General features: G+C 68.7%; 49 protein-coding genes (1 of these 49 running past the window's edge). 22 read left to right on the forward strand and 27 right to left on the reverse strand.

Annotated elements, in window-relative coordinates; translation table 11 throughout:
- The first annotated feature begins 527 nt into the window (after window positions 1–527).
- From E4V01_RS19700 to E4V01_RS19720, 5 genes are all read left to right on the forward strand, one after another.
- Window positions 528–1,649: an NAD(P)-dependent alcohol dehydrogenase gene (locus E4V01_RS19700; RefSeq protein ID WP_135299499.1), complete on the forward strand. Its 1,122-nt coding sequence runs from the start codon at window positions 528–530 to the stop codon at window positions 1,647–1,649.
- Window positions 1,650–2,091: 442 nt separating this feature from the next.
- Complete coding sequence (locus E4V01_RS19705) at window positions 2,092–2,631, forward strand: TadE/TadG family type IV pilus assembly protein (protein WP_193763248.1); 540 nt, start codon at window positions 2,092–2,094, stop codon at window positions 2,629–2,631.
- Complete coding sequence (locus tag E4V01_RS19710) at window positions 2,628–3,236, forward strand: TadE/TadG family type IV pilus assembly protein (RefSeq protein WP_060770888.1); 609 nt, start codon at window positions 2,628–2,630, stop codon at window positions 3,234–3,236. Before E4V01_RS19705 ends, E4V01_RS19710 begins: the two co-directional genes overlap by 4 nt.
- Before the next feature lie 278 nt (window positions 3,237–3,514).
- On the forward strand, window positions 3,515–4,936 hold the full coding sequence (locus E4V01_RS19715) for a TadE/TadG family type IV pilus assembly protein (protein ID WP_135299501.1): 1,422 nt from the start codon (window positions 3,515–3,517) through the stop codon (window positions 4,934–4,936).
- Between the two features lie 105 nt (window positions 4,937–5,041).
- The gene (locus E4V01_RS19720; RefSeq protein ID WP_135299502.1) at window positions 5,042–7,792 is read left to right on the forward strand and encodes an ATP-binding protein; all 2,751 of its coding nucleotides are present in this window, start codon (window positions 5,042–5,044) and stop codon (window positions 7,790–7,792) included.
- Window positions 7,793–7,906: 114 nt separating this feature from the next.
- Here the strand turns inward: E4V01_RS19720 and E4V01_RS19725 are convergent, their stop codons facing one another.
- On the reverse strand, window positions 7,907–8,962 hold the full coding sequence (locus tag E4V01_RS19725; protein ID WP_135299503.1) for an HD-GYP domain-containing protein: 1,056 nt from the start codon (window positions 8,960–8,962) through the stop codon (window positions 7,907–7,909).
- Window positions 8,963–9,180: 218 nt separating this feature from the next.
- Entirely contained in the window at window positions 9,181–10,041 is an 861-nt protein-coding gene (locus E4V01_RS19730; protein ID WP_135299504.1) for a universal stress protein, read from the reverse strand.
- A gap of 345 nt (window positions 10,042–10,386) precedes the next feature.
- On the opposite strand from E4V01_RS19730, the gene E4V01_RS19735 reads away from it, so the two are divergent.
- The 3 genes from E4V01_RS19735 (at window position 10,387) to E4V01_RS19745 (ending at window position 13,808) form a co-directional block, all read left to right on the forward strand.
- Window positions 10,387–11,922 (forward strand): sensor histidine kinase, encoded by a 1,536-nt coding sequence (locus E4V01_RS19735; RefSeq protein WP_135299505.1) that lies wholly within the window; start codon window positions 10,387–10,389, stop codon window positions 11,920–11,922.
- 3 nt (window positions 11,923–11,925) lie between these two features.
- Window positions 11,926–12,534, forward strand: coding sequence for a response regulator FixJ (fixJ, locus tag E4V01_RS19740; RefSeq protein ID WP_060770883.1), 609 nt, complete (start codon window positions 11,926–11,928; stop codon window positions 12,532–12,534).
- A 584-nt stretch (window positions 12,535–13,118) separates the two neighbouring features.
- Window positions 13,119–13,808, forward strand: a complete 690-nt coding sequence (locus tag E4V01_RS19745) for a helix-turn-helix domain-containing protein (protein ID WP_135299506.1) — start codon at window positions 13,119–13,121, stop codon at window positions 13,806–13,808.
- Window positions 13,809–14,487: 679 nt separating this feature from the next.
- Here the strand turns inward: E4V01_RS19745 and E4V01_RS19750 are convergent.
- On the reverse strand, window positions 14,488–15,348 hold the full coding sequence (locus E4V01_RS19750) for a universal stress protein (RefSeq protein ID WP_135299507.1): 861 nt from the start codon (window positions 15,346–15,348) through the stop codon (window positions 14,488–14,490).
- A gap of 268 nt (window positions 15,349–15,616) precedes the next feature.
- Here E4V01_RS19750 and E4V01_RS19760 point away from each other — a divergent pair, with 268 nt between their 5' ends.
- Together E4V01_RS19760 and E4V01_RS19765 are read left to right on the forward strand one after the other, a co-directional pair.
- Window positions 15,617–15,841, forward strand: a complete 225-nt coding sequence (locus E4V01_RS19760; protein ID WP_060770879.1) for a hypothetical protein — start codon at window positions 15,617–15,619, stop codon at window positions 15,839–15,841.
- A gap of 32 nt (window positions 15,842–15,873) precedes the next feature.
- Window positions 15,874–16,200 (forward strand): BON domain-containing protein, encoded by a 327-nt coding sequence (locus E4V01_RS19765; protein WP_135299508.1) that lies wholly within the window; start codon window positions 15,874–15,876, stop codon window positions 16,198–16,200.
- 30 nt (window positions 16,201–16,230) lie between these two features.
- Here E4V01_RS19765 and E4V01_RS19770 read toward each other — a convergent pair whose 3' ends face one another.
- The 5 genes from E4V01_RS19770 to E4V01_RS19790 all read right to left on the reverse strand — a co-directional run bounded on the left by E4V01_RS19770 (window position 16,231) and on the right by E4V01_RS19790 (window position 20,236).
- Entirely contained in the window at window positions 16,231–16,680 is a 450-nt protein-coding gene (locus E4V01_RS19770; protein WP_135299509.1) for a host attachment protein, read from the reverse strand.
- 218 nt (window positions 16,681–16,898) lie between these two features.
- The gene (locus E4V01_RS19775; protein WP_060770876.1) at window positions 16,899–17,711 is read right to left on the reverse strand and encodes a universal stress protein; all 813 of its coding nucleotides are present in this window, start codon (window positions 17,709–17,711) and stop codon (window positions 16,899–16,901) included.
- A 75-nt stretch (window positions 17,712–17,786) separates the two neighbouring features.
- Entirely contained in the window at window positions 17,787–18,596 is an 810-nt protein-coding gene (locus E4V01_RS19780; protein ID WP_245517618.1) for a Crp/Fnr family transcriptional regulator, read from the reverse strand.
- 20 nt (window positions 18,597–18,616) lie between these two features.
- Window positions 18,617–19,093, reverse strand: a complete 477-nt coding sequence (locus E4V01_RS19785) for an Hsp20/alpha crystallin family protein (RefSeq protein WP_060770874.1) — start codon at window positions 19,091–19,093, stop codon at window positions 18,617–18,619.
- 210 nt (window positions 19,094–19,303) lie between these two features.
- Window positions 19,304–20,236 carry a helix-turn-helix domain-containing protein gene (locus tag E4V01_RS19790; RefSeq protein ID WP_060770873.1) on the reverse strand — a complete coding sequence of 311 codons (933 nt, stop codon included), beginning with the start codon at window positions 20,234–20,236 and terminating at the stop codon, window positions 19,304–19,306.
- A gap of 681 nt (window positions 20,237–20,917) precedes the next feature.
- Between E4V01_RS19790 and E4V01_RS19795 the strand changes: the two genes are divergently transcribed.
- The gene (locus E4V01_RS19795; protein ID WP_135299511.1) at window positions 20,918–25,606 is read left to right on the forward strand and encodes a flagellin hook IN motif-containing protein; all 4,689 of its coding nucleotides are present in this window, start codon (window positions 20,918–20,920) and stop codon (window positions 25,604–25,606) included.
- A gap of 121 nt (window positions 25,607–25,727) precedes the next feature.
- On the opposite strand, the gene E4V01_RS25775 is transcribed toward E4V01_RS19795, so the two are convergent.
- The 9 genes from E4V01_RS25775 to E4V01_RS19840 all read right to left on the reverse strand — a co-directional run bounded on the left by E4V01_RS25775 (window position 25,728) and on the right by E4V01_RS19840 (window position 35,993).
- Window positions 25,728–26,672, reverse strand: a complete 945-nt coding sequence (locus E4V01_RS25775) for a helix-turn-helix domain-containing protein (protein WP_193763244.1) — start codon at window positions 26,670–26,672, stop codon at window positions 25,728–25,730.
- Window positions 26,673–26,892: 220 nt separating this feature from the next.
- Window positions 26,893–28,167, reverse strand: coding sequence for a monooxygenase (locus E4V01_RS19805; protein ID WP_135299512.1), 1,275 nt, complete (start codon window positions 28,165–28,167; stop codon window positions 26,893–26,895).
- 31 nt (window positions 28,168–28,198) lie between these two features.
- On the reverse strand, window positions 28,199–28,960 hold the full coding sequence (locus E4V01_RS19810; protein ID WP_135299513.1) for an ABC transporter ATP-binding protein: 762 nt from the start codon (window positions 28,958–28,960) through the stop codon (window positions 28,199–28,201).
- Entirely contained in the window at window positions 28,957–30,330 is a 1,374-nt protein-coding gene (locus E4V01_RS19815) for an ABC transporter substrate-binding protein (protein WP_135299514.1), read from the reverse strand. The genes E4V01_RS19810 and E4V01_RS19815 overlap by 4 nt, the downstream gene beginning before the upstream one ends.
- 34 nt (window positions 30,331–30,364) lie before the next feature.
- Window positions 30,365–31,408, reverse strand: a complete 1,044-nt coding sequence (locus tag E4V01_RS19820) for a branched-chain amino acid ABC transporter permease (RefSeq protein WP_135299515.1) — start codon at window positions 31,406–31,408, stop codon at window positions 30,365–30,367.
- A gap of 4 nt (window positions 31,409–31,412) precedes the next feature.
- Window positions 31,413–32,294, reverse strand: coding sequence for a branched-chain amino acid ABC transporter permease (locus tag E4V01_RS19825; RefSeq protein ID WP_135299516.1), 882 nt, complete (start codon window positions 32,292–32,294; stop codon window positions 31,413–31,415).
- A gap of 10 nt (window positions 32,295–32,304) precedes the next feature.
- Window positions 32,305–33,075 (reverse strand): ABC transporter ATP-binding protein, encoded by a 771-nt coding sequence (locus tag E4V01_RS19830; RefSeq protein WP_135299517.1) that lies wholly within the window; start codon window positions 33,073–33,075, stop codon window positions 32,305–32,307.
- 5 nt (window positions 33,076–33,080) lie between these two features.
- Window positions 33,081–34,484, reverse strand: coding sequence for an LLM class flavin-dependent oxidoreductase (locus E4V01_RS19835; protein WP_056113570.1), 1,404 nt, complete (start codon window positions 34,482–34,484; stop codon window positions 33,081–33,083).
- A 54-nt stretch (window positions 34,485–34,538) separates the two neighbouring features.
- On the reverse strand, window positions 34,539–35,993 hold the full coding sequence (locus E4V01_RS19840; protein WP_135299518.1) for a carbohydrate porin: 1,455 nt from the start codon (window positions 35,991–35,993) through the stop codon (window positions 34,539–34,541).
- Between the two features lie 671 nt (window positions 35,994–36,664).
- Between E4V01_RS19840 and E4V01_RS19845 the strand changes: the two genes are divergently transcribed.
- The 5 genes from E4V01_RS19845 to E4V01_RS19865 are packed head-to-tail and all read left to right on the forward strand — an operon-like array spanning window position 36,665 to window position 41,182.
- Entirely contained in the window at window positions 36,665–37,435 is a 771-nt protein-coding gene (locus E4V01_RS19845; RefSeq protein ID WP_135299519.1) for an ABC transporter ATP-binding protein, read from the forward strand.
- A 22-nt stretch (window positions 37,436–37,457) separates the two neighbouring features.
- On the forward strand, window positions 37,458–38,684 hold the full coding sequence (locus E4V01_RS19850) for an ABC transporter substrate-binding protein (RefSeq protein ID WP_135299520.1): 1,227 nt from the start codon (window positions 37,458–37,460) through the stop codon (window positions 38,682–38,684).
- Window positions 38,681–39,532 carry an ABC transporter permease gene (locus tag E4V01_RS19855; RefSeq protein ID WP_135299521.1) on the forward strand — a complete coding sequence of 284 codons (852 nt, stop codon included), beginning with the start codon at window positions 38,681–38,683 and terminating at the stop codon, window positions 39,530–39,532. The genes E4V01_RS19850 and E4V01_RS19855 overlap by 4 nt, the downstream gene beginning before the upstream one ends.
- Window positions 39,533–39,542: 10 nt before the next feature.
- Entirely contained in the window at window positions 39,543–40,100 is a 558-nt protein-coding gene (locus E4V01_RS19860; protein ID WP_060770863.1) for an OsmC family protein, read from the forward strand.
- Between the two features lie 5 nt (window positions 40,101–40,105).
- A complete protein-coding gene (locus tag E4V01_RS19865) occupies window positions 40,106–41,182 on the forward strand; it encodes an acyl-CoA dehydrogenase family protein (protein WP_135299522.1) in 1,077 nt (358 codons plus the stop codon).
- 217 nt (window positions 41,183–41,399) lie between these two features.
- Here E4V01_RS19865 and E4V01_RS19870 read toward each other — a convergent pair whose 3' ends face one another.
- Entirely contained in the window at window positions 41,400–41,822 is a 423-nt protein-coding gene (locus E4V01_RS19870; protein ID WP_060770861.1) for a hypothetical protein, read from the reverse strand.
- A 130-nt stretch (window positions 41,823–41,952) separates the two neighbouring features.
- Window positions 41,953–42,216, reverse strand: coding sequence for a hypothetical protein (locus E4V01_RS19875; RefSeq protein ID WP_060770860.1), 264 nt, complete (start codon window positions 42,214–42,216; stop codon window positions 41,953–41,955).
- A gap of 462 nt (window positions 42,217–42,678) precedes the next feature.
- Here E4V01_RS19875 and E4V01_RS26600 point away from each other — a divergent pair, with 462 nt between their 5' ends.
- Window positions 42,679–42,813: a hypothetical protein gene (locus E4V01_RS26600; protein ID WP_256371271.1), complete on the forward strand. Its 135-nt coding sequence runs from the start codon at window positions 42,679–42,681 to the stop codon at window positions 42,811–42,813.
- Between the two features lie 78 nt (window positions 42,814–42,891).
- On the opposite strand, the gene E4V01_RS19885 is transcribed toward E4V01_RS26600, so the two are convergent.
- Together E4V01_RS19885 and E4V01_RS19890 are read right to left on the reverse strand one after the other, a co-directional pair.
- Entirely contained in the window at window positions 42,892–43,641 is a 750-nt protein-coding gene (locus tag E4V01_RS19885) for a Crp/Fnr family transcriptional regulator (protein WP_135299524.1), read from the reverse strand.
- 498 nt (window positions 43,642–44,139) lie between these two features.
- Entirely contained in the window at window positions 44,140–45,192 is a 1,053-nt protein-coding gene (locus tag E4V01_RS19890) for a substrate-binding domain-containing protein (RefSeq protein WP_193763245.1), read from the reverse strand.
- A gap of 141 nt (window positions 45,193–45,333) precedes the next feature.
- Here E4V01_RS19890 and E4V01_RS19895 point away from each other — a divergent pair, with 141 nt between their 5' ends.
- Window positions 45,334–46,056, forward strand: a complete 723-nt coding sequence (locus tag E4V01_RS19895; protein WP_135299526.1) for a recombinase family protein — start codon at window positions 45,334–45,336, stop codon at window positions 46,054–46,056.
- A gap of 208 nt (window positions 46,057–46,264) precedes the next feature.
- Here the strand turns inward: E4V01_RS19895 and E4V01_RS19900 are convergent, their stop codons facing one another.
- Both E4V01_RS19900 and E4V01_RS19905 read right to left on the reverse strand, forming a co-directional pair.
- A complete protein-coding gene (locus E4V01_RS19900) occupies window positions 46,265–47,542 on the reverse strand; it encodes a DegT/DnrJ/EryC1/StrS aminotransferase family protein (protein WP_083530888.1) in 1,278 nt (425 codons plus the stop codon).
- Window positions 47,523–47,768: a hypothetical protein gene (locus tag E4V01_RS19905; protein ID WP_060770856.1), complete on the reverse strand. Its 246-nt coding sequence runs from the start codon at window positions 47,766–47,768 to the stop codon at window positions 47,523–47,525. The genes E4V01_RS19900 and E4V01_RS19905 overlap by 20 nt, the downstream gene beginning before the upstream one ends.
- Before the next feature lie 635 nt (window positions 47,769–48,403).
- On the opposite strand from E4V01_RS19905, the gene E4V01_RS19910 reads away from it, so the two are divergent.
- The gene (locus E4V01_RS19910) at window positions 48,404–48,631 is read left to right on the forward strand and encodes a hypothetical protein (protein WP_060770855.1); all 228 of its coding nucleotides are present in this window, start codon (window positions 48,404–48,406) and stop codon (window positions 48,629–48,631) included.
- A 96-nt stretch (window positions 48,632–48,727) separates the two neighbouring features.
- Here E4V01_RS19910 and E4V01_RS19915 read toward each other — a convergent pair whose 3' ends face one another.
- From E4V01_RS19915 to E4V01_RS19930, 4 genes are all read right to left on the reverse strand, one after another.
- On the reverse strand, window positions 48,728–49,633 hold the full coding sequence (locus E4V01_RS19915) for a CoA-binding protein (RefSeq protein WP_193763246.1): 906 nt from the start codon (window positions 49,631–49,633) through the stop codon (window positions 48,728–48,730).
- Window positions 49,630–50,796 carry a succinate--CoA ligase subunit beta gene (locus tag E4V01_RS19920; protein ID WP_135299527.1) on the reverse strand — a complete coding sequence of 389 codons (1,167 nt, stop codon included), beginning with the start codon at window positions 50,794–50,796 and terminating at the stop codon, window positions 49,630–49,632. The genes E4V01_RS19915 and E4V01_RS19920 overlap by 4 nt, the downstream gene beginning before the upstream one ends.
- The gene (locus tag E4V01_RS19925) at window positions 50,793–52,286 is read right to left on the reverse strand and encodes an aldehyde dehydrogenase family protein (protein WP_135299528.1); all 1,494 of its coding nucleotides are present in this window, start codon (window positions 52,284–52,286) and stop codon (window positions 50,793–50,795) included. Before E4V01_RS19925 ends, E4V01_RS19920 begins: the two co-directional genes overlap by 4 nt.
- Window positions 52,287–52,359: 73 nt before the next feature.
- Window positions 52,360–53,667, reverse strand: a complete 1,308-nt coding sequence (locus E4V01_RS19930; RefSeq protein ID WP_060770853.1) for an MFS transporter — start codon at window positions 53,665–53,667, stop codon at window positions 52,360–52,362.
- A 126-nt stretch (window positions 53,668–53,793) separates the two neighbouring features.
- Here E4V01_RS19930 and E4V01_RS19935 point away from each other — a divergent pair, with 126 nt between their 5' ends.
- The 3 genes from E4V01_RS19935 to E4V01_RS19945 all read left to right on the forward strand — a co-directional run.
- A complete protein-coding gene (locus tag E4V01_RS19935; protein ID WP_245517620.1) occupies window positions 53,794–54,768 on the forward strand; it encodes a LysR substrate-binding domain-containing protein in 975 nt (324 codons plus the stop codon).
- Between the two features lie 124 nt (window positions 54,769–54,892).
- Entirely contained in the window at window positions 54,893–55,105 is a 213-nt protein-coding gene (locus E4V01_RS19940) for a hypothetical protein (protein WP_135299529.1), read from the forward strand.
- Between the two features lie 292 nt (window positions 55,106–55,397).
- On the forward strand, window positions 55,398–56,483 hold the 5' portion of the coding sequence (locus tag E4V01_RS19945) for a GMC family oxidoreductase (protein WP_135299530.1). Its footprint extends 606 nt past the window's final position; the window shows 1,086 of its 1,692 coding nt (coding positions 1–1,086); its start codon is at window positions 55,398–55,400; its stop codon lies off the right edge, out of view.

Raw genomic sequence — 56,483 nt, forward strand, 5'->3', positions numbered from 1 at the left:
CACTAGCACTACTTTGGCAAAGGGGTATTCTGACCTAAATGTACGCGACAGGCAGGAAAATAGTCCAAGCATTCTGCAATCTCAGGCGCTTCAAACCAGAGGATTCCGACGCCGTTTAAATCTACACGAAATTCCATCATGGCTCTTCAGGCAAGAATGCCAAAGTAGTGCTAGGACTGCGTAATCGAGGTGCGGGGGCGACTGAAAATAACCGTTTCCGCTCAGCGGGGCACTTCTCCCGCATCTATGCTAATCGGCCTTGGATTCGTTGAATTATTGCTCTTCTGCCGGGCCCACCAGCTCCTTCGTACGCCGAACGTATGTGCCAAGACGCGCAGCAGGGCCCGAATCCGACAGCGAGCGGCCGATGATCCGCACCGGGTCGATCCGGCGCCCCGCATCGCCTGCCGGCGGCCGAGTGGAAGACGTGCCGACACGCACAATCAGCCGTGGCGCGCGAAGGCGGTCGCACAACTTTCCGTCGTCTCGCGAGTTGAGGTTCGGGGGGCCCTGAATGGAGACAGGGCATGAACGGTCAGGCCGAAACCCGTATCACCGAGCGCAACCGAGCCCGCGCGGCGCGCATGAAGGCGGCGATCTTCGTCGAGCCGGGGCGCATCGTGCTGGATGAGAAGCCGGTCCCCGAGATCGGGCCGCTCGATGCTCTCATTCGCATCACCACGACGACGATCTGCGGCACCGACATCCACATCCTCAAGGGCGAGTACCCGGTCGCGCGCGGCCTGACGATCGGCCACGAGCCGGTCGGGATCATCGAGCGACTCGGCAGCGCGGTCCAAGGGTTCCAAGAGGGCCAGCGGGTGGTGGCCGGCGCGATCACGCCGTCCGGGCACAGCGCCGCCTGCCTCTGCGGCTGCCTCTCGCAGGACGGTCCGGACACGAAGTACGGCTTCAAGCCCATGGGCGGCTGGCGTTTCGGCAACACCGTCGACGGCTCCCAGGCCGAATACCTCCTCGTGCCCGATGCCATGACGAACCTCGCCCCCGTTCCGGACGATCTGAACGACGAGCAGGTTCTCATGTGTCCCGACATCATGTCGACCGGCTTCTCCGGGGCGGAGAGCGGGGGCGTGCGGATCGGCGACACGGTCGCGGTCTTCGCCCAGGGGCCGATCGGTCTCTGCGCCACGGCCGGCGCGCGGCTGATGGGCGCCACGCGGATCATCGCCGTGGAATGCGTGCCCAAGCGCCAGCAGGTCGCCCGCAGCATGGGCGCGGACGAGATCGTGGATTTCTCCAAGGAGGATCCGGTCGATGCGATCATGCGGATCACCGACGGCCGGGGCGTCGACGTGGCGATCGAGGCGCTGGGGCGGCAATCGACCTTCGAGGCCGCCCTGCGCGTTCTGCGCCCGGGCGGAACGCTCGCCTCACTCGGCGTCTATTCGGAGGATCTGCGCATCCCGCTCGGCCCCTTCGTGGCGGGGCTCGGCAACCACACCATCATCACCACGCTCTGCCCCGGCGGGAAGGAGCGCATGCGCCGCCTGATGTCGGTCGTCGCCTCCGGCCGCATCGATGCCCGCGCGCTCGTCACGCACCGCTTCAGGCTGGAGGCGATCGAGGAGGCCTACGACCTCTTCGCGCACCAGCGCGACGGCGTCTTGAAGGTCGCGATCACGCCCTGATCCGCCGCTGCGTGGGGGCCGGTGAAGCCCGGCACCCAAGAACATGACACGCAGGAGATCGGTTCCCGAGGATCCGGGCGCGCCGCCGAGAGACCGCGCGCCCTCCCCGCCCGGAGCCGCGTCGGCTGGCGGCTGACAGACTCCTCAGGCCGTTTGACGGGCATTCTGGCGGTGAGCTGATTCCACCTTTACCCGCTCCTGTCACGCCTCAAGCGGAATGACCTCTTGGCGTGTCTGAAGCTGCATTGGTTTGCGCAATCGTCCTGCCCGCATTCACGGAGCGTAAACGCGTCCCGTCGTATCATTGGCAGACGAGCGTAATCTCTGCCTAAATGTTTCACGACGGTGTCGGGGCTGTACAGAGGCGGCATCAGCGAAGACGACGTTATTGAAACCCTCCTCCTCCGCCTCGCACAATCGACCCCACCAAGCGCCGGGCACACTGCAGTCGCGGTTCATCGGCGACGTGGGTGGTATCGCTGCGGTCGAGCTCTCGCTCGTGATCTTGCCGCTCTTCGTCCTGATGATGGTGATCGCGGAGGCTTCGCTCTTCGTTTTCGCCCAGCAGCAGTTCGATCTCTCGGTTCAGCGGGCGGCACGCCTGCTCCGCACGGGGACGTTCCAAGAGGAGGCGAACGGCGCCGACCCGGCGCAGTACCTGCGTGGTTTGCTCTGCGGCACGGGCATCCGGCTCTACCAATGCGATGAGATGCGGGTCGATCTCGTGCGGACCACCACCTTCGCCATCAAGCGGATCGCGCCAGCCTACGATGTCAGCCGCGGCGACTGGGCAGCCGGGTTCGGTACGCAGTTCACCTGTCCATCGGGCGGCGGCATCCATGTCCTGCGTGCCGCCGTGCCGATCTTGCGCCCCTTCAGCTTTCTCGACTTCACCGGCCAGCGCATGCCCGGCGGCAAGCAACTCCTCACGGCGACGGCTGTCTTCCGCACGGAGGATTATGCGGACAAGCCGTGTGCATGAGGTCGTGGAGGCACCTCTGGACAGGACGGCGCATCGCAGCGACCATGCATGCGTTCGGTCGGGCCGAAGGCGGTGTGAGCGCCATCGAATTTGCCTTCGTCGCGCCGGTCCTCGTGATTCTGTTCATTGCAACGATCGAGATTCCAAGGACGATCGCGACCAACAACCGTCTGGCCCAGGCCACGATCGCGATGGCCGACCTTGCCTCCAAGAACGATTACGCTGACATCAACGACGTGTTCGCGGCCGCTCAGGTCGTGGCCGCCCCCTACAGCTTGGCTGGAACCAGCATCGTGCTGACCGCGGGCGGCGTCTACAAGGTGGGCAACGACTTCGTGGCCAGGGTCTGCTCCAGTGTCCAACGGGGGGACAAGGCGCGCATCGTCGGTTCCGATATCGGGCCGCCGCCGGCGGGGACGGCCTCGAAAGGCGACCGCTTCGTCATGGCCGAAACGCGGCTGTCCTATCGACCGCTGTTTTCCTTCTTTCCGGTTCTCAACAGCTTGACCTTCACGGGCAAGGCCGCCTGGCCGGTGCGCGACGGGATCGCAACCAATGGACAGGCCGAGGTTGTCTTGCCGGGCGGAAAGCCATGTCCGCCTTAGTGCCTCACAAAGCTCCCGATCCCTGACCCTTCTCTCTCGGGCGATGACGGTGCTGCGGGAGTTTCGTGAGAGACACTTGATCCGGACCGCATCATCCGATCGCGTTGTCGGGCCGATCGGGAGAGTTCGCCTTCCGTGGCGACGAAGGAAAGGCTTCGTGTCGTGAAGGGTGCGTAAACCGTACGAGCACTGCACCGTCCTTGCGCAATAGATCCCATTAACGCGGGAGAATTATCCCTTCGGACAGGGACGCAGCCAGCAACAGGGCAACAGTCACGATGGCGGCGCGGGACGGAAACGGAGGATCGAAGCGCACGATCCGGTGGAGGCAGCCCTTCGCGCGCCTGTGCCGGCAGAGCGACGGCTCGGTCGCGGTGATCTTCGCGCTGGCGGGCTCCACCCTGATCGGCCTGGTCGGAGGGGCGATCGATTACGTGCGGTTCGCCTCCGCGCGCACCAATCTGCAAAGCGCAGTCGATGCCGGCGTGCTGGCTGGCGGCAACGCCCTCAAGCTGGTCGTGTCGAGCAGCGAATCCATCGTCGGCCTGACGACGCAGACGATCCAGGCCGAGGCGAGAGCCGGCGCCGATGCCCCGGTCTCCATCCAAGTCACTGTCGCCCCCGACAAGACGAGTGTCGAGGCGCGCGCCCAACAGGTCATCAAGCTCACGTTCGGGGGCTTCGTCGGCATGGCTTCGATCCCGATCGCGGCGCGCGCCCGGGCGAGCGTCGTGGGGCGGATGCGCCTGTGCATGCTGGCGCTCGATCCCGCCGCGGCGGGTGCGTTCAACCTGGAGCGCAATGCGCAGGTCACGGCCTACGATTGCGCCCTCTACTCGAACTCCATCAGCCGTTCGGGAATGGTCGGTCGCGACGGCGCGCTCGCCCGGGCGCAGACGATCTGCTCCGCGGGAGGCTTCAAGGACGACCGGGCGAACTTCACGCCCAACCCGCAGACGAGCTGTCCCGTCATCGAGGACCCGCTCCGCAACCGGCCGGCTCCGCCGGTCGGGAGTTGCGTCAACTTTCCTGAGACCCTCCGTCTTGCCGATCTGCTGACCGGCAAGAGCAAGGGCAGCAACGTCATCGCGGAGTCGCTCACCCTCGATCCCGGCACCTATTGCGGCGGCTTGCACATCACGAAGAATGCTGTCGTCACGCTGCGGCCCGGCATCTACGTCATGAAGGACGGCCCGCTCATCGTCGACAAGAATGCGACGATGACGGGCAAGGATGTCGGCTTCTACTTCGTCGGAAACAACAGCGGCCTTCTCTTCGACAAGAAGACGACCGTCGATCTGTCGGCGCCGACGACGGGTGCGATGGCGGGCCTCCTGATGGCGGAGGACCCCTCCGTTACCCTGTCGATCGATCCGGTGCAGGCCGTCGACATGCTTCTCGGCGACATCATCAGGCCGACGCCCCCGCCGCTCGGCACGAGCAAGCCGATGCGGACCTACCGCATCATCAGCGACAACACCCGCACCATGCTCGGGACCATCTACCTGCCGGCCGGCCGCCTCGTGATCGATTCGCAGCGGCCCGTGGCGGATCTCTCCGCCTATACCGTCGTCGTGGCCCAGCAGATCAATCTCTACGAGGGCCCGAACCTCTACCTCAACGCGGACTACAACCGTTCGAGCGTCCCGATCCCCAAGGGGGTCGGCCCGATCTCGGGGCGGCTCGTCATCAGCCAATAGAGCATCGTCTTCGATCGAGTATCCAGGACGACGCTCTCGCCATCGCGATCCGTGCCGGAGCACCGATCCGCCCCGTCGCGAGACCTTTGCTGCGAGACATAGCCCGTGTGCGCGCCTCTCTCGAACCCGATCCGCTCGCTGTCCGGGCGGCTGGCCCTGGCGGTGGCCAGCGCCGTCGCCATCGCCCTGCTCCTCCTGACCGGTCTGTCGACCTGGCGCGAGGTCGAGCGCTACGCGGCGGCCAAGCGGGATCTTCTTCGGATGACGGCGCAGATCCTGGCCGCGAGCGCCGCGCAGGCAACCGCCCGGGGCGACGAGGCGGCGGCGCAGAGCACCCTGCGGGCGATCGCCCACGGGGAGGCCCTGGTCTACGCGTCGGTCGAGCGGGCCGACGGGGACATCCTCGCCGAGCAGGGCATCGGATTGCGCCTCTCGAACGACATCGATCTCGATCAGGGCTCCGTCTCGCCGCTCGATCTCGTGACGACGCGGACACTGCGCGTCTCGGTTCCGATCCTGGAGAACGCCCGCCCCATCGGCCGCGTCGTCCTGGTCTCGGATAACCGCGATTTGGCCGAGCGCGTCACGGAGGTCGGCCTCACGGCGGGGCTCGCCGGATTGCTCGCCCTGGCGCTCGGGCTTGCCGTCTCGATGGGTCTGCAGCGCAGCGTCACCCGGCCGCTGGCGGCGCTCGCCCGGACCATGGATGGGGTGCGCCTCGGCCACGACTATTCCCGGCGCGCGGAGGCCGGCAGCGGCGAGGTCGGCGCGCTGGCCGAGAGCTTCAACGACCTCTTGCGGGCCGTGAACGAGCGCGACCGGGCGATCGCGCGCTACAATGCGGGCCTGGAAGAAGAGATCCGGCTGCGGACCCACGACCTGATCGAGGCCAAGCAATCGGCCGACGAGGCCAACGCGGCCAAGTCCGTCTTCCTCGCAACGATGAGCCACGAGATCCGCACGCCGATGAACGGCATGCTGGTGATGGCGGAACTCCTGGCCTCGGCCGACCTGCCGCCGCGCCAGCAGCGCTACGCCAAGGTCATCGCCCGCTCCGGCCAATCCCTGCTCGCCATCATCAACGACATCCTCGATTTCGCGAAGGTGGAGGCCGGCCGCCTCGAGGTGGAGCGGATCCCCCTGAGCCCGCGCGACGTCGCCGACACGGTCGTCACCCTGTTTGCCGAACGCGCCCGGTCGGCGGGGCTCGACCTCGCGGCGCAAATCGACGGCGACGTGCCGCGTTCCCTCCTCGGTGATCCGGTGCGCCTCGGGCAGGTGCTCGGCAACTTCGTCTCGAACGCGCTCAAGTTCACCGCCACCGGCCATGTCCTGGTGCGGATGGACATGGAGCGGGACGCGTCCGGTTCGGTCCTGCGCCTCGCCGTGTCCGACACCGGCATCGGCATCCCGCAGGACCGGCTGTCGGGGATCTTCACCGCCTTCACCCAGGCCGACCAGTCGATCGCGCGCCGCTTCGGCGGCACCGGGCTCGGGCTGTCGATCGCCGAGCGCCTGATCGTCGCCATGGGCGGCCGCGTCGGCGTCGAGAGCCGCCTCGGCGAGGGCTCGACGTTCTGGGCGCGCATCCCTGTCGAGGGCGCGGAGGGCGCCGAGCCCGCCCTCCGCCGCGCACCCGCTCTGCCCGCCGCTTTCCGCCTCGGCGCGCTCGGCGGTGCGACGCGCGCCGCGCTCACGGCCGATCTTCAGGCCGCGGGCTTCCATCCCGCCGAATCCGGGGAGGGTCACTGGATCGTCGAGGCGGCGGAGCTTCTGGCGAGCGGTCGCCGCCCGGAGGGTGCGGGCCGGGTCATCGCCCTGGTGCCGATCGGCGACACCTCCGGGCCCGAACTCATGCGAGCGGGCCTCGCCGACGCCGTGCTGCGCCGGCCCCTCGCCCAGGCCGAGTGGCGCCCGCTGCTGGCCGCCCTCGCCGAAGGCACGGCCCTCGCCGTCGAGGCCCCGGCAGCCGACGAGAGCGCTGCTTCCGCCCTGCCCTCTTTTGCCGGCGCGCGGGTGCTGCTCGCCGACGACAGCGCCGTCAACCGCGAGGTTGCGGCCGAAGCGCTCGGCCGCTTCGGCGTCCACGACATCGTCTGCGTCGAGGATGGTGGGGCCGCGGTGGAGGCGGCCGCCGCGCATCGCTTCGATCTCGTCCTGATGGATGGCAGCATGCCGGTGCTGGACGGGTTCAGCGCCGCCGTCGCCATCCGCGCCCGGGAGGCGCGGGACGGGGCGGACCGCGTGCCGATCGTGGCCCTGACCGCGCATGTCGTCGGCGACGGCGCCGAATCCTGGCAGGCGGCGGGGATGGACGGCATGCTCGCCAAGCCGTTCACGCTGGCGCAGCTCGGCGGCCTGCTGGCGCAGCATCTGCAGGCCGCGCCCCTCCGCGACCTGGCGGAGATCGTGACGTCGGAGGCGCCGCCGCCGCGGATTTCGGACGATGTGCTGCTCGACGAGCAGACGATCGCCAATTTGGAAGAACTCGGCGACCGCGACTTCCTCGCGCGCATCCTCCGCCTCTACATCGCCCAGGCGCCTCGGGCGCTCCTGGAGCTCGAAGGCGCCCTCGCCCGCGGCGACGCCCCGGCCGTGTCCCGCGCCGCGCACGGCCTCAAGTCGATGAGCGCCAATATCGGCGCGGTGCAGGTGAAGGATCGTGCGGGCGCCATCGAGCGCACGGCACGCGACGGCGACCTGACCCGCCTCGCCGACGCGGCGTCCGGCCTGGACGGCTTGCTCACCCGCACCGTCAGCGCGCTCCACCTCCGTCTCGACGTGCCCACCGGGAGCACCGAGGGCGAACAGACCGAGATGGCTCACGCGAGCGGCGGGCAGCGCGAAGCCGGCTGAGGGGCGGATGAGCCTGTGACGAACAAGGTGTCACGCCGATGCCGTGTCCGGTCCCTGTCGGGCCGAGCAGGCTCGCCGAGCCGCTCTGACGCTTCGGTCGCGCGAAAAGCCGTATCAGGCGGCCGCGGATGCGGTGTCGCGGCCGAGATCGAGGAAGGTCTGGACGTCGGCCCAGCGGCTCAGGAACGCCTCGACGATGGCCGGGTCGAAGTGGGAGCCGGCGTTCTCCTGCAGAAAGGCCCGCGCCCGCTCCGGTGACCAAGCCGGCTTGTAGGGACGCTGGGTCGTCAGCGCGTCGAAGACGTCGGCCACCGCGACGATGCGGCCGGACAGGGGGATGGCCTCGCCCTTCAGGCGATACGGGTAGCCGGTCCCGTCCCAGCGCTCGTGGTGGCTTCCCGCGATCTCGGCGGCGAGCCGCATGACGGGCGAATCGCTTCCGCCCAGGATGCGCCGTCCCCGGTCGGCGTGCTGCTCCATCTCCCGGCGCTCCTCGGGGGTGAGGGCGCCCGGCTTGAGCAGGATCGCGTCCGGCACGGCGATCTTGCCGACGTCGTGCATGGTCGCGGCCAGACAGAGCTGACGGGCATCGGATGCGGGCATCCGCATCGCCTCGGCGATCAGCCCGACATAGGCGGAGACGCGGGCGATGTGATCGCCGGTGTCGGAATCGCGGTGCTCGGCGGCGCGCATGAGGGTCGAGACGATCTGGCGCTCGCGCTCCTCGACCAGGGCCACCGCCGCCGCGACCTCGCGGGCGAGCTGCGCGGCATGGTCGCGCTGCGCCCGGTGGGCCGCGGAGAGGGCGAGCAGGTTCGTGACGCGGGCCCGGATCTCGACCGCGTCGGCGGGTTTCGTGAGGAAGTCGGTCGCCCCCGCCTCCAGCGCCTCGCGGCGCAGGCTCCGCTGGTCGTGGCTCGTCACCATGACCGTGGGGACGTTGGTAAGGCCGGGAAGGCGCCGCACCGCCCGGATGAATTCGACGCCGTTCATGCCCGGCATCTCGTAGTCGGTGATGACGACGCCGATCTCGGACGCCCGCATCGCCGCGAAGGCGAGCGCCTCGGCCGGCACGGTGAAGGCCTGCGGCGTGCAGCCGGCGAGCGGCCGCAACGAGGCGACCATCACCAGGTTGTTCATCTCGGCATCGTCGAGGACGAGAGCGAGCATCGAGCTTTGTCCCAGGCCTGTCGGCACCCCGCGCCCAGCCGGGCGCTTCGACGGCAACCCTATGGTGGACGGGCCCACTAACAGCCCCGTCCGTTGCTGAAAGGTGAAGCCGGCTCCGTTCGTCCGCCGATGCGGTCACCGCCGCGTGCGTGAGCGTTAGCGAAAGCTTGGCGGAACGCCAGAAATCGGCGCCGGTTGGGGCCCGGTCGAAGAGGCCCTCAGCGGGACAGGAACAGCGGAACGGGGCAGCTTCGCAGCAGCGAGCGCGTCACGCCGCCGAAGAAGAACTGGCGCGCGCGGGAATGGCGGTAGGCGCCCATCACGATCAGGTCGGCCCGGAACAGACCGGCTTGGCTCCGCAGGGTGTCGCCGATGGAGCCGGAGACGGGCAGGTTGTTGACGGTGACGTTCACCCCGTGCCGCGCGAGGTGCGGCGCGAACTCGGCCCCGGGCACCGAATCGCGGATATCCGCCGCGTCGCCGATCGAGACGATCTCGACCGCCTCGGCCGCCCGCAGGAACGGCATCGCGTCGTTGGCGGCCCGCGCCGCCTGGGCGCTTCCGTCCCAAGAGACGATGATCCGGCGGCCGGAAAAGCCCGTGTGCCCCGGCGGCACCGCGATGACCGGGCGACCGCTCTTGAACAGGGTCGTCTCGATCGCCTCGCGGTCGAGGTCGCAGGTCCAGACCTCGGCATCCAGGATCGCCAGATCGTGCAGCCGTGCCTGTTCCGCCAGCCGCTGGATGATGGCCGGATAGTGCAGGCTCGGCGTCTCGGTCGTGCACACGACGCCCGCCTGCGCCGCATCACCCGCGGTGCGGTCCGCGATGGCGCGGGCCAGCCGATCGAGGCGCCGGTCGATATCCGCGACGCTACCGTCGTCGAAACCGCTGATCCAGCGATTGTCGCCCGAGAGCCGCCAGGCCGCCGATTGGAGCGTGAGGTGGGCACCTGCGTCCCTGGCCAGTGACAGGCCGTAGCCGATGGCCGGCGAATCCCTGTCGCTTTCGTTCTCGACGGCAATCCCGACGAGGACGTCGCGGATGCCGGTGAGCGCGGATGAGGCAGGGTGGGACATGGCAGGACTCCGGTCTGAACCGCTCCATCGTTGGAGCGGCGGGCGCCCGACGGCCTTGATTCAACGCAAAGGATTTTTCCTCTGGGATCAAACGGGGGATACCACCATCGTCGGTGGTGCCATTCCAGAGGCGGGAGGTTGTATGAAGCCGTCTCGGCGTTGAGGAACCAGCGAATTCATTTCTCGTTGTGACTATCAATGCAGGTACAAATTGCGGTACGCTTAGGGAATAGATTAAAATCTTCCGGTGCGAGTTGATTGATTGGCTCGTGATTTATCAAATGACATAATTCAATTTGAATTTATTCAAAAACTATCACAGAATCCTACGCAGAGAATTCCGGGATGGAATCGATGACGCTTTCCATGGCCGCGGCTGAAGCGATTCAGGTGGGCGGTGAAGCGCTGACGGCCGAGGACTTCCGGGAGACCCTCCACGAGGTCGGTGTCTGCATCTGGTCGCTGGACATTCCCACCGGCCGTGTCACCGCTTCGCAGACCTGCGGCTGCCTCTTCGGCATTCCATCCGAACGACTGACGAGCTTTGCCGCGACCCAGGATCTGGTCCACCCGGACGACCGCCAAGCCCGCGCTCACGCCATCGAGAGCGTGCTGCGGGACGGCGGCAGTTACGAGATCGAATACCGTGTCGTGCCGCCGAATGGGCGGGGTGGCTGGTTGCGCTCGCGGGGGCAGGTGCATCTCGACGCCGAGGGCCGGCCCCGCCGGCACCGCGGGGTCGTCTTCAGCATCGAAGAGCAGAAGCAGGTGGAGGCGGAGCTGCGCGCTCGCGAGGCCCATCTCCGCTCGATCCTCGACACGATGCCGGAGGCGATGGTGGTCCTCGACGAGGCGGGGCTGATCCACTCGCTCAACCCGGCGGCCGAACGCCTCTTCGGCTACGCGGCCGGCGAGGCGATCGGGCCGGACGTCCGCATCCTGATGCCGGATGGACATGCTGCCGACCTCAAGCGCTATCGGCGGACGCGCCAGCGCCACATCATCGGCACCACGCGGTGCGTGACGGGGCGACGGCATGACGGCTCGACCTTTCCGATGGAGCTGGCCATCGGCGAGATGCATTCGGGCGAGCGGACCTTCTTCACCGGCTTCATCAACGACCTCACCGCGCAACGGCGGACCGAGGCGCGGCTTCAGGAACTCCAGTCCGAGCTGGGGCATGTCTCCCGCCTGAGCGCCATGGGCGAGATGGCGACAACCCTGGCCCACGAGCTGAATCAGCCGCTCGGCGCCATCACCAACTACACCAACGGCTGCCGCCGCCTCCTCGCCCATCCCGACCCCGAGACCATCGCCAGGGCACAGGAGGTTCTCGACAAGGCGGCCGAGCAGGCGTTGCGGGCCCGGCAGATCATCGCCCGCCTGCGGGAATTCGTCGCCCGTGGCGAGACGGAGAAGCGGGTCGAGCCGGTCGCGACGATGATCGAGGAGGCCGGCGCCCTGACCCTGGCGGCGGCCGGCGAGCAGGGCATCACGGCCCACGTCGTGCCGGATCCGCAGGTCGGATCGGTGCTGGTCGACCGGGTTCAGGTGCAGCAGGTACTGGTCAACCTGATGCGTAACGCCTGCGAGGCGATGCAGCGCAGCAGCCGGCGCGAGCTGACCGTCGCGACGCGGCGGGTCTCGCCGGATTTGGCCGAGGTCGCGGTGTCGGATACCGGCCCCGGTATCGCCGAGGAGGTGGCCGACCGGCTGTTCCAGCCCTTCATCACCACCAAGGATGCCGGGATGGGCGTCGGGCTCTCGATCTCCCGCACCATCATCGAGGCGCATGGCGGCCGCCTCTGGGTCGAGTCCAACGCCGCGGGCGGGGCGACCTTCCGGCTGACGCTGCCGACCGCACCCGAGAGAGGGCGGTAGCCCATGGCCCCTGCCCTCGTGCATGTCGTGGACGACGACCCCGCCATGCGCGACTCGGTCGCGTTCCTCCTCGACACGGCCGGCTTCGACGTGCGGCTCTACGAGGCGGGAACGGCCTTGCTGGCGCGACTCACGCAGCCGCTCCGGGGGTGCATCCTGACCGATATCCGCATGCCCGGCCTCGACGGGTTGGCACTGTTCCGCTCCCTCCGCTCGGCCGGTCACACGCTTCCCATCGTGATGATGACGGGGCACGGGGACGTGCCGCTCGCGGTGGAGGCAATGAAGCTTGGGGCGTGCGACTTCATCGAGAAGCCGTTCGATGGCGAGGCGCTCCTCCGGGCGCTGCAGGCCGCCCTGGAGCAGGGTGGGCATAACGGCTCGGCCGACCCGATCCTGCAGGACTTCATGCGGCGGTTGGCGACCTTGAGCGAGCGCGAGCGCCAGGTTCTCGATCATCTGGTGACCGGGGGCACCAGCAAGGAGATCGGGCGAAGGCTCCGGATCAGCCCGCGAACCGTCGAGATCTACCGGGCCAAGGTCATGGCCAAGACGCGGGCGGGAAGCCTGCAGGAACTGGTGCGCTGGGCCGTGCTCGCCGGCTTCGTGTGAGGCGGGCTCGCGGTCGATCACGGGATGGCCGCGTTGCCGCCTTCCTGATCCTCCCGAGACGGCCATCCGAATGCGGGCCCGCGCCGCCGGGATGTCGCGGATCGAGACACCGGTTGCCCTCGACGGGATCGCGGGTTGGCTCGCCGATGGCGGGAGTGGCCCGCCGCCCTGCATCCAGGGGCGAGAGAGACAGCCCGCCGCGGGATTTTGCGGGCGCGGCGGCTTGCGCGGATCGGCCCAGGGCGCAACGTGAGGGGACACGGCGTGCGCCTTCCCTTCTCCGGCTGATGCAGAGGCTGACAGCTCGTGCGCGTTACGGCGTTGATCTTGCGCAATCGACCTCGCATGATACATGGAATTGCGGTCCGTCCCTGATTCGTGCGACGCCCACTGACGGCAGATGGGACCGGCAGGATCCCAGGCCTGATCCGTGCCCATGCGCGCAACCGCTGGCGAGGCGGCGAGACGATATGCATCCCTAAGTAGCTGTCCTTAAGCAGAACTACTTAAGAGAGTATCCGGAATTTCGTCGGCGCCTTGGCGCGACCACTCTCACCTCGTCGAGACGGATGAGGAGCGAACCGATGGGCACGAAGCCGACGCCGAGATCCGTTCCGGTCGCTCCGGGTGCGCGCACGCCGCGCATGAGCATCCACGAATGCGGCCTCTTCGCCGATTGCCCCGATCTCGTCGGCACACCGTTCTCCTACGCCCGCGAGGAGGAGGTCTACGGCGAGGGCGAGGACGCCGAGTTCGTCTACCGGGTCGTCGAGGGGGCGGTGCGCTCCCACAAGATCCTGAACGATGGCCGGCGCCAGATCACCGGCTTCCACTTGGCGGGCAACCTGTTCGGGTTCGAGCAGGGCGACACCCACTGGCACACGGCGGAGGCGCTCTCGGACACCCGGGTGCTGATTTTCCAGCGGCGGCAGATCGAGCGGGCCGCCACCCGCAGCGCCGAGGTCGCCTGCCAGCTCTGGGGCATGGCGACGACCAGCTTGCGCGACGCCCAGGATCTCATGCTCCTGCTCGGTCGCCGTTCCGCCCAGGAGCGCGTCGCCGCCTTTCTCATCGAGGTCGACGGGCGGTTTGGCGGCACCGGGACGCTCGCCCTGCCGATGACCCGGCGCGATATCGCCGACTATCTCGGCCTCACCATCGAGACCGTCTCGCGCACCTTCTCGCAACTCGAGGAGAACGGGGCGCTGCGGCGCTCCGGGAGTCGGCAGATCACGCTTCACCGCTCCCGCCTCCGCCATGTGATCGAGAATTGAGACGGCCTCATGCCCGGTTTTCGTGTCCGGCCGCCGCCCGGCCGCGTGATCCGTGGTCCGCGCGCCTGATGGCGCGGTCCCGGAAGAAGCGCGACAGGCTGCTCTCGCTGATCGGAATCCCGCGCCCGGCCAGGACGGCGCGCAGTTCCGTCAGGAGGAGTGCCGGCCGTTCCTCGTAGACGGCCAGGATCGCCTCGGCATGCGCCTTGATCGTGTGCGGGCGCCGGTCGCCGCCGCGCGGTTTGGGCGGGAGGCTGCTGGTCTCGCGCGCCTGCCGGCATCAGCGGCTCGCGCTCGCCACGCTCACCCCGAAGCGCGCGGCCGCCGCGTACAGGGATGCGCCGTCCGCCACCGCCGCGATCATCGCGCGTCTCCGGCAACCGGGCGTGCCCGTTTCCGGCCGCTCTCCCCGGAAGGCCGGGGCTTCCCGCCCGATCCGAGGCTCCGGTGCGTGTGGCAGCGCCCTCCCCGGCCCAGCCGAGCGAGGATCTCCGATGCGAGCATCGGCCCGGAGCTGATATCCGCGACAACACTGTCGATGGCGCTCCCGTCGGCGGCGATGCGGAGGACATCTGCGGGTACGTCGTCACTCGGGAGACCTTTCCCATCGTCCCGCGCGTCCTCGTCACGGCCGCATCGGCGAGGACGCGTCGCCACGTCTCGAACACCGGTTCGGCGATCAATGGGCGAGGAACAGCGGTACCGGAGAGCGTGTCAGGAGCGCATGCGTGACACCGCCGAGGAACCATTCCTTCAGGCGTGAATGCCGGTAGGCGCCCATCACCAGCATCTCCGCCCCGAGAAGGCCGGCCTGCCGTCTCAGCGTCTCTGCGGCGTCGCCGTCGACCGGTACGTTCGTCACCGAGACGTCGACACCGTGGCGGGCGAGGTGCGGGGCGAATTCGGCGCCCGCGACCGAGGTCGAGAGATCCTTCTCGCCGACGACGGAGACGATCTCGACCGACTCGGCCGCCCGCAGGAACGGCAGCGCGTCGTTGGCGGCTCTTGCGGCTTGGGCGCTGCCGTCCCAGGCGATGACGATCCGCCGTGCCGAGAACGTGTCGCAACCCGGCGGCACCACGAGGAGCGGCCGCCCGCTCCCGAACAGGACTCCGTCGATCAGGTCGCGATCGAGGTCGACCTCCCGCGCTTCGGCGTCCAGGATGGTGAGGTCCGCGAGCCGGGCGCGGGCGGTCAGGCGGCCGACGAGTTCGGGATAGGCGAGCGCCGGAGCCTCGATCGAGCAGGTCACACCCTCGAGCGTGGCATCCGTCGCGGCGCGTTCGGCGATGGCGCGGGCGCGGGCGCTCAACCGCCGGTTCTCCTGCGCGACGAGATCGTTGACGAACCCCCAGCCCGACCCGCCGACCATGGTCAGGCGGCGGGCCGCCGACTGGACGGTGAGATGGGCGCCGGCCATCCCCGCGAGCGACAGGCCGATGCCGAGTGCGCTCGCGGCCTCGTCCCCACGGCCCTCCTCGGTCAGGCCGACGAGGATGTCGCGGATGCCCGTGAGGGCGACGGGCGGCGGCTTCGGCATGGTCTGCTCCGGTGGCGAACACCGCCCGGAGAGTGACGGAGCGACCCGCATCCGCCTTGATCCAGCGCAAGAACCCCGGGGCGATCCCGTCGGGGCAGATCCGGTTCCGGCTCTCCGGGCGACGCGCACGCCTTGCAGGCCCCCGCTCGGCCAATTCTCCCGCGAGGCGATGATGACGGGTTCGACTGCGGTCGCCTTGAGGTGAATCAAGGCGTCGTGCCGCCGGCGCGGCAGGATGGCGACCGTCGGACGAAGACGGGAGCGAGCGATGAGTGTGGTGCTTCGATCCATCGAAATCGAGACGGTGCGCTACGTGCGGGCGCCGGCCGGGCCGGTGCCGCGCGGCGAGACGGCGGCCGGAACCGGCAGGCCGGCGACCGCGGGCGTCGTCAGGGACATCGCCCGCTACCGGACCATCGGCAGCCTGCAGGCGCTGAGCTTGGCCGCCACCGCCTCGGTGGTGACGATCGCGCTGTTCTGGTTGGCCTTCTGAACGCCTGAAACCTTGAAGCGAGGAGGCGGGAGATGGACGACATCACCGTGCGCCGACACGTGCTTGCGGCGCTGGGACTCGCACCCATGATCGATGCGGCGCAGATCGGCGTCACCGTTGAGAGCGGTGTCTTGACGCTCCGCGGGCATGTGCGCAACTGCGCCGAGAAGGGGATCGCCGGGCGGGTCACGCTGCGGGTTCGCGGCGTCCGCGCCATGGTCGAGCAGATCGAGGTCCGCTACCCGGACAAGTCCCGCAGCGGCGAGGCGACGCCGCCCGACCACCACACGTGGTGCGAGCCGGCGGCCTGGTCGGCTCCCGGCCTGTCCGCCGTCGAGGATCGGCTGACATCCGCCTGATCGGACCCTGCGATCGAAGGGACGGCCGCGTCACGCATCGGTGAGGCGGCGCCCGATCTCCTCGATCGAGAGCTTGGTCAGATCCTTGTCGATCTCGGCGATGACGACGCGCTTGAGGCGGTCGGATAGCGCCTGCCGCAACGATGCGAGCGTGCGCGGCGGGGCGACGACGATCAGGGCGGGGATCGCGTCGGCGATGCGGTCCAGCGCGGCCGCGACCTCTTCCGCGAAGCGCGCCTCGGCGATCGCGTGCCAATCCGTCTGTTCGATGGCGCTGCGGCGCTCCCCCTGCCGGACGCGGGGCGGCCGGTCCGTGCCCTGCTCGCGCGTCGGCGGGTTGGGGGGCGCCTCGAAGAGATGCTGCACGCGAAGGGCGAGGTGCAGCGCGTGGCCCTCGTTGCGCAGCACCAGGGCCCGGCGGCCGTCGCCGACGACGACGTATCCCCCGTGGGGAATCTTGAGGTTGGAAGACTCGGTCATCGGGCGGCTCCGGGCGGGCGGCTCTGGGCCGGATGCGGCTTTTAGCAGGCTGCTGCAAAAGTCTGACGCGGTCGAACGATCATCTCCAGCTCGGTCGAACTTCGCGCCGAGCGTGAGGCGTGCTGACGGGATGAAGCGTCGGCTGCCGCACGGCCCGGCATCGACAATCGGCTTCCAGAGAATGGTTCACTCCTCCCCGAGACTTTTGCAGCAGCCTGCTAGTGGCTCAGCAGGCAGCAGACGGGTGCGCCGGCCAGGAGATCGCGGGTGACGCCGCCGAAGACCCATTCGCGCAGGCGGCCATGGCCGTAGGCGCCCATGACGATCAGGTCCGCAGCCTGCTCGGCGGCTGCGTCCACCAGGGCCAGGGAGGTCGCGCTGCCGCCGGTTGCCTTGCGGATCGCGGTGGCCTCGATGTCATGAGCCTGCAGGAACCCGACGACGTCGGCCGTGTCGTCCGCGCGCTCTCCGTCGTCGATCGAGACCACGACGACGCGGGAGGCCCGCGTCAGGAACGGCAGCGCGTCCCTGACCGCACGGCGGGCTTCGCGGGTGTTCTTCCACCCGACCGCAACCCGTCGGACGTCGAGGTGGTCGAGGTCGGGCGGCACCACCAGGACCGGGCGGCCGAGATGCATGACGAGATCGCCCGGATCGACCGAGCACAGCGGCGGGCCGGATGCGGGCTTGCGGCCGACCACGACGAGATCGGCCGCCGCGGCCTGCCCGATCAGGAACGGCAGCGGGAAGTCGAGATTCGAGCGCCACTCGATGCGGCTGCGGGTGCCCGCCGCCTCCTCGAAGACGGCATGGGCCCGCTTGAGATCGTTCAGGATGAGTTCGCTGTTGGCGGCCAGCGCGTAGGCGCTCGCCGGTACAGGGCCGATGGGCGGGACGGCATAGGAGGCCTCTTCCGCCGCGACGCCGATCAGCCGGGCGCGGAAGTCGTCGGCGAGATGGCCGGCGAGGCGCACGCGGTCGCGCGCCTCCGTCCCGAGATCGACGGCCACCATGATGCTGGCATAGGTCATGAGAGAGTTCCTGCCGGACGAGGGTGACGGGCGGGAGCGCGGCATCGTGCCGAGCGTGATTCGGAGCAAGCGCGGTCAGGTTCGCGACTCGTGTCCGAAATCCATGCTCGATCCGGTCCAGGGAACCGGGTCGCGCCGTATCCCCGCGCTGTGCTCCGGCTTGGCCCGCGCGGCGTGATCGGGGAGGTGCAGGTAGCCGGGGTCGAAGCCTGCGAAGGCGATGAGCGGGGCGGGCTGGGGAATGGCCGCCGCGCCGCGGTTCAGGGTGATCAGGCGCGCGGCCTGGAGGGCATGCAGCACCCGGCTGACATGCACGGTGGAGAGTGCGGCGATGTCGGCGATGACCGCCTGCCGGACGCCGCTCGCGAAGCACTCCTCTAGGTCCCGGCCGGCGGCCTGCGACCGCGCCCACACCTCGCAGATGAGGTGGGCGATCCGCCGCTCCGCCTCCCGGCCGGCATTGATCAGCCATTGCTGCCCGATGCCGAGTTCGACGAGCGTCAGCCACCACAGCGCCCGCTCGATGCCGGGATGGCTCCGGATCAGGCTGTCGATGGTGCCGGACGGGATGTCGGCGACGATGCAGGGGGAGAGGGTTTCGATGGCGCCCGGCAACGGGTCCGCCGCGCCGCGGTCCCAGGTGCAGAGGTCGCCGGGAAAGTACAGGGCGAGGATCCGGCGCGTGCCGTCGGATAGCATCGCGGTGCGGCAGGCGACGCCGTGCACGATCAGGTGCGCGCCCCCCGCCTTCTGCCCGTCGCGGATGTCGGCCCGGGCCGGTACCAGCCGTTCCTGCGGTGCGAGGGCGAGGAGTGCCCGGCGCTCCGCCTCGCCGAGCAGGGCGGCCTCGTCCAGCCGCCGGACGAGCCACGTCAGTGGGGTCATCGACTGCATCCGAGCCGTCCTCAAGGCGATTTGATGTCGATGCGCTTGGATTCCGGCCGCGTCAGCGCCGCCTTGGGCAGCGTCACCGTCAGGATCCCCTTGTCCATGCTCGCCTGAATGTCCTCGGCCTTGATGCCGGCAGGCAGTTCCAGGGCGCGCACGAAGGCGCCGTAGGCGCGCTCCGTGACCTTGCGGGCGCCTTCGGTCTCCTCCCGCTCCTGCCGCTTCTCGCCGCTGATGACGAGGGTGTCGTCGGCCAGTTCGATCCGGACGTCGTCACGCGCGAGCCCGGGCAATTCGGCGGTGATTTCGACCCGACCATCCTTCTCGACGACATCCATGCGTGGCGCGGCGCCGCCCTGGAAGAACGGAAGGCCGAAGCGCAGATCGCCGAACATCTGCTCCGCCACGCGCTGCAGGGGCGGCGCCGCGGCGCCCGCGTCGGTCGAGGGCGCGTGGGTGTGGCGACCGAGGGTGAGGAGCGATTTGAGATTCATGGATCATCTCCCGTCATGCGGCTGGTCGGCCGTTCGGGAGAGACTGCCGTCCGGGCGCAGGCTCGGCGTTGAGATGGATCAAGCGGGAGGCGGCCATGTTGGTGGCCGGCTCACCCCTGTCGTCGAGAACATCCCCCGGAGCCGGCCGTCACCCGTCGGAGCGTCCCTCGGATCGCCCGGCCTTGACGCCGACGCATCACCGACGGGATCTCACGCCGCGAGTTCCTTGAGCCACGATTGGAGAACCGGCTGCGCCTCGGCCGTCCGGCCCCAGACGCTGGAACCGATCTCGGTCTCCCGCGGCAGGAAGCCGAACCGGCGCTTGAAGGCGCGGCTGAAGGTCTTCTCGTCGGCAAAGCCCGTGGCATAGGCGACCGTGGAGACCCGCGGGCGCCCCGCGGGGCCGGCCTGCGTCAGCATCTTCATCGCCCGCAGCAGGCGCCGTTCGCGGATGAAGCGCTGCACGCCGCCCTCCGAGGCGAATTGCCGGTAGAGGGTCGCGCGGGAGAGGCCGAATTGGTGCGCGAGCGTCTCGGCATCGAGGCCCGGCGAGGCCAGTTCCTTCTCGATGTATTGGCGGATCGTGATGCTGAGCTGCACTTCGCTCGCAGGCCGATCCGCCACCTGCCCGCGCAGGCAGGCGCTGCCGAGCATCGCCACGGCTTGGCTCACATGCGGAAGCTGGTGGACCTCGAGAACATCGACGCAGTCCACGAGTTCGCGCACGCAGGTAAAGAACAGACGGCTGATGCGATCCGTCGCGTAATCGAAGGCGCGGCCGTGCAGCGTCTCGAGATTCGGCACCTTCTCGGCGACGAGGGCGCGCGGGAGGAGGAGATTGGTCGCGTGGACCGGCTCGGCGACCACGGTCGCCGGCTGGGCGAGGTCGAACAGGACGCAGGTGTTCCGGGCGACATCGGTTTCGCCCCAAGCCACTTCGACCCGGCTGGTTCCGGAATGGTAGAACTGAAGCAACAGATGATCGAGGCCCTGTTGCGCCACCATGCGCGGCGTCCGCTCCAGGATCTGGGCTGGCGCCCGAACCTCGCCGACGAGCAGATCACCGAGATGATAGTTGTCCATCGTGATCGGACCGGACAACAGGCGCCCGCTCGGCAGGGTGGCCTGGAAGAGCGGTGACATGGCCCCCATCCAGGCTTCGCGCAAGGCGACAGGATCCGTCGGCGGATCGAAGCAGCTTCGAAGTATCCTCGACATGTCCGGGCAGTCTCTGAGAAAGGGAGTTGCGGCTCGTCACCGCACTAAATTGTTGCCGGCCGCACATTCGGCTCATTATTGAAATGAGCGCCGATACACATACTGAAGGCAGAGCTGCCTCGCGAATGCCGTAATTAAATACGGCATTGCGGTCTAAAATGCATCAATAATCGGTGTTTGCTGGTTTCCGGATCATTTCAGCCGCCTTTATCCAATCATTCATCGAATACCGCCTGTCCCGAAGTTGGACAATCGGGCCGCCGTGTCAAATTTTGCGACGATCTCGGATGCTCCGGCTTCCGGCTCGGCCCGCTTGCCGGACCATCCCTCGCCACCCTTTGCCCCCGCCGCCCTTTGGATGTGCAAGAGCGCGTCACAGCCGGCAAATGCCGGATGGCGGCGCCGATGCCGCATTTGAGACGAAATGCGACCTTTTAGATATACTTTGACGCACAATATAGTTTTGAGACTAAACGCTACTATCCTGAGATTTTATGAGACATAATCGGCGGTATCTGGCGAAAATACTTAGATCCTCATCAATCGCGCCGGGCGCTTCATCCCCTCACCGCCGACACGTCGGCTCCCTGAGGATCGCGTCGCCCCATGTCTTCCAGCATCACGCTCTCGGCCGCGACGCGGCAGAACCTGCTCTCGCTCCAGGACACCGCGAGCCTGCTCGCGACGACCCAGAGCCGGCTCTCGACCGGCAAGAAGGTCAACTCGGCCCTCGACAACCCGATCAACTTCTTCACCGCCACCAATCTGAGCGGGCGCTCGACCGAGCTGTCGTCCCTGCTCGACGGCATCTCGAACGGCGTCCAGACGATCCAGGCGGCCAATACCGGCCTGTCCAAGCTCCAGAGCCTCACCAGCCAGCTCAAGTCGACGGCGCAGCAGGCGCTCGCCGCCACCAACGCCTTCACCTCGAAGGCCGCCTCGGTCTCGACGGCGCTGTCGGGCGCGAGCGCCACCAACCTGCTCTCCACCGGCCCGACCGCGGCGCTCTCCGACAAGGCGGTCGGCACCCTGGTGGACGGCCAGCCCGCGGCGGCGGTGGCGGCCAAGGTGACCGGCAGCGTCGATTACAAGCCGACCGCCGCGCCCTCGACGATGCGCGGCGCCAGCTTCACCGCCACGACGCCGACGGCGGCCAAGGCGACGGCGTCCTCCGCGTTCAGCGCACCGGGCAACGCGGTCGCGGGGACGGTGACCGGAGGCAGCGCCTTCGCCTCGGCCGGTTTCGGCAGCGATACGAAGCTGGCCATCAAGGCCGGCACCGGCTCGACCGAGCGGACCATCACGGTCAATCTCAATCAGAACATGACCGCCGACCAGGCGGTCGAGGAGATCAAGACCCAAATCAACCTGTTCAATGCCGACCCGGCCAATCAGAACAACCGCTCGACGGTCGCGGTCTCGCTCGACCGTGACGGCAAGCTCGCCTTCACAGGCGACACCAACGGCGACCAGATCCGGGTCTCGGCCAGCGGCACGGGCGCGGCCGGCACCGGCTTCGGAGCCCCGGCGACCGTCTCGACCGACAACGTCGCGGCCCAGACCCAGAAGCTGACGATCGGCACCCGCGAGATCACGATCTCGGGCGGCCGGGCGGGCGACGACGCGGCCGACGTCAGGAAGGCGGTGCTCCAGGTCATCAACGACGCCAATACGGGCGCTACGCCCACCGGCGTCACCGCCACCTTCGAGTCGGACGGCGGCACCGGACAGCGGCTGGTGCTCAGCGGCAAGGCGGACGGCACGAACTTCACCGTGACGGGCAGCCCCGGCAACACCCTCGGCTTCGGCGCGACCGCGCTCACCACGGCGAACGGTGCGCCGGCGGCGACCCAGACGCTGACGATCAACGGCACCCTGATCACCATTCCGGGCGGCGGCGACATCGACGCGGCGGTCACGGCGATCAACAATCAGAAGGGCACGACCGGCGTCTCCGCGGCCAAGGATCCGGCCGACGCCACCCGCCTCCTCCTCACCGGCAAAGTGGACGGCTCCGCCTTCACCGTCGCCTCCTCGAATCCCGTCTCGAGCGGCTTCTCGGCGACGCCGACGACGACGAACCTCGCCGCTACGGTGAGCGGCGTCTTCACCCCGGACGGCACCCCCGCTACGACGACGGCCGGCGGTGCCTTCCAGGCCCCCGCCGGCGCGGTGGCCGGGACGCTGACGGCGGCCTACACCCCTCCGGCTTCGGGCGGCGCCCGCCTCGCCGTCACATCGGGCACGGGCGGAGGCGCGACGACGACCTACGTCGATCTCGCGGCCGGCGACTCGAAGGAGGCCGCGGCCCGGAAGTTCAACGACGCGTTCGGCACGAGCGGCATCAAGGCCGAGGTGAGAGGCAGCGACCTCGTCTTCACCGGCAAGAGCAACGGTGACGCCCTGAGCATCACCAGCGGCGTCGCGCTGGCCGGCTTCACCAATTCGGTGAGTGCAGGCAATGCCCAGCAGGCGCAAAGCGGCACCGTCACGGGCGGCACCTACGCGGCGCCCGGAGCGGGCGGCGCGAAGCTGACGATCAAGTCGGGAACGGACAGCCCGATCACCGTCGAACTCGCGCAGGGCGATGCGATCGGCACGGCCTTGACCAAGATTCGAGATGAGCTCGACCAGAACAGCGGCATCTCGGTCGCGCTCAACGCCGGCGGCACTGCGCTCGTCTTCACCGGCAAGACCGACGGCTCCGCCCTGACCGTGTCCAGCACCGGCCCCGATGCGGGCTTCACCGGCGGGACCGGCACGACGTCCACCGACCAGACCGCGAGCTCGAAGGGCACGGTCGGTGTCACCTACACGGCACCTGGCACCGGCGGCACGCGTATCGTCATCTCGGAGGCGTCCGGAGCGAACAGCACGACGCCGATCTCCTTCGACATCCCGGCAGGGATGACCGCCGGTGACCTCGAGACGGCCCTCACGACGCGTCTGGGCGGTACCGGCATCACGGTCGCGAACAACAACGGCACCCTGACCTTCACCGGCAGCACGAACAACGTTGCCCTGACGGTCAAAGCCACCGCGGAAGCCGGCGGCTTCGTCAATGCGGGGCAGGCCTCGACCGGGGAACGGACCGCTGTGGCCGGCACCCTCAGCGCCACCGCCCCCTACGCGGCTCCCGCCGCCGGCTCCGGCGGCGCGAAGCTGACGATCACGTCGGGCTCGGGCGCCACCGCGACGACCTACTCTGTCGATCTCACGTCGACAGAGACGTCGGCCACGCTCGCCGCCGGGAAGATCCAGGCGGAACTCGATAAAAACGGAACAAGCGGCATCACGGTCAGTGGCGCCAGCGGGACGCTTGTGTTCACCGGCAAGGCCGACGGCTCCGCGCTGAACGTTGCCAGCACCAGCCCCGGTGGCGGCTTCACCGCCACGCCGTTGCTCTCGACCGGTCAGAAGGCCGCCGAGAGCCAGACGATCACGATCAGGGGGGCGACCGGCGGCGACCAGCCGATCACGATCCACGGGGGCGCGGCCGGGGACAGCGACGCCAAGATTCTGGCGGGCGCCCTGCAGGCCATCAACGACAAGTCCGGCACGACCGGCGTGACGGCCTCGGCCTCGGCGGATGGCAAGATCGTGCTCAAGGGCGCGGCGACCGGCGCCGGCTTCACGGTGACGGGCGGACCCAACAGCACGGCGGGCTTCGGGACCAGCACGGTGACTGCGGACAACGGCAAGGCTTCCGCCGCGCAGACGCTGACGATCAACGGCACCCCGATCGACATCGCGGCCGGCGACGACCAGGCGGCCGCCATCACCGCCATCAACGCCAAGAGTTCGACCACCGGCGTCAGCGCCGCCGTCGATCCCGACAACGCGGGCAAGATCAAGCTCACCGGCAAGGCGGATGGCTCCGCCTTCACCGTGCAGTCGAGCAATACCGCCTCCAGCGGCTTCTCGGGTATCACCGAGCGGGTCAACAACAACCAGGGCGCCGCGCAATCCGTGACGGTGAACGGCACGGAGATCGCCATCGCGGCCTCGGCCACGCTCGACGAGGCGATGGCCGCCATCAACGCCAAGAGTTCGATCACCGGCGTCACCGCGGGCAAGGACGGCAACAGGCTCACCTTCACGGGGGGCGCCGACGGCCATTCGTTCACGATCAAGGGCTCGGAGTTCAACACGCTCGGGCTCGCGAGCACGGAAGCCTCGGTCGCCGGCATCTCCGATCCGGGCCAGACCTCGCTGATCTCGACCCTCGGCTTCCAGGGCGGCGACAGCTTCTCGGTCAACGGCCAGACCGTGAACCTGACGGCGACGGACACGATCGGCTCGCTCGTGCAGAAGGTCGGGGCGGCGACCAACGGCGCGGTGACCGCGAGCTACGACGCGGCGACCAACAAGTTCAGCTTCACCGCCGCCGATTCACGGACCGCGGTGCAACTCGGGGACGGCTCGACCGCCACCTCGAAGGTGTCGAACCTCGGCTTCACCGCGACGGACTTCGCGGCGGGTGCCGGCGCGCCATCCTCGCAGAGCGCGCTGGCCGGCAAGTCGATCACCGTCCAGGTCGGCAGCGGGACGAGCATCAACACGGCCACCATCACCTTCGGGACCGCGCCGGGCCAGATCTCGACGCTGGCCCAGCTCAACGAGGCGCTCGCCCCGGCCAACGCCCAGGCCACCATCGACTCGCTGACGGGCAAGATCTCGATCACCACCTCGAACGACGTCGGTGCCCAGAACCTGTCGATCCTCGCGAGTGGCACCGGCAACCCGTTCACCACCGGCACCGCCACGGCCAATCTCGGCGGCGACGGCCTCAACGCCCGCAACAACCTCGTGCAGACCTACAACGACCTGCTCAAGCAGATGGACCAGCTCGCCTCGGATGCCGGGTTCAACGGCGTGAACCTCCTGTCCGGCGACAACCTCACGATCAACTTCAACGAGAAGGGCTCGTCCTCGCTCAAGGTCCAGGGCAGCGCCACCAACGCGGCCAGCCTCGGCCTCTCGGCGGTGGGCCAGACCAACTTCCAGGAGAGCAGCGCCATCAAGAAGATCGTCGATCAGATCAACAGCGCCAGCAGCCAGCTCCAGTCGCGCGCGGCCGCGCTCGGCTCGAACCTCGCGGTGGTGCAGAACCGGCAGGACTTCACCAAGCAGATCATCACCGTCCTCGATACGGGGGCTGCCAACCTGACCAGCGCCGACCTCAACGAGGAGGCGGCCAACTCCCAGGCGCTCTCGACCCGCAACTCGCTGGCGATCTCGGCCCTGTCGCTGGCCAACCAGTCGCAGCAGGGCATCCTGCAGCTCCTGCGGTAAGGCGATCCGCGCCGAAGTTCGGCTCGGGACGACAGAAGGGGCCGGCTTCCTCGGGGGAGCCGGCCCTTTTCGTTGGGTCGGCGCAGGCGGCGGCGGGCCGCTCGCGGAAGACGCCGTCGGATCAGGCGGCCGTGCCCGACGAGCGGGCCGGTTCCGCCTCCAGGCTCGCGAGCGCCATGCGATAGGTCATGTCGTGCGAGGCGAGGGTGTCCGCGATGAAACGGTCAACGGCCGCCAGGCCGCGGGGGGTCGGGGCGAGATGCTTGCGTCCCCGGCCGTCATGCGTGAGCAGGCCCCCCGCTTCGGCCGCCGCCAGGATGTTGCGGACATGGGAGCGGGATATCCCGAAGCGCGCCATGATATCGGAGAAATCGCCGTCGCGGATCGTGGCCTCCGCATCCGCCTCCCGCAGCAGGATCACCCGCATCAGGACTTGGAAGCCCTGATACATCTGCAGGAACGGGACGATGTCGCCGTTTCGTGCGATGAACCGGCCGATGACGTCGAACATCCCGACCGAGACCCGGCGCTGGGCCAGATGAAGGGTCGGATCGCGGGACACGGCGGGACCGTATCCGGGGTCCGGATAGAGGTCCTGCAGCACGCCGTAATAGGATGACAGCAAGACCCGATCCCAGGCCAGGAGCTTGTCCGTCGGCACCAGCAGCCGCAGCCGGCCGTCGGCGTCGGGGCGCTCCAGAACGACGTAGTTCGTCTCGACGAGGCGGCCGATGAGATCATCGATCTGCCGCGGGCTCGAGAGCCCGAAGGTCGCTCCCGCCTCCTTGAGCCGCGCCAGCGTCGGCCACGTCGCCCGGTCCGCCGGATCCCAGGCCGCATGGAGGCAGATGATCGCGCTGATGGTCGCGACCCGATAGGCCGCGCTCTGCCAACCTCCGGGGAAGGAGGCGATTTCGTAGCACGCCGTCGTGCCGGCGACGTAGCGCTGGCGCATCGCCGCGAAGTCGGGATGGGCCAGAATCTCGCCGCTCGTCCGGTGGGCGATCTCGGGGATGAAGCGCTGGAACAGCGACGGATCCGGCGGGGAACCACTCGTTTGCGGCATGGGAGATTCGTGATGCGGTTTGGTCGCGGAGTCCGGACCTCCCGTCGCCGCGTCCGCGCCGTGATCGGGCGGCCTGACAGAAAACCGTCTCCGAGAGACTCGCGGACAACGGCATCGGCCGGGTGCGGTTGCACCGGGATTGGAACGCGTCGCGGATGCCCGCGCAAGCTGCGTCCGAATGCGTAAGCCCCCCCCCGCACGGGCACCGTGAGCGTGGGCCTCAGGCGCGGGGTTCGGGCACGCGGCCGATCTTCCACTGGAATGGCGGCTCGGTGCCGTTGACCGCGTAATCGCCGACGACGCGGTCCTTGAAGATGCGCGGATTGTGCGAGGCGATCGTGCGGGCGTTGCGCCAGTGGCGGTCGAGCGCGAGGCCGCGGCGTGTGGCCGAGGCGCCGAGCGCGTCGAACAGGATCGTGCCGGCATCGAGCACGAGGCCGGTCAGCACGCTCTGGGCCTGTGCCAGCTCGATCTCCGCCGCCACGTTGATCGTCTGCGCCTCCGCTTCGGACAGGCCGCCGACCCGCGCCTCGTAGGCCCGCTGCACGGCCTGCGCCGCCTGCCCGTTGATCGCTCCGGCAGCGTAGGCGAGGCTGTGAACCCGGCCCACGACTTGAAGCACCTGCGGGTCGGCGCTGGGACGGGCTCCGGCGGCGTGGGAATAGGTGCGCGCCCGTTCGCGCACCGCCTGGGCCACCTCGCCCGCCGCCGCCCGGGCGATGCCGGTCAGCGTCGCCAGATGCACCGCCTGGAAGAAGGCGGGGCCGTAGGGGAAGCGCTCCGCCGTCGGCAGCGGCTCGCCGATGGCGGGGGCATCCGCGAACAGGGCGGTGCCGCTGGCGGTGAGCCGCTGGCCGAACCCGTCCCAGTCGTCGATGATCTCGACGCCCGGGGCTTTGGCCGGCACCACTACCGAGGTTTCCTCCCCCGCCTCGCCGGTGCCGACGACGTCGATCCAGTCGGCGAAGAGCGAGCCCGTGGTGTAGTACTTCCTGCCCGTCAGCCCCCAGCCCGCGCCGCTGCGGTGGATGCGGGTCTCGAAGGTGCCGACCGCGGCGGTCCCGGTCTCGGACCACGCGCCGCCGAACAGGTCGCCGGCCGCGAGGCGCTCGATCCAGTGCGTCCGCCGCGGGCCCGCCGGGCTGCCGACGGTGTCCTCGGTGAAGCCGAGATGGTTGCGCAGGGCCTGCGGCAGGTTGGAATCGGCTTGCCCCAGTTCGGCCAGCAACGCGAACAGGTCGGGCAGGCTCGCGCCGAAGCCGCCCTCGTCCTCCGGCACCCGCAGGGCGCCGAAGCGGGCCTCCTTCAGCCAAGCAATCGCCGCGTAGGGCAGATCCCGCTCCCGCTCGCGCGCGAGCGCCCCCTCGCGGATGCGGGCGAAGACGGGCCGGAAGCGCGCGGCGAGGGTCTCGTAGCGCGGGCTCGGGGGCGTGCCCCAAGCGGTCCAAGGGGCGGCCAATGGGGCGGCCCAGCGGGTGGCGTCGGGTTCACTCATCGACTGTCTCGTTCGGTAAAGGACAAAGGTCTCAGTGCCGGGTTCCGGCCTCGGCGCCGCCGAGGTAGAGCGCGCCGAGCCGTCCGCTCGCGGCGAGGTCCGCGCTCGAGCCGGAGGCCACCACGCGCCCGCTCTCGAGCACGACGGCGCGGTGGGCATGGTCGAGCACGAGGTTGGCGTTCTGCTCGGCGACGAGGACGCTCATCCCCTCCTCGCGGTTGAGCCGGGTGACGATCGTGAAGATCTCGGCGACGATGATCGGCGCGAGCCCCATGGAAGGTTCGTCGAGGAGCAGCAGCGTCGGGCGGGTCATCAGGGCGCGTCCGATCGCCACCATCTGCTGCTCGCCGCCCGACGTCAGGCCGGCTTTCGCCCCGCGCCGCTGCTTCAGGCGCGGGAACCACGCGTAGATCCGCTCCAGATCATCCGCGAGCTGGCGCCGGCTCGGGCGGCGGAGATAGCCGCCCGTCAGCAGATTCTCCTCCACCGTGAGCTGGCCGAAGACGTGGCGGCCCTCCAGCACCTGCACGATGCCGCGGGCGACGAGGTCGGCCGGGTCGAGGCGCCCGGTCGCCTCGCCCTGCCAGCGGATGGCGCCGCGCCGCAGGCTGCCGCGCTGCGCACCGAGCAGGTTCGAGATCGCCCGCAGGGTCGTGGTCTTGCCGGCACCGTTGGGGCCGATCAGGGCGACGATCTCGCCCTTGGCGACGCTGAGCGATACGTCGCGGAGCGCCAGGATCGAGGCGCCGTAGACCGCCTCGATGGCTTCGACGTCGAGGAAGGGAGCGCTCATTTCGCGCCCGCCTCCGCCGTGTCCTCGGAGCGCGGCGTGATGCCCTTTTCGCGGGCATAGGCCGCTGCGCGCTCGTAGATCACCGGCAGGAGCAGCTCACGGTCGGATTTGACCCAGCCGTTGCTGACGATGTTCCACTTGCCGCCGTCCCATTGCAGCACCTTGCCGGCGCCGCCGCCCTCGTGGTCCTTGATCGAGAGGCGCAGCGGCTGGACGAGGCCGTCCGCGCCGAGTTCCTTCAGGCGGGCCTCGTCGAGCACGAGGTGTTCGAGGCCCCACTGCGTCTCCTCGCCGTTGAGGGGGCGCTTGCCGAAGCGGGCTTGCGCCGTGCGGATCGCCTCGACGGCGATGATCGTCTCGATCACACCGGAATTATAGTAGACCGAACCGAAGCTCTTGAGATCCTTCAGGTCGCTCTTGCCCTGATCGATGATCGCCGCCTTGATCTTCTTGAGGATGCCGAACTCGGCCCCGGCCGGGAACGGGGTGATGGCGAGATAGCCCTTGCCGACGCTGCCGGCCGGGCGCACGTCCTCCTCCGACCCCGACCAGATGCCGCCGATGATGTGATCGACGGGAAAGCCCGTCTTGGCCGCGGTCTTGATCGCCACCGGGGTCATCACGCCCCAGCCGCGCAGGAAGACCCAGTCCGGCTTGATCTGGCGGATGCGCGCCCATTGCGCCGACTGGTCGTTGCCGGGATGCGGCACCGCGATCTGGATGTTCTCGAAGCCGTAGGTCTTGGCCAGCAGGTCGAGCGGGACTTGCGTCTCCTTGCCGTAAGGCGAGTCGTGGTAGACGGTCGCGATCTTGAGGCCCTTGAGCTTGTCCTTCCCGCCGACCTGCTCGGCGATGTAGTTCACCGCCGAGGAGGCCTCGCTCCAGAAGCTGAACAGCGCGGTGAAGCTGTAGGGGAAGACGCGTCCGTCGATCGCCTCGGTGCGGCCGTAGCCGGTGGTGAGCAGCGGGATCTTGTCGGCGGCGGATTTCTCGGTGAGCGCCTTCGTGATCGGATCGCCGTGCGGCAGGAACAGCGGCACCGGCGAGCCGTCACGGCCGCCCTTCAGCCGCTCGTAGCACTCGACGCCCTTCTCGACCGCCCACTCGGTCTCGCACTCCTCCCAGGTCAGCTTGACGCCGTTGATGCCGCCCTCGACCTCGTTGAGGTAGCGCAGGTAGTCGATGGTCCCGCCCCAGACCGGCGTGCCGGACGAGGCGTAGGCGCCGACCCGGTAGGTCGCGAGGGGAATGTATTGCTTGGCCGCTTGAGCACCGACTTCTTGCGCGAAGGCGGTGGGCGCGAGGCCTGGAGCGGCGGTCAGGCTTGCGGCGAGGGCGACGGCGCGCAGGGCGCGGGACAGGCGTGGCATCGTTCGGTTCTCCGGGACGGTTCTGGGAAAAGGATCAGCGGGCGGGGCGGCGCAGGCGGCCGAGCAGCGCGGCCAGCCCGTTCGGCTCCTTGATCAGGAAGCCGATGATGAGCGCGCCGAAGAGGATGCGCTGGAGGTTCGAGAGCTGGCCGCCGTCGAGGCTGCCACCGAGGAACGCGTTCGACAGGTGGGTGAGCAGGATCGGCGTCAGCACGATGAAGGCGGCGCCGATGAAGCTGCCGGACAGGCTGCTCAAGCCGCCGATGATGATGATGAACATCGCCTGGAACGAGCGGTCGAGATCGAAGCTGCGGGCATCGACCGTGCCGAGATAGGCAAACGCCCACAGCGCCCCGGCCACACCGCTCACCGTGGCCCCGACGAAGAAGGCCGAGAGCTTGGCCCGCGCCACCGGCACGCCGATCACCGCCGCCGCGGTTTCGCCGTCGCGCACCGCCCGCCAGTTGCGGCCGGTCTGGCTTCCGACGAGGCGCCACGCCAGCACCGTGACGGCGGTGACGCTGGTCAGCGTCAAGGCGTAGCGTCCGGCCGGGCTCGACAGGTCGTAGCCGAGGAACACGAGGCGCGGGGCCGAGATCGCGCTGGACGAGGCGTAGTTCGAGAACCAGCCGACCTGATTGAAGACCCATTCGATCAGGAATTGCGCCGCCAGCGTCGGCGCGATCAGGTAGAAGCCCTTGATGCGAAGGCTCGGCAGGCCGACGACGAGCCCGACCGCCCCGGCGATGAGGCCCCCGCCCGCGAGGCTGACCGGCAGCGGCAGTTCGGGAAGGCGCAGCAGCAGGTTGTAGGTGGCGTAGGCCCCCACCGCCATGAAGGCGCCGGTGCCGAGCGAGGCTTGGCCCGCATAGCCCATGGTCAGGTTCAGGCCGAGCCCGGCCAGAGCCATGATCAGGAACGGGATCAGGATCGCGTTGTACCAGTAATCGGTGGCGGTGAGCGGGATCGCCACGAAGGCGACCGCGAGCAGAAGGGCGAGGCCGGCGGCGCGCACGGGAAGAGCGGGCAGCGCGGGGCGCCCGACGGGCGCGAGGGCGGCAGCGAGGGCAGGAGGCATCGGGTCAGACTCTCTCGATGGCGCGTTCGCCGAACAGTCCGGCCGGGCGCACCAGCAGGAAGGCGACGGCGAGCCCGTAGGCGAACCAGGTGGAGACGGAGCCGCCCAGCAGCGGCCCGAGATAGATCTCGGCGAGCGCGTCGGCCGCGCCGACGATGAGGCCGCCGACGACGGCGCCGGTGATCGAGGTGAAGCCGCCAATGATGAGCACCGGGAGCGCTTTCAGCACCACGAAGGTGAGGGAGAACTGCACCCCCTGGCGCGCGCCCCAGAGCAGGCCCGCCACCAGCGCCACGAACCCGGCCACCGCCCAGACCGTGGCCCAGAGCACGGGGAGCCGGATGCCGATGGAGAGCGCCGCCTGCGGATCGTCCGCCACCGCGCGCAGCGAGACGCCGACGCGGGTGCGCTCGAAGAACAGCCACAGGGCGATCACCAGGGCGCCGGCACTCGCGGCGGCCACGAGATCGAAGGAGCTGAGCTGGATCGGGCCGATCGCCACCGGCAGGTCGCTGATGCCGAGGTCGAGTTCGTGGACGCTTGCGCCCATTACGAACTGCGAGCCGCCCTCGATGATGTAGGACAGGCCCAGCGTCGCCATGAACAGCGTGATCTGCGAGCGGTTCACGAGAGGCCGCAGCACCACCCGCTCGACGGCGACCGCCAGCGTCACCATGATCGCCAGCGTGATCAGGCCGGCGAGCCAGAACGGAACGTCGCGCTCGGTCAGCGTCACGAAGGTGAGCGCGGCGCAGAGCACCATCGCCCCTTGCGCGAAGTTGAACACGCCCGACGCCTTGTAGATCAGCACGAAGCCGATCGCGACGAGGGCATACATCACGCCGGCGAGCAGGCCGCCCGCGAGCGTTTCCAGAAAGAAGCTCATGGATCGGCCCTCAATGCGGCTTGCCGAGATAGGCCGCGATCACGGCCGGGTCGTTGCGCACGGCGTCCGGCGGCCCGTCGCCGACCTTGCGGCCGTAATCGAGCACCACGACGTGGTCGGACAGGCTCATGACGACGCCGATATCGTGCTCGATCAGCACGATGGTGGTGCCGAATTCATCGCGCGCCGCCGCGATGAAGCGGGCCATGGCGCGCTTCTCCTCGCCGTTCATGCCGGCCATCGGCTCGTCGAGCAGCAGCAGCGTGGGCCGCGCCACCAGGGCGCGGGCGAGATCGACCCGCTTCTGGATGCCGTAGGGGAGCGTCGCGACGATGCGGTCGCGGTAGGGGGTGAGTTCGAGGAAACTCAGCGTCTCGTCCGCGGCTGCCCGGAAGCGGCGCGTCTCGGCGGCGTCCCGGGGGAGCCCCAGCGCGTGCTCGATCAGGGTGGTGCGGCTGTGGCGCGCGAGCCCGGCCAGCACGTTGTCGAGGACGCTGAGGCCGGAGAACAGGGCCGCGTGCTGGAAGGTGCGCCCGATCCCCCGCCGGGCCGCCTCCCCCGGCCGGATCGAGCGCAGCCGCTTCCCCTCGAAGGCGACATGGCCGGATTGAGCCCGGTAGACGCCGTTGAGGATGTTGAGCGCCGAGGATTTGCCCGCCCCGTTCGGGCCGATGAGGGCGCAGATCTCGCCGCGCTCGACCGAGAAGCTCAAAGCATTGATCGCCTTGAGGCCCTTGAACGAGAGCGAGACGTCGGAGAGTTCGAGGATCGGGTCGGCCATCGCTCTCACTCCGCCGCTTCGAGGCGGTTGGCCTCGCGCGCTTTCACCGCCTCGATGTCGCGGTAGCCATGGGCCGGGTGCGTCTCCGGCAAGAGCGGCCCGCGCCCGAACAGCTTTTCGCGCAAGGTTCCGGGGCGGTAGCTCTTGGGGTAGACGCCGCGGCGCTGAAGTTCGGGGACCAGCAGGTTGACCGTGTCCTCGAAGGTCTCCGGCGTCACCGCGTAGGCGAGGTTGAAGCCGTCGACGTCGGTCTCCTCGACCCATTCCTGGAGGATGTCGGCCACCGTCGCAGCCGAGCCGACGAAGACCGGCCCGATCCCGCCGATGCCGCCCCAGCGGGCGAGTTCCGCGATCGACCACGGCTTCTCGGCCGAGGAAAAACTCTCGACCATCGAGACGATGGCGTTGGTCTCGACCTTCTTGACCAAGTCGGTCGGCGCGTACTGGCCGAAATCGATCCCGCTCCAGCCCGACATGAAGACCAGCGCGCCGTCATACGACGTATAGGACTGGTATTCCTCGAACTTCTTCTGCGCGGCCTCGTCGGTCTCGGCGACGATCACCGTGGTGAGATTGTAGATCAGCACGTCGCGGGCGGAGCGGCCGGCGGCGACGGCTTTTGCCCGCACGTCGGCGACATAGGCCTTGAGCATGGATTTGAGCGGCGCGCCGACGAAGACGCATTCGGCATGACCCGCCGCAAACGCCTTGCCGGGCCCGGAGGCGCCGGCCTGATAGAGTACCGGGGTGCGCTGGGGCGAGGGCTCGCAGAGATGGTAGCCCGGCACGGTGAAGTGCCGGCCGCGATGGTCGATCTCGTGCACCTTCGACGGATCGGTGAAGATCCGCCGCTCGCGGTCGCGCAGGACGGCGCCAGGTTCCCAGCTTCCCTCGAACAGCTTGTAGAGCACCTCGACATATTCGGCGGCGACCTCGTAGCGGTTGTCGTGGCGCGCGAGCCCCGACTGGCCGACGTTCTTGGCCCCGCTCTCCAGATACGAGGTGACGATGTTCCAGCCGACGCGGCCCTTGGTGTGGTGGTCGGCGGTCGAGAGGCGGCGGGCGAAGGTGTAGGGGTGCTCGAACGAGGTCGAGGCGGTGATGCCGATGCCGAGATGCTCGGTGGCCAGCGCGATGGGCGCGGCGAGCTGGAGCGGATCGTTGACCGGGATCTGCGCCGCCTGCTGCAGGGCGTGCCAGTTCGAGCCCTTGTAGACGTCGTAGTAGCCGACGACGTCGGCGATGAAGATCCCGTCGAAGATGCCCCGCTCCAGCGTGCGGGCGAGATCCTGCCAGTATTCGAGATCCTTGTACTGCCACGAGCGGTCGCGCGGATGGGCCCACAGGCCCGGCGACTGGTGGCCGACGCAGTTCATGTCGAAGGCGTTGAAGCGGATTTGGCGCGTCATGAGGCTTCGTCCGTTGAGGGGCTTCGGGCGGCGCGGCGGGAATGCTCGGGGGGCTCAGCCCGGGGCGAGGCCGAGCAACTGGCCGAGCGGGACGATCAGCGTCGCGCCGACGTAGAAGCCGTCCTTGGTGCGGTTGGGCGTGAACGGGTTCCAGTACGAATTGCCGCTGACGAGGTACTGGACCACCGGCTCGAAGAAGATGTTCTTGCCGAGCGCCAGATGCGCGTTGGCCTCGAAGATAAGCTTGTCGCGGGAATAGATTTCGCCGCTGCCGCCGGAGATGAAGTTCGCGTCACCGAGGAACTGTGCGTAGTCGGCGGAGATGCGCTGCCAGTTGAGCTTGACGCCGTAGCGGTCGTGCGGCCGGCTCTGGTCGGGCGCCTGGAGGGTCAGGCCGGCGAACGCGTTCCAGCGGATCGGCACCGTCGGGTCGGGCGCGTAGGCGAGGCTGGTATAGGCCTGGAGCGAGGTCGGGTTGAGGTTGCCCGCCTCCGCCCCGCCATCGGCGCGCCAGAACACTTGGCTTCCGGTGAGGATCACGCCGGAGGTGCCGGAGCGCAGCCGCACCGGATCGCCGGGATTGAGCCCCTTCGAGGTGCCGAAGACCGTCCTGAGGTTATCCTCGTGGTCGGCGGTATTATAGAAGCCGGTCAGCGCGACGCGGCTCGGATAGGGATCGGTGACGAAGGTCGTGGCGTGGCCGATCTCGGCCAGCGTCACGACGCCGTCGAGCGGTTCGTGGCCGAAGTCCCAGCCCGAGGTGAAGTTCGCGCGGCCCGTCACCGCGAAGGCGCCGGCCTGGATGTAGTCGTCCGGGGAGGTCTTGTAGGCGACGTTGGCGCCCCAGACCCCGTAGAGCGGTGAGGACAGGCCCGCATTGATCTGCAGGATGTCCTGGAAGCAGCTCACGCTCGATTGGCAGGGCGGCAGCGCGTAGTAGCGGTTCGGATGGGTGCGCCCGACCTCGATGGCGAGGCGGTCGTCGAGCAGCCGCTGCTCGTAGGTGAGGATCGAGAGACGGGCGAAATCGCGGTTGAAGGTCGGCTGGTAGCCGATCGTGGTGTCGCCGATATCGGCGCCCATGTTGCGGTTGTTCCAGCGCAGGCCGAAGAAGGTCTGGGTGATGTGGAACCAGCCGCCGGGGACACCCGCCAGCTTGTCCAGATCCGCATCGAGGCTCAGCAGATAATAGGCCGAGTTCGAGAGTTGTCCGGGCCGCAGGCCCGCGCTCGGGTTCGAGAAGAAGAAGTCGTAGACGTTGACGTCGAAGCTGAGGCCCGCGAGCGCCAGCGAGGCAGCGTAGGGCGCGAGCGGCCCGTGCCACTTCACCTTGCCGTCCGGGGCGACGCCGATCGCTTCGGGGTTGGTGCGGGGGCCGGCCTCCCCGGTGAAGCTCTCGACCGCGCTCGGCGATTGCGCCAGGGCCGGCGTCTCGAGGAGCGGCAGGGCACAGGCGAAGCCGGCGCCGAGCAGCAGGAGGCGGGCCGGCGGAGACAGGACGTTGGGCATCGGGCTCGTCTTCAGGCAGTCGCGCACGGGTCATCGGACCGGCGCGGACGCAGGCACGTGAGGCGGATCGGGGGGATGCGTCGGCTCGCTTGATGCGAGACCTCGGCGGGGCAGCCGGTCTGGGAGGATGTCGGTCCGCCCGCTTTGCCGGCGCGTCATCGAGAGCCCGACGAAGATCTTCTTGTCTTCGTTTGATGCTCTTCGATTGCGGTCTGATATTCCGCAATGGAAACTGGTGCGTCAATGAAAGCGATTGCCCTTTTTCAGCGCGATGCTGGGACAAGATTTCCCCTTTTGCGCCGGAAAAGGGAGGCCGGCGTATCGGTGCCGTTGAAGGCACGTATGGATCGCTGATCGGCGAAGCAAAACGCTTCCACGTTGCAGCGGAGCGCCGAAGGGGACGGCCTCGGGACGATGTCAGCCCTGACAAACCTCGCTGGCCAAGGCTCAACGCCGACGCGCCTTAGGATCGAGCGAGGCACGGACGGCTGACGGGCAAGAATAATCCTCCCACAGCGGGCGGTTCTTGGAGAAAGATCATGAAAATTCGTGCAAATATTTGAATATTACACTCATTGATCTTGAGGGGGGCGGTCGGTCATCTTGGCCGCGTGCCGCTCTACGACACGGTCGACCTTCAAGGCCGGTCCTGTCCGATTTGTTCAGGTTCGATGTCGCGTTCCGTTCCCCGTCTCGCCCTCGCGGCCGTCGCCTATCGCTACGGCCCGAGCCCGGTGCTCGACCGCATCGATCTCGAAGTCGCGGCGGGCGAGCGCATCGGCATCCTCGGCCGCTCCGGCGTCGGGAAATCGACCCTCTTGCAGATCATGGCCGGGCTCGTCGCGCCCTCCGCCGGCAGCGTGCGGCTCGACGGAACGCCCTCGCGCGGGCCGGTGCCGGGCTGCACGGTGATGTTCCAGCGCCCTGCCCTGCTGCCTTGGGCGAGCGTGCTCGACAACGTGCTGCTGCCCGCCCGCCTCTCGGGGCGCCTCGGCCGCGACCGCGCGGCCCGCGAGGCGGAGGCGCGCCGCCTCCTCGACGATCTCGGCCTCCGCGAACGCGCGGACGCCAAGCCGCACCAACTCTCGGGCGGCCAGCAGCAGCGGGTGGCGCTCGCCCGGGCGCTGGCGAGCGAACCCTCGATCCTGCTCCTCGACGAACCGTTTTCGGCGCTCGACCCGGAGATGCGGGCGAGCCTGCGCGCCGACGTGCTGCGGCTCGCCCGGGCCCGCGACCTGACGCTGATCGTCGTCACCCACGACCTCGCCGACGTCGCTGCCCTGGCGGCGCGGGCCGTGGTGCTCGACGGGCGCCCGGCCCGCATCGCCGCCGACTTCTCCCTCGGTGACGATGCGGAGGCGGAGCTGCGCCGCCGTCTCGGCTCCGTGGCCCGCGACTCCGTTGCCCACGACCGGTCCGGCATCACCGGCCGCGCCGCCTGATCCTTCCTCTCCGAGACCGCAGATGACCGCGCCCGACGACCTCTCCGCCCTCTGGACGCATGAATGGGCCCGCGCCGACTGGACGCGCCGCAACACCCTCGACGCGCTGGCCCGCGGCGGCCTCGCCGCTCTGCTCGGCGGCGGCGGGCTCGCCCTGTCGGGCCGCGCGGTCCATGCCGCCGAGGACGACACCGTGCGCATCGGCTACCTGCCGATCACCGACGCGACCGCGCTGCTGGTGGCCCATGCCAAGGGCTATTTCGAGGAGGCGGGCCTGAAGGTCGCCGAGCCGACGCCCGTGCGCTCGTGGTCGGCGCTGGTCGAGGGGTTCGCCGCGGGCAAGTTCAATCTCGCCCACCTGCTCAAGCCCATCCCGGTCTGGATGCGCTACAACAACAAGTTCCCGGTCAAGATCCTGGCCTGGGCGCACACCAACGGCTCGGGCATCGTCGTCGGGGGAAAAAGCGGGATCGAGGACTTCAAGGGACTGGCGGGCAAGCGCGTCGCGGTGCCGTATTGGTACTCGATGCACAACGTCGTGCTGCAATACGCGCTGCGCGAATCCGGGGTGACGCCGGTGATCCGGGGCGAGGCCGGCCCGAACGAGTGCGCGCTTCAGATCCTGGCGCCGCCCGAGATGCCGGCGGCGCTGGCAGCCGGCAAGATCGACGGCTACATCGTCGCCGAGCCGTTCAATGCGCTCGGCGAGATCAAGGCCGGCGCGCGGATGCTGCGCTTCACCGGCGACATCTGGAAGAACCATCCCTGCTGCGTCGTGGTCGCGCACGAGAGCCAGATCGCGGCCAAGCCCGAATGGGCGGGCAAGGCGGTCGATGCCATCGTGCGGGCCCAGGCCTATTGCGTGAAGAACCGCGAGGAGGTCGCCCGCCTGATCTCGAAGGAGGGCCGCGGCTACCTGCCGATGCCCGCCGACGTCGTGATCAAGGCGACCACCGATTACGGCCCGGCCTACGAGGCGAGCGGCGCGATCCGCCACCGCAACTGGGCGGCGCAACGCATCGACTTCCAGCCCTGGCCCTACCCGTCGGCCACGAAGCTGATCGTCGAGGCGATGGGCAACACGGTGGTCGAGGGCGATGCCGGCTTCCTCAAAGGGCTCGACCCGGATTTCGTCGCGCGCGACCTCGTCGACGACCGCTTCGTGCGGGCCTCGCTCAAGCGCTATCCCGAATGGCCGGGCGCGGCGGATGACGCCGCGCTCACCCGCCAGGAGACCTTGAGCCTGTGAGCGGCGGCGTGGTCGAGGCGGCGCTCGCCGTCGAGCGGCAGGTCGCGGCGGCGCGCCCGGCCGGGATCGGGGCGAGGTTCGGGGCCTCTGCTCTCGACCGGCTGGCCCCGCTCGTCGGCCTCGCGGGGCTGCTCGCCCTGTGGTTCGCGGGTGGCTTGGTTCTGGAAAGCGTGCCGGCCTACGCCGCCTTCGCCGGTTTCGCGCCGGGACCCGCGCTGGCCTCGTTCGTCGAACTCCTGACCTCCGGCGAGGCGTGGCGGGCCGCGGCGCCGAGTCTCGCCCGGATCGGACAGGGCCTCGCCGTCGCCTTCGGGCTCGGTGCGCCGCTCGGGCTGCTGATCGGCTCGGTCCCGCTCGCCGAGCGCATCCTGCAGCCGCCGTTCCAGCTCCTGCGGATGATCTCGCCGCTGGCCTGGATGCCGGTTGCGGTGCTCGCCTTCCCGAGCTGGGACGGGGCCATCGTCTTCCTGATCGCGGCGGCCGCGATCTGGCCGATCCTGTTTTCCACCGCCGCCGGGGTGAAGCGGGTCGATCCGGTCTGGCTCGCCATGGCGCGCAACCTCGGCGCGGGCCGGCTCGCGGCTCTGCGCGCGGTCATCGTCCCGGCGGTGCTGCAGGACATCCTCACCGGCCTGCGCCTCGCGCTGGGTGTTGCCTGGATCGTGCTGGTCCCGGCCGAGTATCTCGGGGTCACGAGCGGGCTCGGCTATGCCATCAACGACGCCCGCGATACCCTCTCCTACGACCGGCTCGCCGCCCTCGTCCTGCTGATCGGACTGATCGGATACGCCCTCGACACCGGTCTCGGGCGGCTGGCCGCCCGCGCCCTCTGGATTCCCGCAACGTGAGGAAACAACAATGACCGCGACCGCCCCGAGAGAAATCGTCCAGACCTTCGAGAAGGTGTTCGAGCCGATCGACCGTGAGCGGCTGCACGCCCTCTCCGAGAAGGGCCGGGCCGATCCGAGCGTGGTGAAGACCGTGCGCGCCCGCACCGTCGCCGAGGGGCGCCGCTTCCGCCATCTCAACTACATCCGCAATCTCGATGCCCACATCGTCGACGAGCCGCCGGCCCTGCTCGGCGACGACACCGCCCCGAACCCGACCGAAGCCCTGCTCGCCGCGCTCGGCACCTGCGTCGCGGTCGGGCTCCAGGCCAACGCCATCGCCCGCGGCTGGACCGTCAGGGGGATCGAGGTCGAGTCGGAGGGCGACATCAACATCACCTCGGTCTGGGGCACCGGCGACCTCTCGGAGAAGCCGGTCGGGCTCACCGCCGTGCGGCTCAAGGTGCATCTCGACGTCGAGGGCGCGAGCGCGGCCGAACTCGACGAACTCGTGGCCCATGCCGGGCAGTGGTCGCCGGTGCTCAACACGGTGAAGAACCCAGTTGCCGTCACCCTGGCGCGGGCCTGACGCCGGTGGCCGCCAGCGCCCGCATCGCGGAATCCCTCCCGCCCGACCTCGCCGGGATCGTGCGCGAGACCTTGCGCCCGCGCCTCCGCGCGATCGACGCCGGGGAATATCCCGCCGACATCCTGCGGGCGCTGGGGGCGGCCGGCGCCTATGGGCACCATGCCGACGGCACGGCCGTAGGGCTGCTGGCCGCCATCGACGCGATGACGGAGGCGGGGCAGGTCTGCCTCTCCACCGCCTTCTGCATGTGGTGCCAGGACGCCCTGGTCTGGTACCTCGCCCAGGGCGACGAAGCCGGCCCGCGCCGCCATCTCGCCGGGCTCGCCTCGGGCGCGGCGCTCGGCGGCACCGGGCTGTCGAACCCGATGAAGGCGTTCTCCGGCATCGAGCCGCTGGCGCTCCAGGGCGAGCGTGCGGGCGACGGCTACCGGGTGCGCGGGCGCCTGCCCTGGGTGTCGAACCTCGGCCCCGGCCAGCGTTTCGCCGGCATCCTCTCGCTGCCCGACGGGCGGCGGGTGATGGGGCTGTTCGAGGCCGGCGCCGATTCTGTCTCGATCGCGGCCAATGCCCGTTTCGTCGCGCTCGAAGGCACCGGCACCTATACGGTGATGATCCGCGACGCGTTCCTGTCCGATGCCGACGTGATCACGCACGATGCCGCCGCCTTCGTGCCGCGCATCCGCAACGGCTTCGTTCTGCTCCAGACCGGGATGGGGCTCGGGCTCGCCCGAGGGGTCGCGGCGCTGATGCGCGAGGATGCCCGTGGACGCGCCAACGCCGCGTTCCTGCCGCTCGGGCCGGACGCGATCGAGGCGCGGGCGGACGCTCTGCGCGCGCGCGTCACCGCCGCGGCACGAGCGCATGCCGAGACCGACCGCGCGACCTTCCTCGAGACCCTGCGTCTGCGCCTCGACGTGTCGTGGTTGGCTCTCGAAGCGGCGCAGGCAGCCATGCTCCAGGCGGGCGCGCGCGGCTACCTGGAGGGCGCGGAGACGTTTCGGCGGCTGCGTGAGGCGCAGTTCGTGGCGATCGTCACGCCGTCGGTAAAGCACATCACGACGGAACTCGCGCGGGGCGGCTGACACGGTTTGATCGCGCGATGGGAGTGGCAACCGTGTCAGCAAACCCCCGCGGCGCTCGAGCGAAGCCGGCATCCGCCATCCCGGAGGGATCAATCGGATGTCGTATGAGAGGCTTCACGAACCGTCCTCTGCTCAGGTCCGCTCGTTCTGCGGAATGCGACGGCGAAGCGGAGGTTGCTTGAGCGGCGAGGCGGGAAGCCCGCCCAGCCGGCGCAGCCTATTCCGGGAGCAGGTCCGCGTCGGGCGGGCTCTCGATCTCGACGGCCTCGGGAGCGGCAACGGCGGGAGCGCGCGGTCGGGATGGCGGGGCGGAGGGCATCATTGCCGCGCCCGAGGCGACCAGCCCGGCCATCATCCGCAGGTCCGGCGGCTGGCGCGGATCGTCGGCCACGCGCTCGGCATCCGCTTGCAGCCTAAGATTGCATGATTTCGGGGCCAGCGCACCGTCCGGCGTGCAGGCGTCGTGGCGGGCGCAAGCTGCATCCAGCGCATCGACGGGTGCCGCCGGGCCATTGTTGCCGGGCCCGCAGTAATTGCCGTGCAGCAGCATCGGCGAGCCCTCGACCGCCGAAGCGGTCGGGCTGAACGCGGGCACCGTCAGGGTGGTGACCAGAAGGAGGGGGAGCAGCGAACGGTTCATCGGGAGCCGTATCTCCTGTCGTCGATCGAAGTCAGGCGCGGGGGCAATCCCGGCGCCGTTGGGCCGTCATGCGCGCATGACGGCCCGAGGGAAGTTGGAGAGCGGGTGGTCGACCGGCGCTCCCCGATCCTCAGCGGAGGCTCGCCGAGCGCCGGCCGGCCGAGGAGGCGGTCCCTTCGTCGAAGGCGGCCCGGCATCCGGGGCTCAGGCTCGCCCGTTGCGCCTTCATGCAACTCACGATGCGACCACGATCGGGAATCGATGTCAGACACAGCCGCATGACATCGTTGCGGCACAGCGCAGCCTGCTCCTCCTCGCCGGCCCGCACGCTGGAGGTGCCGGCGGCCGAGAAGGCGATCAGAGCCAGCATCGTGCGGGTTCCGATCTTCACCATCGAACATCTCCTGTCTCATGCCGGCCGGGCATCCATGCTCGGCTAAGGTCCGACGATGAACGCCACACCTGACGGCTCGTTCCGTCAGCCTGAGGGCCGGCCGGCTCGATGACCGTTCGGCGCCGTATCGCGACCGAGACGATCGGAGGCGTTTCGATGTCCATCGCGCGACGGTGCCCCGCCGTGATGATAAATGGCAAAATACATCTTCAATTCTGGAAATGTAATCATAATATGATAAAAAAATAACGCAGTTAAATATTTCTTAGCATCATTGTCTGTGAAGTTTACGATGAAATTTCTATCGGAAGGTCATATATTTCGAAATATCACAACGCTTGCTTCGCATCGCTTCTGCTGATCGTTAGCCTCGGCGCCGCCTCTGCGCAGGAGAGGTCCGGCCAGGGCGCATCCAAGCCGTCGACACCCGCCGGCACATCTCGAGCCGGGACGGCGGGCGAGATGCAGAAGGGCGAGGCGATGAAGGCGGGAGAGATGGGCGGCGGCTCGGGCAATACGGGCGTGCCGGGGGCGTCCCCCGCCACAGAGGGCAACAAGAACCAGGATTCCCGGACCACGAAGACGCACGACCGCTGAACATCCTCCATTCCGGCCAAGCCGGGAACCGCTCGCGAGCGTGTTGCAGCCGGAGCGGTTCCCGGTCTCTCTCCGGCCTTACGCGGCGGTTCGCGTTTCGCAATTCAGGTAATTCGATCGGAACTCGGCCAACTCGACGAGGCGCGGCAGGTCGCAGAGCGTCACGCGCTTGCCCTTGCGCTCGATCAGCCCTGCGCGCTTGAGTTCGCCCAATGAGCGGTTCACGTGAACACTGGTCATGCCGGTGGTGTCGGCAAGGTCGATTTGCGTGATCGGCAGGTCGAAGCTGTTGCCGCTCGCCAGCCCCACCGCCCGCAGGCGCACGAGCAATTCGCAGAGCAGGTGCGCAAGGCGCTCCACGGCCGAGCGGCGGCCGATGTTCATCAGCCACTCGCGGAGGGTCGCCTCTTCGACAAGGGCCACCTTGCGCAGGCTGCGGGCGAGAGCCGGGCGTTGACGCAACTCCCGCCCGGCCTCGGGACCGATCCGTGCGACGCGGCAGCCGGAGAGCGTGCCGATGGTGTGATCGATCCGGTTCAGGACCGAGTTGTCGAAGTCGCAGATATCCCCCGGGATGAGGTAGGCCGCGATCTGACGCGCACCGTTCGCCCGCAGCTTGTAGCGGCAGGCGAAGCCTTCCGTGACCGCGATCATGCCCTCGGGCCGGTCACCCTCGCAGATCAGGTCCGTGCCGGCCGGAATCAGCCGTGTCCCCGCCTCGACGATCGCCAGGGCGGCCGTGTCCGCTTCTTCCAGCTTGCCGAAGCCCTGCAGCTTGCGCAGCAAGGGCCCGCTCACCGCCGTTCCGCTACCCGCTAAGACCTTCATCCGGCCCGTTCCGCCCGCGCCGCCCGTTCCCCCGCCGGAGGGACGACGTCGCGCTGCCAAGCCGGTTTGGTCCGGCACGGCGCATTCGTGACTTCGGTGGACGGGCCGGATGCATCCGCGCGCCCGGCGCAGACGAGGAACGGCACGCCGCGTCGGCGAAAGGGCCGTGCCCGTCGCGGGCCATCATGGCCCGCCGTCGCGAGATCGAGCGCCGCCCGAGCGAGATTCCGGTTCATGCTCGCTCTCGAAAAGTGAAGCGCTCGACGACCGTGAGGATCGTCGCAAATGTAATACTAGGGGCCAGCCGATCGACATGTAAGCCGGGGGGCGCCTTTGGTGCGATTTCCGACAATTCGGTGTCCATCGAGAGGCTGTTTCGCAAATGTAAATAGTCTTTACTTGTGGTGATTTGCATCTCAGGGTTGGATTTTGGTGAAATTCACCTTCAGCCGACATGGCGGAGGCCATTTTCTTGCCGGCGGAGCGACCTGTTACCTATCAAAGATCCGCGGCGACGGCGCGGTAGCCGGGGGTTCGACTTGCGCGCCGTCTCGCTGCGGCGACGAGGGCGTCGAGCGCCGGGCTGGCGAGGGAGCGGCTGGCGGCGAGATAATAGGTCTCCCAGCCGACGGAGAGGAAATCGAGTCCGAGCCGTTCGGCCGCCGCCCGGACACCGAGGCCCGCATCCGCCGCGCCGCAGGCGATGACCGCCGCGACCGCCTGATGGGTGAACTCCTCGACCGTGTAGCCGTGGATCGCGGCAGCCGGCAGGCCGGCCTGCGCCAGCATGCGGTCGAACCAGTCCCGCGTGCCCGATCCCTTCTGGCGGTTGACGTAGCGCAGGCCGGGCGCGGTCAGGTCGGCCAGCGTGCGGATGCCGCGCGGGTTGCCGGGGGCCAGCAGCAGGCCCTGTTCGCGCTCGAACAGGGGGTGCAGCATGAGACCGGCGCCGGCATTGATCGCGGAAAACGGAGCGCCCGCCGCTTCCGGCGCGAGGGCCCCGCAATGGAAGCCCGCCGCATCGGCCCCGCCGTCGAGGAGGCACTGCACCGCCGCGCTGCTGCCCGTCACGGAGAGTTCGACGCCGCTCTCTGCACCCGGTTCCCCGCTCATCGCCTCGGTCAGAACCTCGACCAGCAACGGATCGTGGCTCGCGGCCAGTGTCAGCTTTCCAGCCCCGCCGCTCATGAGACGGCGCAGGCGATGCTCGATGGCGCGGGTCTCGCGGCCGAGGCCGGCCTCCAAGGCCGTTGCGGCGCCGGTGAAGGCGTCCGCCAAGGCGGCCCCAAACTCCGTCAGGGCGGTGCCGTGGCCACGTGTCTTGCGCACCAGGGGCCGGCCGAGCGCCGTCTCGTAGGCCTGGAGACGCGCCCAGGCCGCGCGATAGGACAGGCCGAGGGCGTCGGCGAAGCCCTGCACCGAGCCGGTCCGCGTGATCGCGTCGAACATCACCGTCAGGTCGGACACCGTAAGCGCGCTCGCGCCGATCCGGATCGTGCCACCCAAGCCGAGGACGACGGAGATGGCCATCTCATCGGAAGATGGGTTCATATTGATGCCATCATAGGTGTCGTTCACAACCGGTTTCCCTTATCGGGGCTTGTTTTCAGAACGGCGCCGCCACCGGGCGAACCCCCGAGGCGTTGCGCCGGCTCCGTGCTCGCTCCAAGACGCGCGACCGGCCGACCGCAGATGTCCTCAGACCGCTTTGTTTCCTACCTCCGTCCCGCCCTTTCGGTTCAGGGAGCGACGCAAACCGCTCTGGTATCGCAGCGCGCCGCGATCGACCGCCACCTCGCAAGGCGCGGCCGGCTCGCTGCCGAGTGCGTCGAGTGGGGGCCCGACGCGTCCGATGCGGAGCGGCCGGCTCTGTGCGAGGCGCTGGCCCTGTGCGGCCGCCACGGCGCGACGCTTCTCATGGCGGAACTCGGGGCTTCAGGTCAGGATCCGGGCTTCCTGCGCGCTCTGAGCCGTGATCTGCGCCGTCTGGACCTGCACTTCGCCGTCGCCGACAGCCCGGAGGTCAGCGAGGCGACCCTCGGCATCATGGCCGCGGTGGCGGAGGCCGAGGACAGGCTCGGGGTGCGCCGCACCCCCGAGACGCTGGCCCGCCGCCGCGCGTTCTACGCGCGCTTCACCGCCGAGCGCCGTGCGCAGGCCGGCAGGGCCGGCCCATCCATCGCCGACCCGCGCCCTCTGGCGGAGAGCCTGGGGCGGGGCGAGACCCTGCCGCGGAGCCGGGAGCGGGCGGAGGAAGTGGCGCCGATCCTCAGCGAGATCCGCGCCGCGGGCGCGCTGACGCTGGAGCAGGTCGCCAACGCCCTCAACGCCTTGGGCATTCCCTCGGCGCGGGGAAGCCGCTGGTACCCGATGCAGGTGACGCGGATCGAGAAGCGCCTCGCCGGCGTCGGGTGATCGGTGCCGCATGTCCCGCACGACAGTGCTGCGGCGCCCGCTGTCGCGGCTCACCGCGGTAGCCGATCACCGTGTTGAAGCGAACCGAGACGCAGCGGGTCCGGCCGGCGCCGTGTGCGCGCGCCGTCTCAACCGTGCGGAACACCGAGGCCGGATAGACGCCGAACTCATCGACGGTGCCGGTGCCGCCGAATGATCGCGAGTGTGGTCATGGCCGGGCGATCCGCCGGACGATCCGGGCGACGATGGCGGGATCGAGGTCGGGATAGATCGGCAGGCAGAGCACCCGGTCGGCCGCCAGGGCCGCCACGGGCAGATCCTCGCGCCGGGCGCTCGGCAGAGTCCGGTACATCGGGTGGTCGCAGATCAGGGGATGGAAGTAGCGCCGCGGGTGGATGCCGTCGCGCTTGAGCGCGTCGTAGAGCGCGTCGCGGCCGGTCGGGTAATCGGGGCCGACCAGGATCGGGAAATAGGCGTAGTTGGCCGCGCCTTCCCCGGCGAAGTCCAGGCAGCGGATGCCGGGAATGCCCTGCAATCCCTGCCGGTAGGCCGCGTCGATCGCCTGCCGCCGCGCCAGCACCGTGCCGATGTGCCGAAGCTGGACGAGGCCAAGCGCCGCATTCAGCTCGCTCATCTTGCCGTTCAGGCCCGTTTCGATCACGGAAATCTCGTCTTCGAACCCGAAGTTCTTGAGCTTGTCGATCCGGTCCTTCATCGCCGGATCGGCGCAGACGATGGCGCCGCCCTCGAAGGTGTTGAATACCTTGGTGGCGTGGAAGCTCAGGACCGACAGGTCGCCGTGGTTCAGCACGCTTTGCCCGCGATGGCACACGCCGAAGGCGTGGGCGGCGTCGTAGATCACCTTCAGACCATGTCGGGCGGCGATGCCTGCGATCGCCTCGACGTCGCAGGGCTGGCCGTAGCAATGGACCGGCAGGATCGCGCTGGTGCGCGGGGTGATCGCGGCTTCGATCCGGGCGGGATCGAGGTTGAGGGTCACCGGGTCGATGTCGACGAAGACGGGGGTGAGCCCGCTCCAGAGCAGGGCGTGCGAGGTCGCGACGAAGGAATAGGGCGTCGTGATCACCTCGCCCGTGAGGTCGAGCGCCCGTAGGGCCATGATCAGCGCGGTCGTCGCGTTGTTGAACAGGGCGACCTGCGGCACGCCGAGATGGTCGCTCAGGCGTGCTTCCAGCTCTTGATGGAACGGGCCGCCATTGGTCAGGATCCGCGTCTGCCAGATCTGCCGTAGCAGCGGCTCGAACTCTTCGAGCGGCGGCAGGAACGGTCGGGTGACGTAGATCGGATCGGCCGCGCCCTCTGCCTCCGAGGCCGCCTGAGGAATGATCTGCGGGGCGGTGTCGAGGGTCCGTGCGAATTCCTGCTCCAGCCGGCGCAGGGTTGCCTGCACGGGAAGCTCACCCCGAGAAGCGAGCGACGGGAGGCTGTCTGCCTCGGGTGTCGGATCAAGCGGCGCGGCTCGCATCGACCCAGCACCTCCCCATCGCGCGGAAGGCGTCAGCACCCTCTCCGGTCAAGCGGGCGCGGCCGAGTGCCCCTTCGAGGGCGAGGTCGAGATTGCGGCGCGCCGTGTCGAAGCGGCCGGATGCCCGGTGGGTCGCGGCCGTGGCGGGGGAGCGCTCGACCGGCTCCGCGGCTGAGGCCTTCCCGGACGCCCCCCCGGCCGCGCGCGTTGTACGATGTTCGAGCATGCCCGGCCTTCCTGCGCCAGCCGGACGTTAGGAATTGTTTGGCTAACAGATCGTTAAAGTCGCGGTGGCCTCCTGCGGCAGGCCCGAACCGACGAAAGCCGCCTTGCGGCGGCTTTCGTCGGTCGGCCCGTTCTTTTGAGGAAACCGGAGCGGGCGAAGGGATTCGCACCCTCGAACCCAACCTTGGCAAGAGGCGCAAGGAACGACTCCGGAGGTTTCCATACATTGCCGGGGCGTTCCGGAGATCTTTTGACCATTCGATGTTTTGAGATGCCGACCACGCGGATCTCGAAGTCCACCGTCGACGCCGCCACACCGCGAGAGGCGGCCCATGACGTGATCGAAAAGGCCTTCGTCGAAAAGCGACTCTTCGGGAAAGGGTGTGCGAGGCGGGCGTCCGTCGATGGACTCGAGCGGCGATGTCGCTGACGACACCATGGCCGAGAACCCTCAACGGGCACGGTCTCCGGCGACCGATCCGGCCGCCGGGGGCAGCCGGGGGAGAAAAATTCTCCGCTGAAATCGACACTTGGAAGAAGTCTCTCCACCGCAGCGGAAATACGAAAAACCCGACCATTGCGTTCGGGCTATGGTGGACCGACATCCCGCTGTAGTTCCAAGCGTCTTCGGTCATCATGCCTCCCGTGCAATTCGATTCCTTCGGTGAGCCCGTCCTGCCGGCAAGCGACAAGGAGCACACCGCAGCTTCGCGGGTCGCTCTGCGCTCCGGCGTTGGTCTGTTCTGGGCCATGGTCGTCGCGATCGTTGCCGCGCGCGCGGTCTATTTCGATCCGTCCTGGAGCGAGAAGCTCAACAGCGTCGCCTCGCTGTTCGGTCATCTGAAAACCGTCGTCGGGGTTTGACCCGCACGGGTTGAAGAGCCGCACGACAAAAAGGCGCCGCGCGTCGTCGCGCGGCGCCTTTTTGTCGTCGAAAGTCTTCCTGCCGAAGCTGGGTCGTCAGGCCGAGAGGGCGTGGACGGCCGGCCCGGACTGGCTGTGGCCGAGGCCGAGCAGACTTGGAATCTCGGCCGGGGTATCGGCGACGGCGACGCCCGCCGCTTCGAGCGCGCGGCGTTTTCCCTCGTAGCTCCCCATGGATCCTGACACGATCGCGCCGGCATGACCCATCTTCTTGCCGGGCGGCGAGGCGCGCCCCGCGATGAAGGACACGACGGACTTCGACATGCCGGCCGCGTATTCCGCGGCCGCCTCTTCCATCGCGCCGCCGATCTCGCCGACGAGCACCACTGCGCGGGTCCGCGGATCCTGGTCGAGCGCCTGGAGGGCGTCGCGCGTCGTCGTGCCGATCATCGGATCGCCCCCGATCCCGAGGAAGACCGACTGGCCGAGGCCCGCTCGGGTGAGGTTGAGGCAGATCAGCGTCCCGAGGCTGCCCGAGCGCGAGATCACGCCGATTTCGCCCGGCTGGAAGATGTTCGGGTTGTGCCCCGGCATGATGCCGACGAACCCTTCCCCCGGCGTGACGATGCCGGCGGTGTTCGGCCCGATGATGCGGGTCCCGTGCTGCGCCGCCGCGTGGTGAATCGCGATGACGTCGAGGGCCGGGATGTGCTCGGTCAGGATGACGACGGTTTTTGCCCCGGCATGAATCGCATCGAGGGCGGCCTCGCGGGCCATAGCCGGCGGGATGAACATCACCGCCGCCTCGAACGGGCTCTCGGCCATGGCGGCCTTGGCCGTGGCGTAGACCGGCACTCCGAGATGATGCTCGCCCGCCCGCTTCGGATTGACCCCGGCGACGACCTGCGTGCCGCACTCCATCATCTTCTCGGTCCAGAAGGTGCCCTGCTTGCCCGTGATGCCCTGGACGAGCACGCGGGCGGACTGGCGGTAGATGATCATCGTGCGGCTCCCCCGCTTGCTGTCGAACGTGTTGCCGCGTGTGCCGCCTCGACGGCGGCCTGGACGGCATCCTCCATCAGATCGAAGGGCTCCTGGCCGAGGCCGTCGCGCACGAGGCGCACGGCCTCGTCCTCCCCGGTCCCGTGGATCGAGAAGAAGACGGGGATGTCCGGGGCGAGCCGCTTCCAGGCGGTGACGACGCCTTCGGCCATCACGTCGGTGCGGGCGAAGGCGCCACAGAAGTTCACGACGAGGCTTTTGACCCCGGGATTGGACAGGACCAGCTTCAGCGCGGCTTCCGACTTGGTGTAGGCCTCGCCGCCGATCTCAAGGAAGTTCGCCGGGCGCCCGCCGCAATGGCTGATGACGTCCATCGTCGTCATCGTCAGCCCCGCGCCGTTGGCCAGCACGCCGACATCGCCATCGAGCTGGATGAACTTGAGGCCGTTGGCCGCGCCCTCCCGCTCGAGGTCGGTCATCGGCTCTTCCGCCGCCTCCCCGGCGAGATCGGCCTGGCGGAAGGCGGCCGAGTCGTCGAGCGTCAGCTTGCAGTCGAGGGCGACGGCCCGCCCGTCAGCCAGAACGGCGAGCGGATTGATCTCGATCAGCTCCGCATCGACCCGGACGCTCGTCGCGTAGAGCGCCGCCAGGATCCCGGCGATTTGATCCTCGGCGCCTGCGAGGTCGAGGCCGGACAGCAGCGCATGGGCGGCCGCCTTGTCGAAGCCGGCCTCGGGATCGATGCGGTGTCGACGCAGCGCATCGGGCCGCGTCGCGGCGACCTCCTCGATGTCCATCCCGCCCTCCGTGGAGAAGAGGACCAGCGGGCACCGGCCCGCGGTGTCGAGCAGAACAGCCGCGTAGAATTCGCGCGCGATCCGAGCCTGCTCTTCCAGCAGGACCGAGCCGACCGCGTGGTCGTCGATGCGCATGCCGAGGATGCGCTCGGCGACGCCGCGCGCCTCCTCCGCCGAATTCGCCGGCTTGATGCCGCCGGCCTTGCCGCGCTTGCCGGTTGGCACCTGGGCCTTGACCATGCAGGGGCCGATTTCCGCGAAGGCGGCCTGCGCCTCCTCCGGCGTCCGGCACAGGACCGCGCGCGGGACAGGGATGCCGGCGGGCGCGAGGACGCGCGCCTTGGCGACGTGCTCCAGGAAATTCATCGTGCGGCCTCCGCCTGTCCGGCTTCGTGACCGATCCGCTTCCAGTGCGGTCCGAACAGCTCCATCTCGGTCGGCTTGTCCTCGGGGATCGGCGTGACGAGGTGGGTGATGTTGAGCATGTGGCGATAGCTCAGGTTCTCGGAGATCGAGTTCTTCTGCCAGGAGCCGCAGCCCATGCTGAGGGTGAAGCCGAGTCCGGAATTGAAGCCGCCGCCGTTGCCGAAGGTGTGGGCGAAGTTCACGAGCACCCGCACGACCTCCAGGTCCTCCGCCAGTTCGCGGGCGCGGTCCATGTCCGTGGTGTGCAGGCCGCAGGAATGGCCCTTGCCCTGGTGCTCCAAGATCTCGCGCACCCGTTCCTTGGCCGCCGCGAAGTCGCTCGCGCGGTAGACGGTCAGCACGAGGGCGAGCTTCTCGCCCGAGAGCGGATAGGCCTTGCCGACCCCGCTCTCCTCCACGAGGAAGAAGCTTTTCGCGTGGGCTTGCGCCGGTAGGTCGAAGGCCCCGGCCAGCACCTCGGCGTCGCGGGCGATGAGATCGCGGTTGAGCTTGCCCTTGACCCAGAGCCGCTCGATCACGCGCCGGCGCTCCTCCGGCGTGCAGAGATAGGCGCCGGCCTGCTCCAGCGCGGCGACAGCCGCATCGTAGACTGCATCGACGATGACGACAGCGTTCTCCGAGGAGCAGGAGGTCGAATTGTCGAAGATTTTCGAGTCGCGGATCCGCTCGGCCGCCGCGTCGAGGTCGGCGGTCTCGTCGATGATCACCGGCACGTTGCCGGCCCCCACGCCGATGGCCGGCGTTCCGCTCGAATAGGCGCGGCGGACGTTGTCCTGCGAGCCCGTCACCACGACGAGGTCGCAGGCCTTCATCAGCGCCTCGGTCGAGTCCTTCGTGATCGGCGCGGGCAGGATCTGCACGAGATCCTCCGGCAGACCGATCGCGGCGAGTTCTCGGCGCATCAGGTCGACGATGCGGGCCGTGGTGCGGTAGCCGAGCGGGGACGGAGCGATGACGATGGCATTGCGCCCCTTGACCGCCATCATCGCCTTGTTGACCGGCGTCGCGCCCGGATTGGTCGAGGGCGTCACCGCGCCGATCACGCCCATCGGCTTGGCGTATTTGACGAGTCCCTTCGCCTCGTCCCGCTCGATCACGCCGACGGACGGCGCGCGCAGGAGGTCGCGCAGGGTCCCGAAGGTCTTGCGCTGCTTCTTGCGAACCTTGTCGGCGACATTGCCGAGCCCGGTATCCTGCACGGCGAGTTCGGCCACTTCGCGAGCATGGTCGGGATTGTAGAGGGACCAGGCCAGGGCCCTCACCGCGGCGTCCGCGGTCTCCTGATCGACTGAAGCGAAGGCGCCCTGCGCCGCCCTCGCCCGCTCCATCACGGCATCGACAGAGTCCGGTTCGCTCCGGCTTGAAGGCGTTGGAGCCTGTTCGCGCGGTTCGTGCGGGCGTTCGGGGACCTTGAGGCCGATGACGGGCATCGCGGGGGATTCCTCATGCGGATGTCGAGGACGAAAACGGGGGTTGGGCGGGTGCCGGGCGGCAGAGCTGCGGTCAGGCGCTGGGCCTGACCGCCGCCGGACCCGTGGCGACGGGCGGGGCTGGCTCGACCTCGTCGAGGAAGGGCTCGTCCGGCCGCATGCGCAGGGCCAGCACGGCGCCGAGAAGGAGAAGACCGAGGGAGGCGACGAACGGAAGGTCCCAGCGGCCGGTTGCATCGATCACCGCGCCGAACACCACCGGCGAGATCATTCCGGCGAGGCCGAAGCCGAAGTTCATGAAGCCGGAAGCGGTGCCCGAGTGCTGGGGCGCGATGTCCATCGGCACGGCCCAGATCGGCGCGACGATCAACTCCGCGAAGAAGAAGGCGGCGGACAGGCACAGCGTGATGGTGACGAGATCGGTTACGAACAGCACCGGCAGCATGAACAGGAAGGCGCCGAGAAAGCCGACCACGATCACGCTGACGCGGGCCTTCGAGACGCTGCCGGTCTTCTTCAGGATACGGTCGCTGACGACGCCCCCGACCGTATCGCCGACCACGCCGGCGAAGAACACGCCTGACGCGAAGATCGCCGATTTCTTGATGTCGAGCTGGTACTGGTGAAGGAAGTAGGAGGGGATCCAGTTGAGGAACAGCCACAGCGTCCAGCCATAGCAGAAGTCCGTCATCGTCACCGGCAGCATGCGTTTGAGAAGGCGCCGCCACGGCACGGGCGGGCGCTCGCCCGCGATCTTCACCTTCGGCAGGACGGCGATCTCCTCCGGCGTGACGTCCTTGTGCTCGCGCGGATCGTCCCGGAAGTACCAGAACCAGAGGGCGACCCAAGCGAAGCTGATCAGGCCGACGATTACGAACGAGTCGCGCCAGGAGAGCGCGACGATGAGGAAGGCGATGAGTGGTGGCGTCAGCGCGTTGCCGAGGCGGGCGAAGGCGTGGGTGATCCCTTGGGCAAAGCCGCGCCGGTCGGCCGCCATCCAGTTCGCCAGGGCCCGCGTCGCGGTCGGGAAGGCCGATCCCTCGCCGACCCCGAGGACGAAGCGGGCGATGACCAGCGACATCGCGCCTTCGACGAAGCCGATGGCGATCGTGGCCGCCGACCAGATCGCGCCGCAGATCAGCAGGGTCTTGCGGGGACCGAGACGATCACCGAGCCAGCCGCCGGCGATCTGAAAGAAAGCGTAGGGATAGGCGAAGGCGGAGAAGGCCAGGCCGAGCTCGAAATTGGTGAGTCCGAGCTCCTTCTGCATCGCCGGTGCGGCCGTGCCGATATTGACCCGATCGATATAGGTGACCAGGTACATCAGGCAGATGATCAGCAGCACGCGGTCTGTGGCTTTGAAGCGAACAAGCCTCAGCATTCTGCCCTCCTGCTGAATTGAGGGGTACTTTGCGTGCCAGCGCGTAGAACTGCGCGCTGACACGCAAAGTATCCATGCATTCGTTGAGCGTTTCTCACCTATGAGACGTCGGATCGTTCAGGATCTTTGATCGTCCTGAATCATGGCTTGTCCGGCGCCTCGGTTTTACCCTACCGATTGCCTTCGCATCGGAGAAATTTATTCTCTGCATCGAGATCATGCAGGAAATTTATCGATATGATTCCGGATCTCGAGATCCCTCTCCTCAGGACCTTCGTCGCGGTGGTCGAAACCGGCAGTATAACGCTGGCCGGCCGGCAGGTCGGACGCACCCAGCCGGCGATCACGCACCAGATGCAGCGCCTGGAGAAGGCGCTCGCCAAACCGCTCTTTCAGGAGGATCGCCGCCACCTCACCCTGACCCGGGAGGGGGAGATGCTGCTGGGCTATGCGCGAACCCTGCTCGGTCTCAACGACGAGATCCGCGAGCGATTCGAGGCGCCCGATATCACCGGCCATGTCCGCCTCGGCGTGCCCGATCTCTACGCGGCCTTCCTGCTGCCCTCGGTCCTGAGCGGCTTCTCGCGGGCCTATCCGCAGGTCGAGATCGAACTGCGGTGTTCGCGCAGCGTGAACCTCCACGCGGCGCTCCAGCATGAGGAGATCGACATCGCGCTGATGACGCGCCAGCCGGAATTCGGCAGGGGCACGGCCGTGCGCGAGGAGCCGCTGGTCTGGGTGGCCGCGCGCGACTACGTCGTCGCGTCGAACGAAGCCCTGCCCCTCGCGCTGCTCCCGGCCGGAAGTGTCTATCGACAGTACGCTCTCGATGCGCTTGGCCAGATCGGGCGGTCCTGGAACATCGCCGCCGTCAGCGACAGCATCGCCGGGCTGCAGGCGGCCGTCTATGCGGGGCTGGCCGTCTCGGCCTTCCCGCTCTGTGCGCTCTGCCCCAAGGTCCGCCGGCTCGGTCGCAGCGACGGCCTGCCCGACATGCCTCATCTTGAGATCGTTCTGCAGCGCAAACCCAGCGGAATCACGCCCGCCGCCGAGCACCTCGCCGAATACATGGTCGCCGGAATTGGAAGTCTTGGACGCTGAGGCGCGCGGTCGGGTCTCCACGCGTTGTCGGCAAGGCTCTCATGTTGCGGCGACACGCTGTCGCCGTTGCGCCGCACAATGCTGCTCGCTAGAACAGGGTGCATCGCAGCAAGATCCGATCGACATGCCCCTCGCCGAGCGTCTTCGCCAGATTCTGCCCTTTGCCGTTGCAGTCTATCTCGCCGGCAGCGTAGGCCAACTCCACGCAACGCAGCCCGCTTTCTCCGTGCCGCGCGGTTTCTCGATGGAATCGGTTGCGTCCGGCATCAAGTGGCACATGCTCGAGATCGCCAAGAACGAGCAGTCCGAAATGGACTTCGGCTCTCCCGGCAACTGACCGCTGCGCCGAGTTCCTCCTCGGCGCTCAAGCGTGGCCCTCACCACGGGCCGGTCGTCCGCGTTCCGCCACGCATCCGGGCTCGCGCAGATGCGGTTCGCGGAATGCGTCCGCTCGTTTCTCGCTCGCCGATCGCCTCGTTCGCCTCCGGCCTCGCCGTGGGCCGCCTTGGCATGCCTGATTGACACTTCCGTCATTTCCCCATCTAATCGAACATAACGTTCCGTTTTTCGAGACATAAGGGCTCGATCGGAATGACAGACGAGGAAACGCTCGCGGCGAGGTGCAGGCGATGACTGTCGGCCCCTTCGACTTCATCATCGTCGGCGGCGGGACTGCAGGTTGCGTCCTTGCGAACCGCCTCACGGCCGATGGTCGGCATCGGGTGCTGATGCTGGAGGCCGGTCCACGCGATCGTTCGCCCTGGATCCACCTTCCCATCGGCTACGGGAAGACGATGTTCCACAAGACCCTCAACTGGGGCTTCTTTACCGAACCGGAGCCGACCATGAACGGTCGGCGGATCTACTGGCCGCGCGGTCGGACACTGGGGGGCTCCTCGTCGATCAACGGCCTGATCTACGTTCGCGGCCAAGCGGAGGACTACGATCACTGGGCGGCGCTCGGGAATACGGGCTGGTCCTGGAAGGACGTCCTGCCCTACTTCATCCGCTCCGAGCACAATTCCCAAGGCGCAGGACCCGCCCACGGCGCGGATGGGCCGCTCTGGTGCTCCGACATCGAGCATCGGCACGAACTCATCGATACGATCATTGCCGGCGCGGGCGAGCTCGGCATCCGCCGCACGGCGGACTTCAACGCGGGCGACCAGGAGGGCGTCGGCTACTACCAGCTCTTCACCCGCAAGGGCCGGCGCTGCAGCACCGCAGTCGCCTATCTTCGCCCGGCGCGCGGTCGTCGTAACCTTCGCGTCGAGACCGGCGCGCAGGCGGTCGGCCTGATCCTCGAAGGGCGCCGTGCGGTTGGGATCCGGTACCGGCTGAAGGGCCGGATGTACGAGGCGCGCGCCGCGACGGACGTGATCCTGGCCGCGGGTGCGCTGCAGAGCCCGCAGCTTCTCATGCTGTCGGGGATCGGACCCGAGACGGAGGTGGCGCGCCACAACATCCCCCTGGTGCACGCGCTACCCGGCGTCGGTGCGAACCTGCAGGACCACCTGCAGATCCGGCTGATGTACAAGGTGGCCAAGCCGATCACGACGAATGACGACCTGCGCACCGTGTTCGGGAGGGCGCGGATCGGCCTGCGTTGGCTGCTGACACGCAGCGGTCCGCTGGCCGTCGGGATCAATCAGGGTGGCCTTTTCACCCGCGTCATGCCCGGGCCCGGCACGCCGGACGTGCAGTTCCACTTCGCC

The organism is Methylorubrum sp. Q1 (genome assembly GCF_004683995.1).
Taxonomy (GTDB): domain Bacteria; phylum Pseudomonadota; class Alphaproteobacteria; order Rhizobiales; family Beijerinckiaceae; genus Methylobacterium.

What these genes read in the sequence shown, in the direction of transcription:
- E4V01_RS19700 (WP_135299499.1), top strand. Translation starts at nt 528, where the DNA reads ATGAACGGTCAGGCCGAAACCCGTATCACCGAGCGCAACCGAGCCCGC.
- E4V01_RS19710 (WP_060770888.1), top strand. Translation starts at nt 2,628, where the DNA reads ATGAGGTCGTGGAGGCACCTCTGGACAGGACGGCGCATCGCAGCGACC.
- E4V01_RS19715 (WP_135299501.1), top strand. Translation starts at nt 3,515, where the DNA reads ATGGCGGCGCGGGACGGAAACGGAGGATCGAAGCGCACGATCCGGTGG.
- E4V01_RS19725 (WP_135299503.1), bottom strand. Translation starts at nt 8,962, where the DNA reads ATGCTCGCTCTCGTCCTCGACGATGCCGAGATGAACAACCTGGTGATG.
- E4V01_RS19730 (WP_135299504.1), bottom strand. Translation starts at nt 10,041, where the DNA reads ATGTCCCACCCTGCCTCATCCGCGCTCACCGGCATCCGCGACGTCCTC.
- E4V01_RS19735 (WP_135299505.1), top strand. Translation starts at nt 10,387, where the DNA reads ATGGAATCGATGACGCTTTCCATGGCCGCGGCTGAAGCGATTCAGGTG.
- fixJ (WP_060770883.1), top strand. Translation starts at nt 11,926, where the DNA reads ATGGCCCCTGCCCTCGTGCATGTCGTGGACGACGACCCCGCCATGCGC.
- E4V01_RS19745 (WP_135299506.1), top strand. Translation starts at nt 13,119, where the DNA reads ATGGGCACGAAGCCGACGCCGAGATCCGTTCCGGTCGCTCCGGGTGCG.
- E4V01_RS19750 (WP_135299507.1), bottom strand. Translation starts at nt 15,348, where the DNA reads ATGCCGAAGCCGCCGCCCGTCGCCCTCACGGGCATCCGCGACATCCTC.
- E4V01_RS19760 (WP_060770879.1), top strand. Translation starts at nt 15,617, where the DNA reads ATGAGTGTGGTGCTTCGATCCATCGAAATCGAGACGGTGCGCTACGTG.
- E4V01_RS19765 (WP_135299508.1), top strand. Translation starts at nt 15,874, where the DNA reads ATGGACGACATCACCGTGCGCCGACACGTGCTTGCGGCGCTGGGACTC.
- E4V01_RS19770 (WP_135299509.1), bottom strand. Translation starts at nt 16,680, where the DNA reads ATGACCGAGTCTTCCAACCTCAAGATTCCCCACGGGGGATACGTCGTC.
- E4V01_RS19775 (WP_060770876.1), bottom strand. Translation starts at nt 17,711, where the DNA reads ATGACCTATGCCAGCATCATGGTGGCCGTCGATCTCGGGACGGAGGCG.
- E4V01_RS19780 (WP_245517618.1), bottom strand. Translation starts at nt 18,596, where the DNA reads ATGACCCCACTGACGTGGCTCGTCCGGCGGCTGGACGAGGCCGCCCTG.
- E4V01_RS19785 (WP_060770874.1), bottom strand. Translation starts at nt 19,093, where the DNA reads ATGAATCTCAAATCGCTCCTCACCCTCGGTCGCCACACCCACGCGCCC.
- E4V01_RS19790 (WP_060770873.1), bottom strand. Translation starts at nt 20,236, where the DNA reads ATGTCACCGCTCTTCCAGGCCACCCTGCCGAGCGGGCGCCTGTTGTCC.
- E4V01_RS19795 (WP_135299511.1), top strand. Translation starts at nt 20,918, where the DNA reads ATGTCTTCCAGCATCACGCTCTCGGCCGCGACGCGGCAGAACCTGCTC.
- E4V01_RS25775 (WP_193763244.1), bottom strand. Translation starts at nt 26,672, where the DNA reads ATGCCGCAAACGAGTGGTTCCCCGCCGGATCCGTCGCTGTTCCAGCGC.
- E4V01_RS19805 (WP_135299512.1), bottom strand. Translation starts at nt 28,167, where the DNA reads ATGAGTGAACCCGACGCCACCCGCTGGGCCGCCCCATTGGCCGCCCCT.
- E4V01_RS19810 (WP_135299513.1), bottom strand. Translation starts at nt 28,960, where the DNA reads ATGAGCGCTCCCTTCCTCGACGTCGAAGCCATCGAGGCGGTCTACGGC.
- E4V01_RS19815 (WP_135299514.1), bottom strand. Translation starts at nt 30,330, where the DNA reads ATGCCACGCCTGTCCCGCGCCCTGCGCGCCGTCGCCCTCGCCGCAAGC.
- E4V01_RS19820 (WP_135299515.1), bottom strand. Translation starts at nt 31,408, where the DNA reads ATGCCTCCTGCCCTCGCTGCCGCCCTCGCGCCCGTCGGGCGCCCCGCG.
- E4V01_RS19825 (WP_135299516.1), bottom strand. Translation starts at nt 32,294, where the DNA reads ATGAGCTTCTTTCTGGAAACGCTCGCGGGCGGCCTGCTCGCCGGCGTG.
- E4V01_RS19830 (WP_135299517.1), bottom strand. Translation starts at nt 33,075, where the DNA reads ATGGCCGACCCGATCCTCGAACTCTCCGACGTCTCGCTCTCGTTCAAG.
- E4V01_RS19835 (WP_056113570.1), bottom strand. Translation starts at nt 34,484, where the DNA reads ATGACGCGCCAAATCCGCTTCAACGCCTTCGACATGAACTGCGTCGGC.
- E4V01_RS19840 (WP_135299518.1), bottom strand. Translation starts at nt 35,993, where the DNA reads ATGCCCAACGTCCTGTCTCCGCCGGCCCGCCTCCTGCTGCTCGGCGCC.
- E4V01_RS19845 (WP_135299519.1), top strand. Translation starts at nt 36,665, where the DNA reads ATGTCGCGTTCCGTTCCCCGTCTCGCCCTCGCGGCCGTCGCCTATCGC.
- E4V01_RS19850 (WP_135299520.1), top strand. Translation starts at nt 37,458, where the DNA reads ATGACCGCGCCCGACGACCTCTCCGCCCTCTGGACGCATGAATGGGCC.
- E4V01_RS19860 (WP_060770863.1), top strand. Translation starts at nt 39,543, where the DNA reads ATGACCGCGACCGCCCCGAGAGAAATCGTCCAGACCTTCGAGAAGGTG.
- E4V01_RS19870 (WP_060770861.1), bottom strand. Translation starts at nt 41,822, where the DNA reads ATGAACCGTTCGCTGCTCCCCCTCCTTCTGGTCACCACCCTGACGGTG.
- E4V01_RS19875 (WP_060770860.1), bottom strand. Translation starts at nt 42,216, where the DNA reads ATGGTGAAGATCGGAACCCGCACGATGCTGGCTCTGATCGCCTTCTCG.
- E4V01_RS26600 (WP_256371271.1), top strand. Translation starts at nt 42,679, where the DNA reads ATGCAGAAGGGCGAGGCGATGAAGGCGGGAGAGATGGGCGGCGGCTCG.
- E4V01_RS19885 (WP_135299524.1), bottom strand. Translation starts at nt 43,641, where the DNA reads ATGAAGGTCTTAGCGGGTAGCGGAACGGCGGTGAGCGGGCCCTTGCTG.
- E4V01_RS19890 (WP_193763245.1), bottom strand. Translation starts at nt 45,192, where the DNA reads ATGAACCCATCTTCCGATGAGATGGCCATCTCCGTCGTCCTCGGCTTG.
- E4V01_RS19895 (WP_135299526.1), top strand. Translation starts at nt 45,334, where the DNA reads ATGTCCTCAGACCGCTTTGTTTCCTACCTCCGTCCCGCCCTTTCGGTT.
- E4V01_RS19900 (WP_083530888.1), bottom strand. Translation starts at nt 47,542, where the DNA reads ATGCGAGCCGCGCCGCTTGATCCGACACCCGAGGCAGACAGCCTCCCG.
- E4V01_RS19905 (WP_060770856.1), bottom strand. Translation starts at nt 47,768, where the DNA reads ATGCTCGAACATCGTACAACGCGCGCGGCCGGGGGGGCGTCCGGGAAG.
- E4V01_RS19910 (WP_060770855.1), top strand. Translation starts at nt 48,404, where the DNA reads ATGCCTCCCGTGCAATTCGATTCCTTCGGTGAGCCCGTCCTGCCGGCA.
- E4V01_RS19915 (WP_193763246.1), bottom strand. Translation starts at nt 49,633, where the DNA reads ATGATCATCTACCGCCAGTCCGCCCGCGTGCTCGTCCAGGGCATCACG.
- E4V01_RS19920 (WP_135299527.1), bottom strand. Translation starts at nt 50,796, where the DNA reads ATGAATTTCCTGGAGCACGTCGCCAAGGCGCGCGTCCTCGCGCCCGCC.
- E4V01_RS19925 (WP_135299528.1), bottom strand. Translation starts at nt 52,286, where the DNA reads ATGCCCGTCATCGGCCTCAAGGTCCCCGAACGCCCGCACGAACCGCGC.
- E4V01_RS19930 (WP_060770853.1), bottom strand. Translation starts at nt 53,667, where the DNA reads ATGCTGAGGCTTGTTCGCTTCAAAGCCACAGACCGCGTGCTGCTGATC.
- E4V01_RS19940 (WP_135299529.1), top strand. Translation starts at nt 54,893, where the DNA reads ATGCCCCTCGCCGAGCGTCTTCGCCAGATTCTGCCCTTTGCCGTTGCA.